At 71.0% G+C, this 57,671-nt stretch carries 45 protein-coding genes and 2 pseudogenes (2 of these 47 only partly in view); 23 read left to right on the forward strand and 24 right to left on the reverse strand.

The window, feature by feature from the left end; genetic code table 11:
• The 3 genes in view from NQU55_RS08315 to NQU55_RS08325 are tightly spaced (at most 46 nt apart) and all read left to right on the forward strand, a layout consistent with a single transcriptional unit that may run on beyond the window.
• A protein-coding gene (locus tag NQU55_RS08315) for a type I polyketide synthase (protein ID WP_168092136.1) crosses the window boundary here: on the forward strand, window positions 1–844 show its 3' end. The gene continues 4,721 nt to the left of window position 1, outside the view; 844 of the gene's 5,565 nt are visible here — the last part of the coding sequence; its start codon lies off the left edge, out of view; the stop codon is at window positions 842–844.
• 46 nt (window positions 845–890) lie between these two features.
• Window positions 891–4,694, forward strand: coding sequence for a type I polyketide synthase (locus NQU55_RS08320; protein WP_256790167.1), 3,804 nt, complete (start codon window positions 891–893; stop codon window positions 4,692–4,694).
• A complete protein-coding gene (locus NQU55_RS08325; RefSeq protein WP_168092134.1) occupies window positions 4,691–5,923 on the forward strand; it encodes a cytochrome P450 in 1,233 nt (410 codons plus the stop codon). The genes NQU55_RS08320 and NQU55_RS08325 overlap by 4 nt, the downstream gene beginning before the upstream one ends.
• A gap of 153 nt (window positions 5,924–6,076) precedes the next feature.
• On the opposite strand, the gene NQU55_RS08330 is transcribed toward NQU55_RS08325, so the two are convergent.
• Window positions 6,077–6,571 carry an SRPBCC family protein gene (locus NQU55_RS08330; protein WP_168092133.1) on the reverse strand — a complete coding sequence of 165 codons (495 nt, stop codon included), beginning with the start codon at window positions 6,569–6,571 and terminating at the stop codon, window positions 6,077–6,079.
• Between the two features lie 45 nt (window positions 6,572–6,616).
• Window positions 6,617–7,477 (reverse strand): DeoR/GlpR family DNA-binding transcription regulator, encoded by an 861-nt coding sequence (locus NQU55_RS08335; protein WP_168092132.1) that lies wholly within the window; start codon window positions 7,475–7,477, stop codon window positions 6,617–6,619.
• A 238-nt stretch (window positions 7,478–7,715) separates the two neighbouring features.
• Between NQU55_RS08335 and NQU55_RS08340 the strand changes: the two genes are divergently transcribed.
• A complete protein-coding gene (locus NQU55_RS08340) occupies window positions 7,716–10,085 on the forward strand; it encodes a hypothetical protein (protein ID WP_372504657.1) in 2,370 nt (789 codons plus the stop codon).
• Here NQU55_RS08340 and NQU55_RS08345 read toward each other — a convergent pair.
• The 5 genes from NQU55_RS08345 to gnd form a co-directional block, all read right to left on the reverse strand.
• On the reverse strand, window positions 10,055–12,484 hold the full coding sequence (locus NQU55_RS08345; protein ID WP_256790168.1) for a right-handed parallel beta-helix repeat-containing protein: 2,430 nt from the start codon (window positions 12,482–12,484) through the stop codon (window positions 10,055–10,057). The two genes, NQU55_RS08340 and NQU55_RS08345, sit on opposite strands and share 31 nt — an antisense overlap.
• Before the next feature lie 106 nt (window positions 12,485–12,590).
• The gene (locus NQU55_RS08350; protein ID WP_443744695.1) at window positions 12,591–13,238 is read right to left on the reverse strand and encodes an Rv1733c family protein; all 648 of its coding nucleotides are present in this window, start codon (window positions 13,236–13,238) and stop codon (window positions 12,591–12,593) included.
• Window positions 13,239–13,428: 190 nt separating this feature from the next.
• Complete coding sequence (locus NQU55_RS08355) at window positions 13,429–14,262, reverse strand: MOSC domain-containing protein (protein WP_168093298.1); 834 nt, start codon at window positions 14,260–14,262, stop codon at window positions 13,429–13,431.
• 138 nt (window positions 14,263–14,400) lie between these two features.
• Window positions 14,401–14,922, reverse strand: coding sequence for a DUF6643 family protein (locus NQU55_RS08360; protein WP_168093297.1), 522 nt, complete (start codon window positions 14,920–14,922; stop codon window positions 14,401–14,403).
• 316 nt (window positions 14,923–15,238) lie between these two features.
• Entirely contained in the window at window positions 15,239–16,699 is a 1,461-nt protein-coding gene (gene gnd / locus NQU55_RS08365) for an NADP-dependent phosphogluconate dehydrogenase (RefSeq protein ID WP_168093296.1), read from the reverse strand.
• A gap of 275 nt (window positions 16,700–16,974) precedes the next feature.
• On the opposite strand from gnd, the gene NQU55_RS08370 reads away from it, so the two are divergent.
• Window positions 16,975–17,160 carry a hypothetical protein gene (locus NQU55_RS08370; protein WP_168093295.1) on the forward strand — a complete coding sequence of 62 codons (186 nt, stop codon included), beginning with the start codon at window positions 16,975–16,977 and terminating at the stop codon, window positions 17,158–17,160.
• A 298-nt stretch (window positions 17,161–17,458) separates the two neighbouring features.
• Here NQU55_RS08370 and NQU55_RS08375 read toward each other — a convergent pair whose 3' ends face one another.
• Together NQU55_RS08375 and NQU55_RS08380 are read right to left on the reverse strand one after the other, a co-directional pair.
• Entirely contained in the window at window positions 17,459–18,229 is a 771-nt protein-coding gene (locus tag NQU55_RS08375) for an alpha-ketoglutarate-dependent dioxygenase AlkB (protein ID WP_168093294.1), read from the reverse strand.
• On the reverse strand, window positions 18,213–19,442 hold the full coding sequence (locus NQU55_RS08380; protein ID WP_168093293.1) for a hypothetical protein: 1,230 nt from the start codon (window positions 19,440–19,442) through the stop codon (window positions 18,213–18,215). The genes NQU55_RS08375 and NQU55_RS08380 overlap by 17 nt, the downstream gene beginning before the upstream one ends.
• Window positions 19,443–20,604: 1,162 nt before the next feature.
• On the opposite strand from NQU55_RS08380, the gene NQU55_RS08385 reads away from it, so the two are divergent.
• Both NQU55_RS08385 and NQU55_RS08390 read left to right on the forward strand, forming a co-directional pair.
• Entirely contained in the window at window positions 20,605–22,134 is a 1,530-nt protein-coding gene (locus NQU55_RS08385) for an amino acid permease (RefSeq protein WP_168093292.1), read from the forward strand.
• Window positions 22,135–22,247: 113 nt separating this feature from the next.
• The gene (locus NQU55_RS08390) at window positions 22,248–23,048 is read left to right on the forward strand and encodes a GNAT family N-acetyltransferase (RefSeq protein WP_256790174.1); all 801 of its coding nucleotides are present in this window, start codon (window positions 22,248–22,250) and stop codon (window positions 23,046–23,048) included.
• A gap of 87 nt (window positions 23,049–23,135) precedes the next feature.
• Here NQU55_RS08390 and NQU55_RS08395 read toward each other — a convergent pair whose 3' ends face one another.
• Window positions 23,136–23,528, reverse strand: a complete 393-nt coding sequence (locus NQU55_RS08395; protein WP_256790196.1) for an MmyB family transcriptional regulator — start codon at window positions 23,526–23,528, stop codon at window positions 23,136–23,138.
• Between the two features lie 261 nt (window positions 23,529–23,789).
• Here NQU55_RS08395 and NQU55_RS08400 point away from each other — a divergent pair, with 261 nt between their 5' ends.
• Window positions 23,790–24,296, forward strand: coding sequence for an NUDIX hydrolase (locus NQU55_RS08400; RefSeq protein WP_168093290.1), 507 nt, complete (start codon window positions 23,790–23,792; stop codon window positions 24,294–24,296).
• 980 nt (window positions 24,297–25,276) lie between these two features.
• Here the strand turns inward: NQU55_RS08400 and NQU55_RS08405 are convergent.
• From NQU55_RS08405 to NQU55_RS08415, 3 genes and pseudogenes are all read right to left on the reverse strand, one after another.
• Window positions 25,277–25,816, reverse strand: a complete 540-nt coding sequence (locus NQU55_RS08405; protein WP_168093289.1) for a hypothetical protein — start codon at window positions 25,814–25,816, stop codon at window positions 25,277–25,279.
• Window positions 25,817–26,089: 273 nt separating this feature from the next.
• Window positions 26,090–26,431: a hypothetical protein gene (locus NQU55_RS08410; protein ID WP_240977117.1), complete on the reverse strand. Its 342-nt coding sequence runs from the start codon at window positions 26,429–26,431 to the stop codon at window positions 26,090–26,092.
• A gap of 152 nt (window positions 26,432–26,583) precedes the next feature.
• Window positions 26,584–26,901, reverse strand: a pseudogene (locus NQU55_RS08415) (serine hydrolase); the annotation flags it as partial.
• 277 nt (window positions 26,902–27,178) lie between these two features.
• Here NQU55_RS08415 and NQU55_RS08425 point away from each other — a divergent pair.
• Window positions 27,179–27,517, forward strand: a complete 339-nt coding sequence (locus tag NQU55_RS08425; protein ID WP_168092363.1) for a thioredoxin family protein — start codon at window positions 27,179–27,181, stop codon at window positions 27,515–27,517.
• Between the two features lie 159 nt (window positions 27,518–27,676).
• On the opposite strand, the gene NQU55_RS08430 is transcribed toward NQU55_RS08425, so the two are convergent.
• Window positions 27,677–28,534, reverse strand: coding sequence for an ABC transporter permease (locus NQU55_RS08430; RefSeq protein WP_240976280.1), 858 nt, complete (start codon window positions 28,532–28,534; stop codon window positions 27,677–27,679).
• Window positions 28,531–29,472 carry an ABC transporter ATP-binding protein gene (locus NQU55_RS08435; RefSeq protein ID WP_168092364.1) on the reverse strand — a complete coding sequence of 314 codons (942 nt, stop codon included), beginning with the start codon at window positions 29,470–29,472 and terminating at the stop codon, window positions 28,531–28,533. The genes NQU55_RS08430 and NQU55_RS08435 overlap by 4 nt, the downstream gene beginning before the upstream one ends.
• 318 nt (window positions 29,473–29,790) lie before the next feature.
• On the opposite strand from NQU55_RS08435, the gene NQU55_RS08440 reads away from it, so the two are divergent.
• The 3 genes and pseudogenes from NQU55_RS08440 to NQU55_RS08450 form a co-directional block, all read left to right on the forward strand.
• The gene (locus NQU55_RS08440; protein WP_168092365.1) at window positions 29,791–30,987 is read left to right on the forward strand and encodes a sensor histidine kinase; all 1,197 of its coding nucleotides are present in this window, start codon (window positions 29,791–29,793) and stop codon (window positions 30,985–30,987) included.
• Window positions 30,984–31,643 carry a response regulator gene (locus NQU55_RS08445; protein WP_256790178.1) on the forward strand — a complete coding sequence of 220 codons (660 nt, stop codon included), beginning with the start codon at window positions 30,984–30,986 and terminating at the stop codon, window positions 31,641–31,643. The genes NQU55_RS08440 and NQU55_RS08445 overlap by 4 nt, the downstream gene beginning before the upstream one ends.
• 642 nt (window positions 31,644–32,285) lie before the next feature.
• Window positions 32,286–32,600 (forward strand): annotated as a pseudogene (locus NQU55_RS08450) (aminoglycoside phosphotransferase family protein); the annotation flags it as partial.
• A 43-nt stretch (window positions 32,601–32,643) separates the two neighbouring features.
• Here the strand turns inward: NQU55_RS08450 and NQU55_RS08455 are convergent.
• On the reverse strand, window positions 32,644–33,120 hold the full coding sequence (locus tag NQU55_RS08455; protein WP_168092366.1) for a hypothetical protein: 477 nt from the start codon (window positions 33,118–33,120) through the stop codon (window positions 32,644–32,646).
• 638 nt (window positions 33,121–33,758) lie between these two features.
• Here NQU55_RS08455 and NQU55_RS08460 point away from each other — a divergent pair.
• Window positions 33,759–34,829, forward strand: coding sequence for a hypothetical protein (locus NQU55_RS08460; RefSeq protein WP_168092367.1), 1,071 nt, complete (start codon window positions 33,759–33,761; stop codon window positions 34,827–34,829).
• 89 nt (window positions 34,830–34,918) lie between these two features.
• Here NQU55_RS08460 and NQU55_RS08465 read toward each other — a convergent pair whose 3' ends face one another.
• The 4 genes from NQU55_RS08465 to NQU55_RS08480 all read right to left on the reverse strand — a co-directional run bounded on the left by NQU55_RS08465 (window position 34,919) and on the right by NQU55_RS08480 (window position 38,295).
• A complete protein-coding gene (locus NQU55_RS08465) occupies window positions 34,919–35,068 on the reverse strand; it encodes a hypothetical protein (protein WP_168092368.1) in 150 nt (49 codons plus the stop codon).
• A gap of 114 nt (window positions 35,069–35,182) precedes the next feature.
• Window positions 35,183–36,019 (reverse strand): SDR family NAD(P)-dependent oxidoreductase, encoded by an 837-nt coding sequence (locus NQU55_RS08470; protein ID WP_168092369.1) that lies wholly within the window; start codon window positions 36,017–36,019, stop codon window positions 35,183–35,185.
• Window positions 36,006–37,631: a class I adenylate-forming enzyme family protein gene (locus NQU55_RS08475; RefSeq protein ID WP_168092370.1), complete on the reverse strand. Its 1,626-nt coding sequence runs from the start codon at window positions 37,629–37,631 to the stop codon at window positions 36,006–36,008. Before NQU55_RS08475 ends, NQU55_RS08470 begins: the two co-directional genes overlap by 14 nt.
• Window position 37,632: 1 nt before the next feature.
• A complete protein-coding gene (locus tag NQU55_RS08480; RefSeq protein WP_168092371.1) occupies window positions 37,633–38,295 on the reverse strand; it encodes a hypothetical protein in 663 nt (220 codons plus the stop codon).
• 352 nt (window positions 38,296–38,647) lie between these two features.
• Here NQU55_RS08480 and NQU55_RS08485 point away from each other — a divergent pair, with 352 nt between their 5' ends.
• Both NQU55_RS08485 and NQU55_RS08490 read left to right on the forward strand, forming a co-directional pair.
• Window positions 38,648–38,857, forward strand: a complete 210-nt coding sequence (locus NQU55_RS08485) for a helix-turn-helix domain-containing protein (RefSeq protein WP_240976281.1) — start codon at window positions 38,648–38,650, stop codon at window positions 38,855–38,857.
• A complete protein-coding gene (locus NQU55_RS08490; RefSeq protein ID WP_168092372.1) occupies window positions 38,854–39,582 on the forward strand; it encodes a FadR/GntR family transcriptional regulator in 729 nt (242 codons plus the stop codon). The genes NQU55_RS08485 and NQU55_RS08490 overlap by 4 nt, the downstream gene beginning before the upstream one ends.
• Window positions 39,583–40,515: 933 nt before the next feature.
• Here NQU55_RS08490 and NQU55_RS08495 read toward each other — a convergent pair.
• Window positions 40,516–41,838 (reverse strand): NHL repeat-containing protein, encoded by a 1,323-nt coding sequence (locus NQU55_RS08495; protein WP_168092373.1) that lies wholly within the window; start codon window positions 41,836–41,838, stop codon window positions 40,516–40,518.
• Between the two features lie 553 nt (window positions 41,839–42,391).
• Window positions 42,392–44,212 carry an NsdA family TPR-like regulatory protein gene (locus NQU55_RS08500; protein ID WP_505017570.1) on the reverse strand — a complete coding sequence of 607 codons (1,821 nt, stop codon included), beginning with the start codon at window positions 44,210–44,212 and terminating at the stop codon, window positions 42,392–42,394.
• 541 nt (window positions 44,213–44,753) lie between these two features.
• Between NQU55_RS08500 and NQU55_RS08505 the strand changes: the two genes are divergently transcribed.
• The 8 genes from NQU55_RS08505 (at window position 44,754) to NQU55_RS08540 (ending at window position 57,192) form a co-directional block, all read left to right on the forward strand.
• On the forward strand, window positions 44,754–45,608 hold the full coding sequence (locus NQU55_RS08505; protein ID WP_168092375.1) for a hypothetical protein: 855 nt from the start codon (window positions 44,754–44,756) through the stop codon (window positions 45,606–45,608).
• Window positions 45,605–48,694, forward strand: coding sequence for a non-ribosomal peptide synthetase (locus tag NQU55_RS08510; protein WP_168092376.1), 3,090 nt, complete (start codon window positions 45,605–45,607; stop codon window positions 48,692–48,694). Before NQU55_RS08505 ends, NQU55_RS08510 begins: the two co-directional genes overlap by 4 nt.
• 22 nt (window positions 48,695–48,716) lie before the next feature.
• Complete coding sequence (locus NQU55_RS08515; RefSeq protein ID WP_256790181.1) at window positions 48,717–49,718, forward strand: methyltransferase; 1,002 nt, start codon at window positions 48,717–48,719, stop codon at window positions 49,716–49,718.
• Window positions 49,718–52,999 (forward strand): ACP S-malonyltransferase, encoded by a 3,282-nt coding sequence (gene fabD, locus NQU55_RS08520; protein WP_168091320.1) that lies wholly within the window; start codon window positions 49,718–49,720, stop codon window positions 52,997–52,999. Before NQU55_RS08515 ends, fabD begins: the two co-directional genes overlap by 1 nt.
• Window positions 53,000–53,114: 115 nt before the next feature.
• Window positions 53,115–54,389 (forward strand): cytochrome P450 family protein, encoded by a 1,275-nt coding sequence (locus tag NQU55_RS08525; protein ID WP_168091319.1) that lies wholly within the window; start codon window positions 53,115–53,117, stop codon window positions 54,387–54,389.
• A gap of 14 nt (window positions 54,390–54,403) precedes the next feature.
• Window positions 54,404–54,820, forward strand: coding sequence for an aspartate 1-decarboxylase (gene panD / locus NQU55_RS08530; RefSeq protein WP_168091318.1), 417 nt, complete (start codon window positions 54,404–54,406; stop codon window positions 54,818–54,820).
• A 31-nt stretch (window positions 54,821–54,851) separates the two neighbouring features.
• Window positions 54,852–55,811: a class I SAM-dependent methyltransferase gene (locus NQU55_RS08535; RefSeq protein WP_168091317.1), complete on the forward strand. Its 960-nt coding sequence runs from the start codon at window positions 54,852–54,854 to the stop codon at window positions 55,809–55,811.
• 43 nt (window positions 55,812–55,854) lie between these two features.
• A complete protein-coding gene (locus NQU55_RS08540; RefSeq protein WP_168091316.1) occupies window positions 55,855–57,192 on the forward strand; it encodes an acyltransferase domain-containing protein in 1,338 nt (445 codons plus the stop codon).
• A gap of 77 nt (window positions 57,193–57,269) precedes the next feature.
• Here the strand turns inward: NQU55_RS08540 and NQU55_RS08545 are convergent, their stop codons facing one another.
• Complete coding sequence (locus tag NQU55_RS08545; protein WP_168091315.1) at window positions 57,270–57,602, reverse strand: DUF6204 family protein; 333 nt, start codon at window positions 57,600–57,602, stop codon at window positions 57,270–57,272.
• A gap of 67 nt (window positions 57,603–57,669) precedes the next feature.
• A protein-coding gene (locus tag NQU55_RS08550) for an MFS transporter (protein WP_168091314.1) crosses the window boundary here: on the reverse strand, window positions 57,670–57,671 show a 2-nt sliver of it. It continues 1,675 nt past the right edge of the window; only 2 of the gene's 1,677 nt are visible here; the start codon falls outside the window, past its right edge; the stop codon is cut by the window's right edge — 2 of its three bases fall inside, at window positions 57,670–57,671.

Consider the following 57,671-nt stretch of genomic DNA (forward strand, 5'->3'; position numbering starts at 1 on the left):
CCGCTCGCTGGGCTGGGGCCTGTGGGCACCGGACAGCGGGACCGGCACGGCCGACGGGATGGGCGGCGGGCTGGCCGCCGCGGACCGGGCCCGCATGGACCGCACCGGAATCCGCGCACTGACCGTCGAGCAGGGCCTGGCCCTGTGGGACACCGCGACCGGCTCGGACAGGGTCCACCTGGTGCCCATCGGGCTGGACCTGGTCACCGTGGCCGGTCTGGGAGAGGAGGGCATTCCGCCGTTGCTGCGCGATCTGGTCCGCCCGGCCCGCCGCCGGCGCTCCGCGCGGTCCGCCGCGCCCGCCGAGTCCCCGGCGGACCTGGCCCGCAGGCTGGGCGGGCTGAGCCCCGCCGAACGGGACCGGCAGCTCCTCAACCTGGTGCTCGGGCAGATCGCGGCCGTGCTCGGCCACCCGTCCGCGGACGGGGTGCCCGCGGACGGCCCGTTCGGAGACCTCGGATTCGACTCCCTGAGTTCGGTCGAGCTGCGCAACCGGCTCAACACCGCCACGGGTCTGAACCTGCCCGCCACCTTGGTGTTCGACCACCCCACTCCCGCCACCCTCGCGGCGCACCTCGGCACGGAGGTCGCGCCCGACGCCGCCGGCGCGGAGGAACCGGCGGACGGCCCTGCCGAGCGCGGCCCGGATCAGCTCTCCGGACTCGCGCAGGCGGTCGAGGAGGCGCTGGCCGGCGAGGACGCGCAGCGCGACGCGCTGCGCGGACGACTGCGGGCGGCGCTGCGCGCGCTGGACGGCGAGCCGGGGCCCGGGGCGGACGAGCTGAGCTCGGCCTCCGTGGACCAGCTCTACGCCTTCGTGGACCGGGAACTCGGCGATGCGTGAGCCGGCAGCCGGGACCGCCCGGCCGAGTGGAGAGGAACCGAAAACCGTGGGCGAGGACCCGAAGCTCGTCAAGTACTTCCAGCGGGTCACCGCGGAACTCCAGCGCACCCGGGAGCGGTTGCGGGAGCTGGAGAACCCCGTCGACGACCCGGTGGCCGTGGTCGGCATGGGCTGCCGGTTCGGCGGCGGGGTCGGCTCGCCGGAGGAACTGTGGGAACTGCTCGCCGCCGAGCGGGACGTGATCACCGGCTTCCCGGCCGACCGCGGCTGGACCGAAGACCAGATCTACCACCCGGAACCGGGCACGCCGGGCCGCTCCTACGTCCGGCACGGTGCCTTCCTCGACGACGCGGCCGACTTCGATTCCGAGTTCTTCGGCATTTCGCCGCGCGAGGCGCTCAGCATGGACCCGCAGCAGCGGATCGCGCTGGAGGTCACCTGGCACGCGCTGGAGTCCGCCGGCATCGACCCGGCCGGGCTGCGCGGCAGCCGCACCGGCGTGTTCCTCGGACTGTCCAACGCGGACTACGCCACAGCGGTCCGCGAGATGCCCGAGGACATGCTGGGCCAGCTCTCCATCGGCAACGCGGGCAGCGTGACCTCCGGCCGGCTGGCCTATGTGTTCGGCCTGCAGGGGCCCGTGCTCACGGTGGACACCGCCTGCTCCTCGTCCCTGGTCGGGATCCACCTGGCGGCGCAGTCCCTGCGCGCGGGCGAGTGCACCCTGGCGCTCGCGGGCGGGGTGACCGTCCTGTCCAGCCCGCTGCTGTTCATCGACTACGCCCGGCAGCGCGCCTTGGCGCCGGACGGACGGTGCAAGCCCTTCTCCTCGGACGCCGACGGCACCGCGTGGGGCGAGGGCGCCGGGATGCTGGTGCTGGAGAAGCTCTCCGACGCGCGTCGCAACCACCACCCGGTGCTCGCGTTGCTGCGCGGATCGGCGATCAACTCCGACGGCACGTCCTCCGGGCTGACCGCCCCGAACGGCACCGCGCAGCAGCAGGTGATCGCCGACGCGCTCGCTTCGGCCGGCCTGTCGCCGGCGGACGTCGACGCGGTGGAGGCGCACGGCACGGGCACCGAGCTCGGCGACCCGATCGAGGCGCAGGCGCTGCTGGCCGGGTACGGCCGCCACCGCGGCGACCGGCCGCCGCTGCTGGTCGGCGCGGTGAAGTCGAACCTCGCCCACACCCAGGCCGCGGCCGGAGTGGCCGGCGTGGTGAAGATGGTGCTGGCCATGCGGCACAGCACGCTGCCCAGGACCCTGCACATCGGCACGGCGACCCCCCGGGTCGACTGGGCGCAGGGCGGGGTCGAACTGCTCACCAGTGCGGTCCCGTGGCCGCGCGACGGGCGTCCCCGGCGGGCGGGCGTGTCCGCGTTCGGAGTCGGCGGCACCAATGCGCACGTGATCCTGGAGGACCCGGGGCCCGACCCGGACACCGAGCCCGGCGACCGGGCCGTCCCGCCACTGCTGGCCTGGACCCTGTCGGGCAGGACCGAACAGGCGCTGTCCGCGCAGGCGGCCGCGCTGCACGAGCACCTCGACCGGGCGCGCCCGGATCTGCTGGACCTGTCGTGGTCGCTGGCCACCACCCGGGCGCACCTGCCGCACCGCGCGGTGGTGTTCGGCTCCCGCCCGGCCGACCTCGCCGCGGGCCTGACCGCACTGAGCACGGGCCGGAACGACACCGGGAGCGCCACGGTGGTGGTCTCCGGCACCGCCGTGCGGAACGGCACCACCGCGTTCCTGTACCCGCACGAGTGCACCCCGGCCGTGGTGCGCGCGCTGGCCACGCAGTACGCCGGGGCCGAGCCGTTCGCCGAGCACCTCTCCGCATGTGCGGCAGTGCTGGCCGGGCTGGTCGGCTGGACTCTGACGGATGTGCTTCGCGGCGAACCGGACGCGCCGCCACTGGACCGGCCGGACGTGTTGGCCCCGGCCACGCTGGCCGTGCTGACCGGCGTGACACGAGTGTGGTGCGCGTCCGGGGTGCGCCCGGCGGCGCTGGCGGGACACGGATCCGGCCGGCTGGCCGCGTCCTGGGCGGTCGGGTGGCTGTCCCTGCCCTCGGCGCTGCGGATCGCGGCCGGGTCTCCCGCGGGCGTCGAATCCGACGCCGTGGACGTCCCGCCCCCCGCGCCCGGCGTGCCGGTGCTGTGCGGGGACACCGGACGTTGGCTGCGGGACCGTCCGGCCGAGGACGACTACCGCACGGTGCCGGCTGCCGATTCCGGCTCGGCCGCCCGCGAGCTGCGGGCCGACGGTCATCGACTGCTGCTCGTGTTCGGTGGGGACACCGCGGGCATCGCCGCCGGGCTGCCCGACGGCCCCGCCGTGCTGGCCGTGCCGGAGAAGACGGAGGAGACGGAGGAGACGGAGAGCGCGGTGACCGGTTCAGCGGCGATCGTGCGCGCGCTGGGCCGCGCGTACGTGATGGGCGCGGCGGTGGACTGGCGTGCCGTCCTGGCCGGCGCCGGTGCGCGGCGCATCCCGTTGCCCGGCTACGCCTTCCAGCGCAGCCGGTACTGGATCGAGCGCGAGTGGACCATGCCGGTGCTGATCTCCGACGCCGCCGGGACGCGCGAGCCCGACCGGCGCTCGCCCGCGGCCCTGCTGTGGGCACTGCCCGAGCAGGAGCGCAACGGCCACGTCGAGACCCTGGTCCGTGAGTGCCTGAACCGGGCGCTGGGCAACGGACCGGATGACCAGGTCGACGCCGAGGACACGTTCCGCGACCTCGGGATGGACTCGCTGGGCGCGGAGGACCTGCGCGATCAACTCACCACCGATGCCGGCGTGGAGATCGAACTCTCCGACGTGCTGAACTATCCCACGGTGACCGACCTCACCGAGCGCGTACTGGAAAAGCTGGCCGCCCGAGCCGAGGAGGGCACGCTCGACGAGATCGCGGGGACCGCCCGGTCCGGGAACGAGGTCCCGGAATCCGGCACCGGGCCGGTGGACCCGGCGCCCGAGAACGCCGACGAAAGCGACGGCAGCCTGGCCTCGTTCTACATCCGGGCGATCCGCACGGGCCGGATCAACGTCGCCCTCCGCCTGGCCCGCGCGGCTTCCGAGACGCGCGACACGTTCGACCAGGACGATCCGCGCGATCTCGCCGAACTGCGCAAGGTGGGCGCGGGGGCGGGCGGCCCCACGATCGTCGGCCTCACCCCGCCGATCTTCCCCAACCTGGACCTGCCCTACTCCTACCTGCACGCCGGGCTGGACCCCGCGTCCGACGTGTGGTCGCTGTGGTCGCCCGGATTCGCGGGTGAGGCTCCGCTGCCCGCCGACCGTGCCGCCCTGATGCGGATGCTGGCGAAACCGCTGCGCCGTGAGCTGGCCGGCACCCCGCTGATCATCGCGGGCTACTCCTCGGGCGGCTGGCTGGCGCACGAACTGGCCGCGCACCTGGAGCGGACCGGCGTCCCCGTCACCGCGCTGCTCCTGCTGGACTCGTACCTGCCGGAGGAGGAGATGGAACAGACCGAGACCCGCAGCGAGTTCATGCGCGAGCAGATCCGGCGACGTGACCTCATGGGCATGTCGCTCGACCGTCCGGACCGGACAGTGACCACCAGCGGCCAGATCGCGGCGATGGGCGGCTACAGCAGGATCTTCAGCGGCTGGCGGCCCGCCCCGCTGAAGGCGCCCATCCTGCACCTGCTCGCCAGCGAGGTCGTCGCGGGTGTGCCCACCAGCTCGGAGGACCACCCGTTCCCGGCCGAACTGGCGCACCGCGTGCGCAAGCTGCCCGGCGACCACTTCACGATCCTGTCCCAGCACGCCGACCTGATCTCTGCGAACCTGCACGACTGGCTGACGGAGGTACAGCCCGCATGACGACAGTTCCCGATCTTCCCGACCTTCCCGGCGCCACAGAGGCACTGGAGCACTTCCCCTTCGACGACGGCCGCGGCGTCGAGGTCAACGAGCGGTTCCGGGAGCTGCGGCAGCGCAAGGGGCTGCTCCGGGTGCGGCTCGCCTACGGTGAACCCACCTGGCTGGTCACCCGCTACGCGGACGCCCGGCTGGTGCTGGGCGATGCGCGGTTCAGCCGCGCGATGTCGGTCGGCCGGGACTTCCCGCGCCAGGAAGAGGCGACGGAGCTGGCCGGGCTGATCACCATGGACGCCCCCGAACACACCAGGCTGCGCACGCTGTTGGTCAAAGCCCTCAGTAGGTCCCGTATGGAAGCGCAGCGCCCGACGGTGCGGGCGGTGGCGGACGAGCTGCTGTCGTCGGCGATGAACGCCGGGCCGGGCATGGACATCGTGGTGGACTACGCGCAGAGGATGAGCGTGCTGTCCATCTGCGACCTGCTCGGCGTGCCGGTCTCGGACCGGGAGGTGTTCGAGTCGACCAGCGAGGCGCTGATGCCCGGCAGCGCCGTCGGCGCCGAGGACATGATGCGGCGGTTCGGCGCCCTGCGCGTCTGTACCGAGCGGCTCATCGCCGAGCGCCGGGCTGATCCTCGCGACGACCTGATGTCGGCGATGGTCCAGGCCCGGGAGGAGGAGGACCGGCTCACCGACGACGAGCTGATCGACCTGGTCGTCAGCATGCTGCTGGCCAGGTTCGAGGCGATCATCACCCAGATTCCGAACTGCGTCCACGTTCTCACGCGGGGCGACCGTGCGCTCTGGAACCGGCTGCGCGCGAACCCGGCCGAGCTGCCGGCGGCGGTCGAGGAACTGCTGCGCAACAACGCCTCCGCCGGCGCCGGCCTGTTCGTCCGCTATGCGCGGGAGGACGTCAACGTCGGCGGCACGCTGGTGCGCGCGGGCGAAGCCCTGACCGTCGCCATCGAGTCGGCCAACCACGACCCGGCCCGATTCGAGGACCCCGACGCGATCGACTTCACCCGGCAGGCCGGTGGACACCTCACCTTCGGTTACGGCGCGCACTACTGCGTCGGCGCCCAGCTCGGCCGCATCGACCTCCAGGAGGGGCTGCGGGCGCTGCTCACCAGGACCCCGGAGCTGACCGTCCGCGACATCAAGTGGAGAGTACGGCCGCACATCCGGGGGCCGGAGGCGATGCGCGTGACCTGGCAGGGCGGCCCGGAATGACCGCCACTGCCCACCGGGGGCCTGCCGGCTTCCGGTGGGCAGTGGCAGGTCGGCCGGATCCGCCGCGGCTGACAGCCTGCGCAGGCCCTCGCGGAGGTCGTCACTGATCGGTGGCCGGTCCGGCTCTCAGGGGAACGACGGGGCGGCGCACGATCAGCGCGTGCCGCCCCGCATCGCCGCCAGGCGCCGGTCGAGCGTCAGCAACGCGTCGCGGAAGGCGTGCCTGAGCCCCGGCCGCCCCAGCGCCACCAGCAGCCGCACCGCGGCGGGAGCGTCCAGCGCCACCGTCCACCGGACCACCGTGCCCGTCCCCGAGGGCAGCAGCTGCCACTCCTCCAGCATCGCCCGCACCCCGGGCACGTTCGTGACGTCGATGCGGTACGCGTAGCGGTGCGAGGGCTCGGCCGCCATCACCGTCTCCATGAAGCGCACCCCGCCCAGCAGGTGCACCTCCCGGCCCTCGGCCCCGGCCCGCTGCACGGGCCGCGCCAGCGTCACCGCACGGAACCAGCGCGTCCAGCCCGGAACGTCCAGGGCCAGTGCCCGGAAGACCTCCTCCGGCGCGGCCGCCGTGCGGGAGGCCAGAACCACCCGCAGCGGTGCGTTCGCGACGAAGTCCAGCCCCACCGGGCGCAGTCGGTACACCATCGAGAGAACCCCCAAAGGGTCGGCGGCCTGCCGGGTGCCGATACCTTAGCCCCGCACGCCGTCGCATGGGGCGGAGTCACCGGAAGCATCCGCCACCACGAGCTCGGGAAGCCTCTCGGAGATCTCCCGCCGCACCGTCTCCGGCAGCCCCGCATCCGTGACGAGCGCGTCCACCTCGTCCAGCAGGGCGAACGAACTGAGCCCCACCGTCCCCCACTTGGTGTGGTCCGCGAGGACCACCACGCGCCGCGCGGACCGCACGAAGTGCCGGTTCGTCTCCGCCTCCGCCAGGTTCGGCGTCGACAGGCCCGCCTCCGCGGAGATGCCGTGCACCCCGATGAACAGCACGTCGAAGTGCAGGGACCGGATCGCCGCGTCCGCCACGGGCCCCACCAGCGTGTCCGAAGGCGTACGCACCCCGCCCGTCAGCACCACCGTCGCCGCCCCCGGCCGGGCCGACGGGCCCGCGGCCGTCACAGACCGCTGCGCGCTGTGGAAGACGTCGGCCGCCCGCACCGAATTCGTCACCACCGTCAGATCCGGTACGTCCACCAGCCGTTGGGCCAGCGCGAACACCGTCGTCCCGCCCGCCAGGGCTATCGCACCGCCCGGCGGAGCCATCCGCGCCGCCGCCCGCGCGATGTCCTCCTTGGCGGCCAGCTCCAGCGCCGACTTCGCCTCGAAGCCCGGCTCGTGCGTCGTCGCCTCCGCGACCGGCACCGCACCACCGTGCACCTTCTCCACCACACCCAGCCGGGCCAGGGCGTCGAGGTCGCGACGGACCGTCATGTCCGAGACATTGAGCCTCCGCGTCAGTTCGTTGACCCGCACCCCACCGCGCCTCCTGACCTCGTCGAGGATCAGCGCACGCCGCTGCTCCGCCAGGAGATTCTGGTTGTCGCTCACCCGGCCCGTCCTTTCCGGTCAGCCGCCGGCAGTCGTGCGCGCTCATCCTCCCACGCGAGCGGGTCCCTGCGATCGTCTCCGTTCGGCCGGATCACGATTGGGCCTCGCCCGCCGGACGCGGCCGATTGTCAGTGCCCACCGGCACCATGCTGGTGGAAGGAGAACCACACCGGGATCGGGGGACGCGGTGGCACCGGAGGAACGAGCGCACAAGCAAGCGGTGGAAGCGCACAGCCAAGTGGCGGAAACACCCGGGCAGGCGCAGAAGGAAGCCTCAACGGCGAAGGGCCCGACGGAGAACGCCCCAGGTCTCGCACTGGAGTTGCTCGTGCACGGCGTCGGCGGCGCCACACCGCAGGCCATGCTGGGCGATCCGCGCACCGAGCGCGTCACGGGGGACGGCATCGCCGGCATCCACCGCCGCGTCGCCGACCTCGACGCGGAGACCCGCCCCGGCGACCACCGCGGCGAACCGGTCCGGGAGGCCTACGTCTGGTCCAACCTCACCTCCGGCGACGGCTCCCGTGCCCTGTGGCTGATGCTGCTGCCCTTCATGGTCATCAACCTCGCCCACTGGATGCGACCCACCTCCGAGGACCGCCCCCGCACCGTCCGGGCCTACGGCCTGCTGGTACGGCTCGTCGCCCTCACCCTCACCGTGCTGCTCACCGCCGCGGCCTGCGAGGTGGCCCTCGACCTGACGGCGTGGCAGTGCGCGGGCACGCGCGCGTGCTCCTCGGACAAGGCCTGGCTCGGCTTCATGTCGGCCGACCGGCACGGCTGGTGGAGCCCGCCCGGCCGCAGGCTCGCCCTCGCCGCCGCCGTGCCCACCGCCCTGACCGGCCTGCTCTGGCTCCTCTCCCGTCGCACCTGGAGCGCCTACGAAGCCCAGGTCCCCGGCCGCGCCGGATCCGACGAGGACACCCGCACGGCCGGCGGCCGCCCCGCCCTGTGCCTGCCCGGCTTCTGGTACGGGCGGCGCATCGTCGCCCGCCTGCGCGCCGCCCACACCGCTGCCGCCCTGCTCACCGTCGCCGCCTTCCTGGCCCAGGCCGCCTCGCGCCACGACCGCGCACCCGGCGGCAGCACTGTGCTCGACGCCCTGGGGTGGGCCCTCGTCGCCCTCCTGGCCGCCGCCACCGTGTTCGTCGTGCACGCCGTCTGCCGCCGGGGCCGCAGCGAAGGCGCCCCCGACGACACCCTCGACCGGTTCACCGTCACCGCCCTGCCCTTCACCGCGCTCGGCCTGCTCCTCCTGGCCGCCGTCCACGCCGCCTGGGACCGGCCCGGCTGGCAGTCCCGCGGCATGCTCCCCGGCGACCGCGTCTTCGGCCTGATCGCCCTCGGCCAGGGCGCCCTCGTCCTCCTCCTCGCCCTCGCCGCCCGCCGCCTGCACCGCGCCGCCCCCGCCGAGCGGACGCCCCTGGGAGGCCTCGCGGGCCCCGCCGTCGCCACCCTCGCCTGCGCCCTCGGCGGCGTCATGACCGCAGGCGTCGCCCAGCGCGTCGCCGACTGGCTCGACGGCCCGGCCACCCCCGGCATGGGCGACGGCCCGATCGGCGGACCACCGGCCCTGCTCACCTGGCAGGCGTCCGTCATCCCGCCACTTCTCGCCGTCCTGTTCCTGCTGCTCCTCGTCCTCGTGATGCGCACCCTGCGCCTGCGCGAACGCCTGTGCCGCACGGTCCCCGACGGCTATCCCGGCGAGGGCCACGACCGCGCACGCACCCGCGCCATCGCGGGCACCGTGGCCCGCGCCGGCCTCACCGACGCCACCCCCTGGGTCCTCGGCACGGTCGCCGTGCTCACGCTCCTCCTCGGCGGCGGCGCGGTCGCCGGGGCCTGGAGCACGCACGACGTGCCGGGGCGGGCCGCAGCTGGCACCGCCCGCATCGTCGAGGACGTCGCCCAGACCGCCCAGGCGCTCGGATCCTGGTGCGTCGGCCTCGGCTTCGTCCTGCTGATCGCCTGGGGCCGCCGCGCCTACCGCGACCCCGCCGCCCGCCGCACCGTCGGCATCCTCTGGGACGTCGGCACCTTCTGGCCCCGCGCCGCCCACCCCTTCGCCCCGCCCTGCTACGCGGAGCGCGCCGTCCCGGACCTCACCTGGCGGATGCGGACCTGGACCGAGCGCACCGGCGGCCGGCTCGTCATCTCCGGCCACTCCCAGGGCAGCGTCCTCGCCGCGGCCGCCGTCTGGCAGCTGCCCGCCGACACCCGCGGCCGCGTCGCCCTGCTCACCTACGGATCGCCCCTGGAGCGGCTCTACGGACGCTGGTTCCCCGCCTACTTCGGGCCCGTGAAGCTCGCCGCGCTGCACGACGACGTCCACTGCTGGTGCAATCTGTGGCGGCGCACGGACCCCATCGGAGGCCCCGTCCGCCTGCCCGGGGAGATCCCCGCCGCCACCGCCGTGGACCGCGGCCCCCTCAAGGACCCCCTCGCCTACGGCCGTACGGCCGAGCACCCGCTGCCCGCGGCCATCCTCGGCCACTCCCACTACCAGTCCGACCCCGAGTTCGCCCGGACCCGCGCGGCCCTGCTGGCCCGCCTCGCCGCCTGGATACCGGCACCCCGTCAGGGCAGCGCGGGCAGATCCTCGGCGTAGAGGAGGGTGAGGTCGTCGGTGCTCGGGTCGGCCAGCTGCGCCACCCGGCCCGCGTGCCGCTCGACCATCGCCTCGAACGTCTGCCGGGCGGTGCGGCCGTTGCCGAACGCCGGCCCCCGGGGGATGTCTGTGAAGTACTGCAGCAGCGCCTCGGAGGCCCCGGACCCGATCCGGTACTCGTGCTCGTCCGCCTGCTGCTGCACGATGCGCAGCAGCTCCTCCGGCGCGTAGTCGTCGAAGGTGATGGTGCGTGAGAAGCGCGAGGCCACTCCGGGGTTGACCGTCAGGAAGCGGTCCATCTCGTCGGTGTAGCCGGCGACGATCACCACGACCTCGTCCCGGTGGTCCTCCATCAGCTTCACCAGCGTGTCGATGGCCTCCCGGCCGAAGTCGCGCCCCGAGTCCTCGGGGGCGAGCGCGTACGCCTCGTCGATGAACAGCACGCCCCCGCGGGCCCGGTCGAACGCCTCCTGGGTGCGGATGGCCGTCGAGCCGATGTGCTCGCCCACCAGGTCCACGCGGGAGACCTCCACCAGGTGGCCGCGCTCCAGCACCCCGAGCGAGGCGAGGATCTCGCCGTAGAGGCGGGCCACCGTCGTCTTGCCCGTGCCGGGGGAGCCCGTGAAGACCAGGTGCCGGCGCACCGAGGCGGCCTTCAGCCCGGCAAGCTGCCGGCGCCGCCCGACCTCGATCATGTCCGTGAGGGCCCGGACCTCCTTCTTGACGCTCTCCAGGCCCACCAGGGCGTCCAGTTCGCGCAGCACCGTCGCCGAGGCCCGCGCGCCCTCCGGGACGGCCGCAGGACGCACCTCCTCGGCCGAGCGCTGCACCGGCACGGCCACCGGCAGCACCGTCGCCCGCGGGGCGGCCGTCACGACCGATCTCCCGCCGCCGGCCGCCCCGGAGGGCACCGCCGCGACCGCCGCGGACTTCACCGCCTCGTCGCTCGTACAGCCCTCGCTGACCGGGCCGGCCTCCGCGAACTCGTAGCCCCCGCGCTCGCAGCGCTCCGTGCGGCAGCGCGTGAGGGTCGACCGGCAGCCGTCGATGACGTGGAAGCCGTAGCCGCCGCTGCCCGTCACCCGGCACTCGTGGAAGGTGCCCCGGCCCCCGGCCGAGACGTAGAAGCCCGCCTCCACGGGCGAACTCACCGTGCACTGCTCGACGGTGGGGTCGGCCCCCTTGGTGACGATGACGCCGGTCGCCGCGGCGTCGATGGTGCAGCCGGCCATGGAGCCGCCGCTGCCGTGGTCGCGGAACCACGCGCCCGTACCCACTTCGCGGATCCGGCAGCCCGCGAGCCGGGCCGTGGCCCCGTCGCTCACCGACACGGCCGTGTTGCGGACCTGGGAGAGGTCGCTGTCGACCACGTCGACGTGCGAGCCGCGGTCCAGGACGAACAGGGCGTCCGGCACGTCGTGCACCCGGCAGGAGCCGAGGGAGACCGTCGCCCCGTCGCTGATCCACACCGCCGGATAGTCGCCCTTGCTGTCGTGGATCTCGCACAGGTCGGCGTCGACGCGCGTGCCCGGGTCCCACACGGACAGGCCGTTGCGCCCGAACCGGCGCACCGCCGTGCGCGTCATCGACAGCACCGAACGGGACCTGAGGTCCACCCCGTTCTCCGGAACATCGTGGATGTCGCAGTCGATGAGCGAGAGCACGGCGTCGGTGTCCAGCCGCACCCCGTCGCCGGACGTGCGGTGCACGCGGCAGTCGGTCAGCCGGCCGGTCGCCCGGGAGGCCACCTGCACCCCGGCCCCGCGCACCTCGTACACCTCGCAGCCGATCGCCTCCAGCGAACTGCCCTCGCCCGTGAGCGACAGCCCCTCGCCCGAGGCGTGGTGCACCCGGCAGCGCTCCAGGCGCGGATGCGCGCCGCCGTGCACCGCGAACCCCGCCTGCCCGGCGGCCACCACCTCGCAGTCCTCGAAGACGCCGCCCGAGCCGTCCAGCACGCTGATGCCGACGCCGCCGGCGTTGTCGACGCTGCAGTGGCGCACGGTGGGCCGGGAGCCGCCGCGCACTTCGATGCCCACCGCCGAGCGCGCGACGATCCGCAGGCCGGCCAGCTCCGGCGCCCCGTCCTCGACGACGAGCGCGGGGGATGCCGCGTCGTTCCCCTCGATGTGCAGGTCCTGCAGCGCCGCGGACGCCCGTACGGTCAGGGCCACTCCGTCGGCGGGCGCGATGCGCACGCTGCCGCGCGAGCCCTCCGCGCCGCGCAGCGTCACCGCGCGGGTGACGATCAGGTTCTCCCGGTAGGTGCCGGGGGCGACGGACAGCACGTCCCCGTCCACCGCCGCTTCCAGGGCCGAGGCGAGGGAGTCGTACTCGCCCGTGCGCCGCCGCCAACGCGACGTGCCGGTATGCGTCACCTGGACGGAGCCCTCTGCCATGGCGCTGCTGTGCCCCCACCTCGTGCGTGCGTTCACCCGGGGCCGGCCGGTAGCGCGCCGGTCACCGTAGCCACCGTAGCGCGCGTGGGCCCCGGGAGTTGACCGGTCAGCTGCCTGCGTCCGCCCTGCCCCACGTCTGCCCGGCGCGTTCCCACGCACGGTCCCAGTGGGCGTACCGCCGCTGCATGAGACGCCATACGACCAGCCGCCGCACCGCCTCCACCAGCCCGCAGGCGCCGGTGGCCGCTCCGGCGCCGGCCAAGCCGGCGTGGATGGCGGCCGTGTCGTAGTCCAACGGGCGGCCCGAGAGCCGTCCCTGGTCGTCCGTCCACAGCGGGAACGGCTGCCCGGGGCGCGTGCGGTGGCGCACCGAGACGACGCCGGAGCGCTCCTCGCCGTCCGGGCCGGGCCACCGGGCGAGCACCCGATGGTGTCCGTCGCGGTTCGCGGTGGCTTCGCGGTCGGTCTCGGCGGGCCTGCCGTGCAGGGCCCGCACGGTCGTCGCCGTCACCAGGTGCCGGTGCCGGTGCTGTTCGCGGACGGTGTGCCGCAGGGCCTCGTGGGCGAGCGACCCCGTCACCCAGCCGGTGACCGGGCCCGCGAGCAGCATGAGCACCACGGCGGCCAATCCCACCCAGGCTTCCAGGACATCGGTCCGGCGACGCAGGGGATTGCGCCGCCATCGCCATGCGAGTGCCGTAGCGCGCACCATGCTCACCCCCTTCCGGGTCCGTAAATACCTCACACAGGGCATCGCATGCGGAGGAAGACGGCGGAGAGAGCAAAATCACCCCCTCCGGATGCCGTTCCGGGCCGTGCGTTGACGGATGGCGGGCGGCGGGGAAGCGGGTGGCGGCAGGGAGGGGAGTGGGCAGCCGGAAGAGGAGGGAGGGGGAGGGAAAGCGGGGGAGAGGGGGAGGGGCGAGGAGGGGAGGGGTGCGGGGTCAGTCGAGGATCTCGACGTCGTCGCCCACGCGCAGGATCCCGGTGTGCTCCGGGATGAGGTTCTTGCCGAACACGGCCTTGCCGCCGATCCGGTGGTGCCGGGCGAGCGTGCGCAGGGGCTCCTTGCCGCGACCGGCCGTACGCTGGTCGGTCGTCGTGACGACGCACCGGCCGCAGGGCTTGACCGCCCGGAACGTCACCTCGCCGATCCGCACCCGGCGCCAGTCGTCCTCGGCCCACGCCTCGGTGCCGCCGATCACCACGTTCGGGCGGAAGCGGTCCATGGGCAGCGGGCCCTCACCGGGCAGGTCGCCGTCGGCGATGAGCGCGTTGAGGGCGTCGAGGGAGCCCAGAGTGGTGACCAGCAGCGGATAGCCGTCGGCGAAGCTCACGGTCTCGCCGGGAACGGAGAACCCGGGATCGATGCCGCGGCGGACCGCCGGCTCGTCCATGTGGAAGAGCCGGGCCTCGAACCCCAGGAACGCACTGACCCACGCATCGGCGGCGGATCCGGCGGGAACCGCCTCGATCTTGTCCCGGAACACCTGCACCGTGACCGTGCCGCCCGCGTCCACGGGCCCGGGCACGGCGACGTCCAGCGGATCCGCCCCGGGCGCGGCGAGCCGGACGCCGCCACCGGGGAGCGGCCGTGCCGAGGCCAGGGCGAGCCTCGGCTGCTGCCGCTGGGTGATCATCATGCCGTCGGCGCCGGCCAGCATCCACCGGCGGTCCCCGGACAGACCCCACGGCTCCACGGCCGCCTCGCGCACGGCACACCCCGCCAGCGACTTGACGGGATAGAAATGGACCGCGGTCAGCACAGGCGTGGACATACGGTCATCTTGCCACCCTGATCGGGCGGTTGAACGAATACCTCCGCGCATCGCAGCGGGACCCCCGCGCCTGCCGCCGGACCGCGTCGCCGGACCGCCCCGCAGAACCCGGCAGAGCAGTCACAGCGGTTCGAACGGTCAGTAACCCCCCTGATTCGGGTACTGGCGGTTGTACGGATCCTCGTACTGCGCGGCCGCCGGACGGGGCGCAACCGGACGCATCGCATCAAACCCGGCCGGACCTGCTGGCGCCGCACCCGGACGCTGCTGCTGGTACTGCTGCTGCGGCGCCTGCTGCTGCGGGGCCGGGTAGGCGCGCGGGGGCTGCTGCTGCGGGATGTACGGCGCGGCCGCCTGCTGCAGCCCCGAAGGCTGCTGCGGGCCGGGTGCGGGATAGCCGTACGGAGCCCCGCCCTGACCGCCGTAGGACGGCTGCGGGGCCTGGTGGGCCTGGCCCCCGGACGGGCCGGAAGGCAGCGCGGGAAGCGCGGGGAGCGCAGGCAGGTTGCTGCTGCTACCGCCGTCGTACGGGGACGACACGCGGATCGGGGCGATCTGCGGGGTCCCCCGCTCGGCGACGAGGCTGTCGTAAATCGGGGTGTCCGGGAACGACGACGAGGCGTAGTAGCCGCCGCCGTAGGTGCTGCGGGGGGAGGTCATAGCGCATAAGTTAAGCCCACGTCCCTCGCGCGGTCTACGCCAAGGTCGGCACTAACGCTTCCCTGACCTGCAAAGACGCAGGTCAGGGCAGAACCGGCAAGACCGGACACATGCCTACGTACGGCCATCCGGGGGTATCACGCCGCGTACCCCCTTCAGTTGACCCGATCCGCCCTTTTCGATCGGCCGGTTTCCGGCTCTTCGGCCGGCCGGATTCCCGCTCCTCCGCCCGCCGGATTCCCGGCCGTCGGCCGACCGGATTCCCACTCCTCGGCCCGCCGGATTCCCGGCCCTCGGCCGACCGGGATCCCGTTCCTCAGCCGGTCTTCTCCTCGCTGCGATCGCCGCCCCACAGCGTGTGGAACGACCCCTCGCGGTCCGTGCGCCGGTAGGTGTGGGCGCCGAAGAAGTCGCGCTGCCCCTGGGTGAGGGCCGCGGGCAGCCGCTCCGCCCGCAGGGCGTCGTAGTACGCGAGCGCGGCCGAGAAACCCGGGGTGGGCACGCCGCGGCCGACAGCGGTGGAGACGACCGCGCGCCAGGCGTCCTGCGCCCGCCCGACCTCGTCGGCGAACCCCTTGTCGGCAAGCAGGGTGGGCAGTTGCGGGTCGGCGGCGAACGCGGCGCGGATGCGGTCGAGGAACGCGGCCCGGATGATGCAGCCGCCGCGCCAGATGGCGGCCACCGCACCGAGGTCGATGTCCCAGCCGTACTCGGCGCTCGCCGCGGAGATCATGTTCCAGCCCTGGGCGTACGAGACGACCTTCGAGGCGTACAGCGCCTCCTCGACCCGGGCGGCGAACTCCTCCGCCGCCTCCGGGGAGAGGGACTCCCGGCCGGGGCCGGGCAGTTCGCGCGCGGCCCGGCGCAGGTCCCCGTGCCCGGACAGGGAACGGGCGAAGACGGCCTCGGCGATGCCCGAGACGGGGACCCCGAGGTCCAGCGCGGTCTGCACCGTCCAGCGGCCGGTGCCCTTCTGCTCGGCCTCGTCCGCCACCACGTCCACGAACGGGCGGCCGGTGGCGGCGTCCGTGTGGGACAGCACCTCGGCGGTGATCTCGATCAGATACGAGTCGAGGCGGCCGGTGTTCCAGGTGCGGAAGGTCTCCGCGATCCGGGCCGGCTCGTAGCCCGCGACGTCGCGCAGCAGGTCGTACGCCTCGGCGATGAGCTGCATGTCGGCGTACTCGATGCCGTTGTGCACCATCTTGACGAAGTGTCCGGCGCCGTCGGGGCCGATGTGGGTGCAGCAGGGCGTGCCGTCCTCGGCCTTGGCGGCGATGCTTTCGAGCAGCGGGCCGAGGGACTTGTAGGACTCCTCCGAGCCGCCGGGCATGATGGCGGGCCCGTGGAGGGCGCCCTCCTCGCCGCCGGAGATGCCGGCTCCGACGAAGTGAATGCCGCGCTCGCGTAGTGCGGCCTCGCGCCGCCGTGTGTCGTTGAAGTGGGCGTTGCCGCCGTCGATGATGACGTCGCCGGGTTCCAGGAGGGCGGCGAACTCGTCGATGACGGCGTCCGTCGGGTCTCCGGCCTTGACCATGATGACGATCCGTCGGGGCTTCTGCAGGGCGGCGACGAAGTCCTCGGCGGACTCGGCCGGGACGAAGTCCCCCTCGTGACCGTGTTCGGCGACGAGCGCCTCGGTCTTGGCGTAGGTGCGGTTGTGGAGGGCGACGGTGTGCCCGTGCCGGGCGAAGTTGCGGGCGAGGTTGCTGCCCATGACGGCGAGCCCGGTGACGCCGATCTGCGCGGTGGCCTTGGGGGAGGGGGTGCTGGGCATTGCGGGTATCCACTCCTGTCACGTGCGTCAGTGAGGCGGTGCGTAAGGCTTGTGCGAGGCGGCAACACCGGAGGACACCAAGATCTTCCCGCCGGGCCGCCGGGCCGCCGGATATCACCTGGTCATCGTGGCATGGCAGGGGGGAGGAGGCCGGGAGTGCCGCTGAGGCGACCTCAGACTTGTCACCTTTCTCGTCTGATTTCTCGTCTGACGGGGCATCCGCACCCGTGGTCCGGCTGTGTGACTCGGACATCGGAGAAGCGAGGGTTCGGGGGTTGTTGGGCTTCACCTTCAGCTTCGGCCTGGTCGACGGTGCGGTCCTGACCGTCGTGGCACCGAAGGCAACCGGCGCGGCGGTGTGCGGGGCCCTGTTTGTGGCGACCACCGTCATGCTCCCGCACCGGATCGCCTGTCCAGGGGCCGCCGATTCGGACGTACGTACGTGCGTCGTGATGGTCTGATACGTCCACGTACACTCCTTCGGCCGTCATCGGGACCGTGCAGCAAAGGCGCTCGTCTTCGGGGTGGCGTCCGTGGCCTGAGGGCGCTGCGCCGGCCGGAGCGTCAGGAGATCAGGCGGTCAGGCGCTCAGGGTCCACTCCGTGCCGTATAGGGCGTAGGTCGCGGTCACGCCGGCCGGTACGGGCAGCCCGGCCGTGCAGGCGGCAAGGCCACGGCAACTCGGCGGCCGCGCACCGTTCGGCCGCGCCCGCACAGGGGATCGACCTGGGAATCGCGAAGGCCGTGGAGCGGCAAACATCAGAGGGGTGGCATCAGATCGCTCTCGCTGATGGTGTACGTCAGTGCGGGGTACATGAAGTCCGTTTCATTGTTCTCGCGGCGCCGTTGTTGGTAAAACTCGCGGCTCTGCTCATCGTCGGCCGACATGAGGCGTGCACCCTGCGGGAGGTAGGCATGTCCGTCGTGAAAGCGAACGAGGGTCTTTGACGTTCGAAACGTTATACCCAGCCATTGGCTGTCAGCCGTCCGGCCGGGCATGTCCAGTACGATTTTGTGCCTGAGGTGCCTATTCGCGTCGACGGAAAACGCGACGATGCTGTTGTGGGTGAGGGGGATCTCAAACCTCTCGCCATCGGATCCCTTCGACTCGAAGATCAGCATCCTCGGCGGGCTCGATTCGGGATGCTGGTAGCAGGAGAAGACGGCGATGAACGACTCGTCGGCCAGATCGAGGGCCTGGTCGGAATGGCTGCCCATCGTTCTGTAGGCATTCGTATAGATCTCGATGAGAGCGTTGTTGAAGCCGACCGGCAGGGCAGCACGTTCTTGAATCTGTTGCGCCAGTCGTTCGTGCACCGCCTGAAAACGCTGCGTCGGGCTGCTGTACCGAGTGGTTGTGCGTACGAGAGGCACACCACCCGCCTCGTCGATCTTGGCGAGCACGGCGCCTCGCCGGCCTTTTCCCAGGTCTTCGAAGCGAGCCGACGCGGACAGCTCCGCGAATGGGTTCTCTTCGATTGGCAAAGCGTACGAGAGGATCTCCTCCGAGATCCTAGACGCGGGGGGCAAGGTAGTCTCCCGTGTTCATGCTGAAGAGGAATTCGTCGCCGTAATCGATGAAGGCCGGGGTCCTGTTCTCCTCGGCGTACAGCCTGCGCAGCTCGTTCATCCCGGCCGGCGTGGGTGGCTCCAGCCTCACCAAATTTCCGGCCGCCTTGAGGAACGTGTGGCCGTTCTTGTGAACGGCTTCGGTGCTCGAACAGCGCACCACGTATCCCAGGCGGGTCGGGAGCAACTCGGCATCCAGCGCCGAGGGCCGGATTTCGTGCGTGTACAGGCGGTTGGTGGACAGCGGCATGAAAAACACGGAGCCGGGATAGAGGGTCAGGGTGAACTGCGGCGGGAGCGCACCCCCGTCGCGTTCTCCGGCCGGCTCCTTGAGGCGAAAATGGAGTTTGGTCAGCCCGCTGGCGCCCCTCACGCCGCAGTCGAAAGCATCTTCGGCCAGGGGCTGCAGCTTGTCGAGCCGGTCGTAGAAGGTGCAGAAGGCCATGATGCCGTTGACGGGCATGTCCTTGGTCTTGTCGGCATGGGCCGAGATCCTGGCCTTGGACTGCTTGCGCTCGGCCGTGGCAAGGGTGTTGTGGTAGGTCTGAGCGAGGACGTGATTGAGCGGTGCCTGGTTCCGGAAGACGGCGGCGGCCTCGCGGTTCAGATCCTCGACGATGAGCGTGTCGGTCAGGCCGAAGCTCTCGGTCGGCCCCGAGAGATTCGTGGAGCACCGGAGCAGACGGAAGTGCAGTTCGTCGCCGTTTCGTGTGACGGGCGTCAGATAGATTCCGCTGCGATGGGCTGTTCCCGGCTTGGTGGACTCCGTCAGAGACTGGAACGCGTGCTCCGCACGGATCCGCCCGAAGTGATCGGCGTCGAGTCCGAAGAAGCGGCGGTAGTACACGCCGACGCCGTGTACGCGGATGGGAACCCGGCCGAGGTCGACGAGGGCCCAGGGGTTGTCGGCCTCCTCGTGGTAACCGTGTGACAGGTCCCGGATGACGAATACCCGGGTGGCCGAACGAAGTTGGCGCTCGCTGATCCCGGATATATCCCCACACAGGTAGACGTTCTTCTGAGCGAGATCGAACGAACCGGAAGCGAGGTCCTCCGGCGTGATGGTGGACCCGAAGAAGTCCCTGATCAAGTCATTATCGTGCAACATCGAAGGTGCAACCAAGATGTTGCTCGCATCCTCGATGCGGGCTTCTGCCAGCCCTGTTGCGTACATCGAACGGTACCCCCATTCGCAGACCGTGGTGGATTGCTCAAACCGTGGAAGTGGCAACGGCCCGCACTCTTCATCCGAGTGGTGAAGCGTAAACAAAAGGAGACGGATCGTTGAACCTTGATGCTCTCACGGGGCTCGAAAATGAGGCAACGGGTTCTGCTGTACGGGCGGTGTGCGGAGCTGCTCGGCGAGGTCGCGAGGCAAGGCGGACGGCCCGCGGCGATCGGGCTGTACCAGTCTCCGCGGGCGACCTTCGGTGACGGGCTGTCAGTTCACCGCCCAGGGCTCGACTGCCGTCAGTCGTTCTCGGATCGCCTTTGCGGGGACGGCTCAAGGTCGCTACCGAGTTCCCGGCAAGCAGCCCGGGACGTCAGGCTCGCGGTGGCTGTTGGCCCGGTGCGCCCGCCCTCGGAAGGCGTGGGGTGAGGCGGACCGTGCAAGTGTCACCGTGAGGTGATCGACGGAAACTCGGTGCGGTGAAGGGCGTCACCAGGGCGTGGTGGGCGTCTGATGCCGCACGCTCACGCGTTCTGGTGCGCGGCCGCGTGGTCCAGGAGTTCCTGGGCGCTGGCGGAATCGGATACCTCGGGCGCATCCACCTCGTGCAGTTGCCGCTCCGGGCCGGGCGCGGAGCGCCTCGTCGGTGAGCGTGCCGCTGCGGTGCGCGAGCCCGTGCACCTGCAGGTTGAAGTGGTGGTCCGGCCAGGAATGGTCGGCGCGTGTGCGGTCCCCATGGTCGGTGCACGTGCGGTCCCGTGGTGGCCGCAGTGCATGGGTGCGGGTAGTGCAGTAGCTCAGCGCGGCAACCGAACGGCGGGCACGGTCGGTTACGTGCCCCAACTGCGTTCAATATAAAGGTGGTTTGCATCGTCCTGCGCGTGATGCACTGCTACGGTGCCCCACGCTGTCGGCCGCTGATGGGTGGCAGCCGCGTCACGGCACGATCAGCGGTGGGAGGAGTCCGAGGCGACCCGCAGAGCCTGCCGACGGCGGCCCGGACCGCCGCCACCGCCGAACGAGGGGAGACGGCCGTGAGTGCCTGTTGGCCCCGCGGTCGGGCTCCGCCGTGCCGCGCCGACTGCCCAGTGCACCGTGCCGCGCTGACGGCCCAGTGCACCGTGCTGCCACCCATCCCATTCTGTCTCTGTGCGGAGGGTTCTCGATGCGTACATCAGCACATGCACGATGGCAGCCGTCCGAGCCGCCGGACGACGACGAGCGCGTACTCAAGGAGCTCGGCTACGCCCAGCAACTGCACCGGCGCATGGGCGCCTTCGGTAACTTCTCCGCTTCCCTGTCGGTCATCTCCATCATGTCCGGGACGCTGCTGCTTTTCGGCTACGGCCTGAACAGCGGTGGGTCCGCAGTGGTGGTGTGGGGGTGGCTCGCTGTGGGGCCGCTGGTGCTGTGCCTGGCCGCCGCGCTGGCCGAGATCACCTCCCGCTACCCCACCAGCGGCGGCCTGTACTACATGGCCCGCCAGCTCGGTGGTGAGCGGTGGAGCTGGTACACCGGCTGGCTCAACCTTCTGGGGCTGCTCGGCGGGATCGCGGCCCAGGACTACGGCATCGCGACCTTCACCGCCGCCTGGGCGAACCTGCAGTTCGGCTTCGTGCCGACGCCAGGATCCCTGCTGGTCGTCTTCGCGGTCATCCTCGCGCTGCATGCGGTCTTGAATCTCTTCGGCACCCGGCTGGTGAACGTCCTGACCTCCCTGAGCGCCTGGTGGCACCTGGTCGGGGCCGTCGTCATCGTCGGCGCGCTGACGCTCCTCCCCTCTCACCACCAGTCGGCCGGCTTCGTGTTCTCCGAGTTCACCAACAACACCGGCTGGTCGAGCCCCGTGTACGTGATCCTGCTGGGCATGCTGCTGCCGTGCTTCGCCTTGGCCGGCTACGACACCTCGGCCCACCTGAGCGAGGAGACCAGCGGTGCTTCCGTGGCCGCGGCGCGCGGCATCGTCCGCTCGGTGGCGGTGTCCTGGATCGCCGGCGGTGTCCTGCTGGCCGCCTTGCTGTTCGCCGTCCAGGACTACGGCGGGACGTTGGGCAGCGAGACCGGGGTGCCGGTGGCGCAGATCTTCCTGGACGCTCTGGGAGTGGCGACGGCGAAGGCGTTGATGCTGGTGATCATCGTGGCGCAGTTCCTGTGCGGCTACGCCGTCACCGCGTCCGCCAGCCGCATGATCTACGCCTTCGCCCGGGACGGCGCCCTGCCCGGCTCGGCGCGCTGGCAGAAGGTCACTCGCCGTACGGCCATTCCGGCCAACGCCGTCTGGCTCGCAGTCGCTGTCGCCTTCGTCCTGGCCCTGCCGTCCCTGTATTCCGCCACGGCCTTCTCGGCGGTGACCGCAATTTCCGTCGTGGGCTTCACCCCGGCCTACGCCATCCCGGTGCTGCTGCGACTGCGCCACCCGGACCGGTTCACTCCCGGGCCCTGGCACCTGGGCCGCTGGAGCCGGCCGATCGGCTGGGCGGCGGTGCTCTGGGCAGCCGCGGTCACCGTGCTGTTCCTCCTGCCGCAAACCAGCCCCGTCACCGCCACGAGCTTCAACTACACCCCCATCGCCTTGCTGGTGGCTCTCGCCATGGCCGCCGTGTGGTGGCGCTTCGGACGCCATGCCTACGGAGTGCCCTGCTCCAGCACGGCAAACGCTCACGGCCGGACCGAAGAACCTGAAAACATCAGCTGATGACCTCGCGCCCGCAGATCGCAAGCAGCAGAGTCCCTACTGCCGCAGAGGCACCAAAGACAGTCACCACCTGCTCAGGAACCTCTCCCAACACCACACGTCATGGAGGCACCGTGACCGTTTCCGCAGAGTCCATCGAATCGGTACAGCAGCTCACCACGGGCTGGCGGACCCTGGTGCTCGACCGCGACGCGGACGCGGACGTGCGCGACCTTCCGGGCATCGCCGTCCGCTGGGCCGACAGCGGGTTCGGGTTCTTCAACTGCATCACCTTGACCGAAGCGGAAGCGGGAGCAGAGCTCGTCAGGCACCGTCTGAGCCAGGCAGCGGGCATCATGCGGACGAAGAAGCACCCGGGCTTCCTGTGGCTCTTCGAAGACCTCCTCGACGACGAGGCCCGCTCCGCGCTGGAGACGACGGCCGAGCAGGCCGGCCTCCAGTACGCCTTCCCCGGCACGGGCATGGCCGGTGACCTGCTCCCCATCCCCGAGCCGGCCCACCCCGACCTGACGTTCACCCGCGTACGCACCGATGAGCAGTTGCAGGCCTACGCCGACCTCCAATCACGCGCGTACGGGTTCCCCCTGGAGGAGGGCCGCGACGGCCTGGTCGGATCCGAGCTCTGGAAGAACGAGCTGCACGCCTACCTGGCCATGCGAGGCGAGGAACCAGTGGCCTGCGCGGCCACGCTCGAAGCGCAAGGCCGCCTGTTCGTCGCATTCGTCGCCACGGACCCGCAGTGGCAGCGCAACGGCTACGGCGAAGCGGTCACCCGCAAAGCGTTGTACGAAGGCGCGCGGGCCACCGGGCTCACCCGCGCCACGCTGCACGCCACCGCCGCCGGAGCCCCCGTGTACCCGCGCATCGGATTCAAGCCGAACACACCCATCCACTTCTACAGCCTGAAAGGCTGATCCGGTGCGGCAGCTCTCGCCGGCCTGGGCTTGCGATGGAACGCCCATCCCGGCTCATGGGCCGCAGCCACTATGCCCGGCCGCTCCTCACGGACCCGCGGGCGTCTCATGATCTGCGGGCTGCTGCCCGTGCGAGGTCTCGGGCTGCCGTGTCCACGCGACAAGTAGCCGAAGCGTCTCTTCGGAGCCGGATCCGGAGCCGGAGCCGGAGCCCGCCTCGGCGAGGTAGACACTCAGCCGCTGGTCAAGGTCGGCGGGCATGGTGAGGGACTCGTAATCGAGGGCGAGCGGGCCGACGATCGGGTGGTGGAAGTGTTTGCTGCCATGCGTGTGCCGATACAGGTTCTGGTCGGCCCACCCGCGGCGGAAGTCCTCATCCTTGAGGGCGCTTAGGCACCGGGTGCAGCCCTGCTCCAGTCGATGACGTCGGGAGCCATGTTGTAGCCCACCACTCTGTCGAGCTCGCGTGCGCGCGTGGATGCGGGGCTGAGCCGGACTGGTTCTTTGCCGCGAAGGCTTTCCTCAGGCCTCTGATCACCTTCCTCAACGAGCTGTTGTCGTGCCTGAAGTGCGGTTTCGGCGGTGCGGGGCGTGGTGGCGGCGGTCGGCGGCTGCGGCAGAGACGCTTGGCAGGTGCACACGCCGCGCTGCTGCAGCTCGGCTTTCCGGGCTAAGGAAGAGCACTGCCAATGGTGCGAAACTCAAAGGTCTTCCGGCGCCGCCCCGATTACGCTGCCGGCCATGTCTGATCAGGGAAGTTATCGCCGCGACTCCGCTCGTGTTCTGTTGATCGATGAGCTGGAGCGCCTGCTCCTGCTGAGGTTCCATGTCGACCCGGATGTTCCGGAGAGCGGTCACGGATGGTGCACGCCCGGCGGTGGTGTTGAGGACGGGGAGACCCTGGCAGAGGCGGCAGCCCGCGAGCTTCGCGAAGAGACGGGCCTGTCCGTGGAGCCGGAGGCCCTGGGATCAGCAGTCGCGGAGACCTCCGGATATGCAGACGTCGGATGGGCTGAAGGGATCTTCCGGGACGTCTTCTTTCAGCTTCGCGTCACGAGCCACCAGGTCGATGTGACTGGCCAGGAAGAGAATGAACGCAAGTACCATGCCGGGTATCGCTGGTGGTCCATCGCTGACCTGGCAGCCACTGATGAGACGGTCTATCCCTTCGGCCTGGCCAAGTTGGCGGCCGAGCTGGTGACTGGACATGCCCCTGCTGATCCGGTTCAACTGCTCTGGCATCACTGAGGGCCGTCTGCAGCGCGTGTCCCTCGGTCAGGGTGACCCGCCCCACCTCGACCCGTACGCCCGTGGCCTCCGTGAAGCCGAACAGCGCGGCCGGCATCCCCAGCGAAGGATCGACGAGGCGGCCTCTACGGGCGCTGGTCAGCCTCGATCCTGAGATGGCGGAGGTGTGGCAGCGCGGGCCCGACGGCCGGGCCTTCCAGGGCCCTTTTTGAGAGAGTCAGCAAAGGCCGATGATCATTCGTTTAGGTCGCAGGTCGCAGGTCGCAACGTGGCTGTGGCAGCCCCTGATAGCGGGGTGTCGCACCGCTGCTGTGCTCGCCGCAGGTGCCGGAATCCCCGCCGGGGCTCTGGGATTCATCGGGGACACCACGACCTGCACTGCGGGCCAGGCCAATTCGGGTCTGAACGGCGCCGACAACAGCGACGACAACGGCCTCTGACGCCATGTGATCTGGAGCTGCGCGTTTGATGCTGTCCGACCGACGCGAAGCACGTTCCCGGTTGCGCGCCACGGCCGTCGTCGTCGCACTCGCTGCATGCGCCGTCGCGGCACCGCTGCTGGTCGCACCCACCGTCGGCGCTGCAGCTAAGACCACGGCCTTGTACACACGTGAGAGCCCCATAGCTACCGGGTGCCCTCCAGGGGCCGTGAGATTACGGCCTACGTCTGGGGTGCCGGATCCGGCGGGTTCGGAGGCGGCGGCAGAGGCGGCGGCGGGACCTGAGCGGCTGGGGGGTACCGGGCCCGGGCGGTGGCGGTGGCGGGGGCGGGGGCGGCGCCGGGGGCCTGAGCGGCGCTTTCGTGCAGTGCACGTTCGCCGTCCAGCCCCACCAGACGGCTGGCCGTGCGGGTCGGCAAAGGCGCAGCCGGAGGAAAACTTGGAGGAGGGAGTCTCGGGGCCGGCCCCAGAGTTGCTGACAGGCCCTACCACTGGGCTCGGCTGCGTCGAGGGGCTAGGGGCAAGCGGCCGGATCCGGTCTCACCCGAAAGCCGGAACCCCGCCACGGGCCCGGCGCAGGTGGTAGGCCCGCGTTGCCACCGCAAGCAGCGGTCCCCAGGCGAGGATCGGGGCGTAGCAGGCCCACAAGGCCCATGCCCCCGGGCCGCTGGTGGGGAAGGCCTCGCCGGTGTCGTTCAGCGGGGGAACGAAATGGAACAGGTAGTTCAGGGTGACGTACGCGGCCAGGGCGGTAGTCAGCAAGGCGCCGATGGAGGCCGGGACGACGACCGCGCGGACTGACAGCACGCGGCCGCCGGCGAAGGGAACCCAGGCTGGCAGCCGTTCGCCCCAGGGCTGGACGAGTCCCAGGGTGAGCAGGGCCAGGCACTCGGCGATCAGCGAGAGCGAGAGGACGTACGGCCGTTCGCCCGGCAGCCAGTCGTGCCCGGCGTACCAGTCGGGCCAGCCGGTGACGAGCGCGATGCGCCACAGCCCCGAGGGGAGAGCGCACAGGGGGATGGCGTACGCCACCCACTTGATGCGGCGCGGCACGTCGAGGTGGGGAGGGTTGTGGCTCATCGCGGTCTTCCTTTCACCCGGGAGTTCGGGTACAGCCATGCTCACCCCGTGGCTCGCGTCTAGCGTCCTCCGGTGGTCCTGGCCGCCTCGCCCGCGCGGGGGAGGCGAGGGGGTACCTGAGAACCGAGACCGCCCCCGATTCGTGTGCAGAGCGGGCATGAGGACTCCGTCACCGGTGCGGCATGGGTACGCCCGCGGAGTGGAGCTTGGCCTCGGTGAGCGCGGTCAGTCGGCCATGGCGGTCGCGAGTTCTTCGATCCTCGGGTCGTCCGGTTACCAGGTCTCGGCCTCCCAGCCGCGCTTGATCAGGTCGATGCACTCGGGGTCGTCCAGCCCGCGTTCGATCTGGGCCAGGAAGCCGTCGAAGCCCTCCGGAACGAGCGCCCGGGCCAGTACCAGGGCCTCGCGGTGTGCGGCCACGTAGTCGGGGCCGAAGCCGAGGCCGGGCATCCGGTCCAGGACCGCGCAGGCACGGTCGGGCAGCAGGGCCCGGTCGCCGTCGCCGAGCCGGTGCAGTGAGCCGCGGCGGGCGACCAGCTCATCGATGCGTTCGGTGAGCTGCCGCTCGGCGTCGACGAGCGCGGCGCCGAACCGGGCGGCGTCGGCATCGAGCATGGGCCCGATCTCGGCCAGTGGCACGCCAGTGGCACGCCTGCGGCGGCCAACGTCCGTACCTGCACCAGCTTCAGCAGCTCGCCGGATCCGTACTTCTCCGGCGAGGCGGCCGGCGCCACGGTGCCGGTCATCCCCAGCGGTCCCAGGATCAGCCGCTGCAGCTCCTCGGCGAACGAACGACCGGTGACCTTCTCGACCACCAGCCGGGCCGGCACGTAGTTGGTGTTCGCGTAGCTCCAGCCCGTACCCGGCGCGAACCGCGCCGGCATGGACAAGGACAGCCGCACCAGCTCTTCGGGCAGGTAGGTCTTGAACCGGTTGTCCACCCACTCCTTGCCATGCCAGGGGACCCCGGCACGATCGTCCCGTCCTCGTAGAGCTCGCCGGTGTGTTGAAGGCCCCGCTGGTGTGCTGCAGCAGCATCCGCACAGTGATCCGCCGGTCGAGACCGAACTCGGGCAGGTAGTCATCGGCCGGCGCGTCCAGGCCGACGGTGCGTCCAGGCCGATCCTGCCCTCGGCCACCAGCAGGAGCACCGAGGTGGCGACGAAAGGTCGCCTCGGGACGTGTCACCGTTCTCGAAGGCGTCGATCAGGTCGCCGATTGCTTCGGGGGGGGGGCCGACCCTTCGCCGGCTTACGCCCCGGACGCGGAGAAGACCGGGACCCGGCCGCGGTCGGCGTCGAACGCGTCTGTCACAGGCGATGATGGTGCCCCGATACGTCGATCACGAGATCAGGAGCTCCGATGCCCAGGCGCGTTCATCAGCCACTGGAGGACGAGGAGGTCGACTTCGTCCTCAGGATGAGCGATGGCCCGGTCCTCGCCTACTTCTCGGGGACGTGGCCGAAGGCGATCGAGGCGTGCCGGGCAATGGACCTCGTCGTGGGTCGGATCGCCGAGGAGTATGCGAACCGCCTGATGGTCATGAAGATCGACATCACCCGCTGCCCGAAGGCGACCAAGCGGTACGGCGTCACCGGGGCCCCGTCCGTCGTCCTGCTCAGGGAAGGTGCGGTGGCGGCGCACAGCGCGGGGCCGATGACCGACGCCGAGCTCAGGGACTTCCTGCTCGCGCACCTCTGAACGGCCGTCCACTCTTCCTCGGCCGGGTAGGCGGACCGAGATGAACTCCTGGATGGCTACGGCCGGCCGGGGGGCTCATGTCCTGGTGATGACCGTGCCGAAGGGACGGCCGGTCCTGAGACCGGATCGACCGGCCGGTCCCCCGGGAGGAGAGACCGGTCACTCCGCGCGCGGGTCCCAGCGGAACCGGCGCACCGCCACCACCGCGCCGGCCGCGCCCCACAGGAGCAGGACCCCGAGGTCCCGCCAGGGGAGGCCGGTGTGGTCGGTGGTGAACGCGCGGAGCAGGGCGTCGTTGAACGGTTTCACCGGCAGCGCGTCGGCGATGCCGTTCAGCAGGCCGGAGTGGATCGGCATGTAGGTGCCCGAGATGAACACCAGAGGGAACAGGACGAACTGCACGACCGACGGCGCGGCTTCCGCGTTGCGGATCAGCGACGCCACCGCGACCCCGAGAGCGCAGAAGGCGGCGGCGCCGAGCACAAGCGTCAGGGCCAGCGTGGGCAGCTGCGAGGAGGCGGGCAGCGAGACCCCGTAGAGCCGGCCGGCCATGGTGATCAGCAGGACGTCGACGACGCTCACGACGACGCAGTGCGCCAGGAGTCCTACGAAGTACGCGGACGCGGGCAGCGGTGTCGCCCGCACCCGTTTCAGGATCCCATTCCGGCGCCGTGTCGCGAGCACGATCGCCAACTGGCTGTAGCAGGAGCCCAGGACGGATACGGCGGCGATCGTCGAAACGTAGTACTGCAGCGCGGACCGGCCGTAGTAGAACTCGCTTTTGCCGATACCGCCGAACAGCCCGCCGAAGATCGCGATGACGACGACCGGGAAGACGAACGTGAAGAACGCGCTCTGCGGGTTGCGCCAGAACGTGAGCTGCTCATAGCGGATCTGATGCCACAGCAGAGCGGGCCACGGCGTCGGCCGGAGCACCGCGTCGCCCGTCTGGCCGCGCCTCCGCCGCGGAGGTCGCCGCCCTTGTCGGCTTGCGGCGCGGGGAGCGGCGATGCTCATGAAGCGTTCCCTTCCGGTGTGTGTTCGAGCGCGCTCTGATCCTGGGTGGTCAGGCGCAGATAGACGTCCTCCAGGCTCGGGCGGTCGACCGTCAGCCCGGCGAGCGCGGTGCCGCGCCTGAGCGCCCAGTCGGTGAGCTGGTGCAGGGTGCCCGTCGGCTCTGCGGACTCCACGGTGACCAGGCCGTCCTCGTCCGTCTCGGCAACCACCGGCAGGTCGGCGACCGTGCTGCCGGGCGGCAGCGCGAAGCGGATCCGGGCCCGGGCGGTGTCGCGCCCCCCGAGGGTCGTGGGGGTGCCCTCGGCGACGATGCGTCCGGCGGAGATCACGGCCACACGGTCGGCGAGCTCTTGCGCCTCCTCCATGTAATGCGTGGTGAGAAGGATCGTGGTGCCCGCGTTGCGCAGGTTCCTCACGAGCTGCCAGGCGCCGCGGCGCGCGTTCGGATCGAATCCGGTCGTCGGCTCGTCGAGGAACAGCAAGCTCGGGTTCCCGATGATCCCCAGTGCCAGGTCCAGGCGCCGCTTCCGGCCGCCGGAGAGCGTGCGGACCTTCTTCTTCTCCTGCCCGGCGAGGCCGGCCAGGCCGATCACCTCGTCGACATCGCGCGGCGCCGGGTAGTAGCCCGCGTTGCGGGCGATGGTCTCGCGGACGGTGAGGTAGGGCTCGACCGCGATGTCCTGCAGCACCAGCCCGATCCGCTCGCGCAGGGTACGCGCCGTGGACCGGTCGCCCGGGTCGAGGCCGAGGACGTCGACGCGTCCGCCGTCCTGGGTACGGAACCCTTCGAGGATCTCCATGGTGGTGGTCTTGCCTGCGCCGTTGCGACCGAGCAGCGCGAAGATCTCCCCGTGCTCGACGGTGAAGCTCACCCCGTCCACGGCCCGCACCGCGCCGTAACTCTTGTGCAGGTCATCAACCACGACCGCGCTAGACATGGCAGCCCCCTACCGACTCGATCTCCCTCACGAGACCGAAGAGGTGTCTGCTCTTGAACGTGATGGACGAGCTGTTCGTGTCGATCGCATAGCGAGCCGGCCGGGGAGCCGTCATGGTGAGGTTGCCTGTCGCATTCATACCCCTATTCCACGGCAGCGGTCCCGTCGTGCGGCAGGGGCGAGAGGTCGGTTCCCGGAGAGACGAACGGCTGGTCGTCGCGGGCCGCATGCGACTTTCGTAGGGTCCGCCCGAGGCAGAGGTAGGGGGTAACCCCGGCACCGGCGGGGCGGCGCCCCGGATGGCCTACGGTGAGCGTCATGATGGACGAACCGTGGCACCGTCGGCACCGGTTGGCTGTGGACGTGGCGATCGCGGCCGGCTTCGTGCTGCTTGACACCGGTACCACGCTGATCGGCGCCAGTTGGTGGCCGGACCGCCCGGATACCCTCGCCTGGCTCATGCTGGGCGTGCAGGCGCTCGCCTGCGCCTCGCTGGCCTTCCGTCGCGTCGCCCCGCTCACCGTCGTCGGCGTGCTCGGCGCGTTCACCATCGCGGTGACGCTGCTGATCTCACCGGCCGACACGCTGACGCCCGCCCACGACACCAACGTGTGGGCCCCCTACGCGACCGTGGTGGCTGCCTACGGCCCGTTCTTTTACCAGCAGAACCGCCGCACCGCGTTCCTCGCGCTCGCCGCCTTCACTCTCGTCATCATGCGGCCCTGGGAGCCGTCGGTCACCGTCATGACGATCGGGCTGCTGCGCACCGCCGTCGGGCCGTTGCTGGCGCTGTACTTCGACGCGCGCCGCCGGATGGTTCTCGCCCTGGTCGAACGCGCCGACCGGGCCGAGCGGGAACAGCTCCTGCTCGCCGAACAGGCCCGCGCCGAGGAACGCGCCCGGCTCGCCGGGGAGATGCACGACGTCGTCACGCACCGGGTGAGCCTGATGGTGCTGCAGGCCGGCGCCCTGCGGGTGACGGCACAGGATGAAGGGACCCGGCAGGCGGCGGAGGAACTGCGCGCCGCGGGCTGCCAGGCGCTGGAGGAGTTGCGAGACCTGGTCGGCATCCTGCGCACCACGCCCGAGGGCGACCGGTCGCCCTCCGTGGGGGGATTCGCCGACCTGGTCGCCGAGTCGACGGCGGTGGGCACACCCACCGAGCTGATCGAGAACGGCGACCCGGCGCTCGCCTCACCGGTGGTCGGGCGCACCGCCTACCGCGTCCTGCGCGAGGCGCTGACCAACGTCCACAAGCACGCGCCCGGCGCCCGGGTGACCGTGCGAGTGGAGTACGACGAGGCCCGGGTGCGACTCACCATTCTCAACACGCCCCCGACCGGCGAAGCGAACAGCGTCCTCGCGGACACCGGCTCCGGCCTGGGCATCGCGCATCTGCGCCGGCGCATCGAACTCGTACACGGCACCTTGCGTGCCGGACCCCGTCCCGACGGCGGGTTCAGCGTCGAGGCGACGCTGCCCGCGTACGTCCCGACCGCGGAATCGGCGGTGTGAGCGTGGCCCGAGTCGTGGTGGTCGACGACGAGCCCATGGTGTGCGTCTTCCTGCGCACCATTCTCGACTCGGCCCAGGACCTGGAGGTCGTCGACGAGGCTCACGACGGCGCGGCCGGCATCGAGGCCGTCCTGCGCAGCCGCCCGGACGTCGTTCTGATGGACCTGCGCATGCCGGGCATGGACGGGATGACCGCGATCGAACGCATCAACGAGCTCGCGGAGCCGCCGAACATCGTGGTGCTGACGACCTTCGACGCCGATCAGTACGTACTGCGTGCACTGCGGGCCGGCGCGACCGGCTTCCTGGTCAAGTCAACCCCGCCGGAGGAACTGATCGGACTCGTCAGGACCACCGCGCAGGGGCACACGGTCCTCTCACCCTCCGCCGCCCGCCGGCTCATTGCCGCGTCGACGGACATCCTCTCCGCCCGCGACCGCGCCCGTGACCTGGTCGCCGCGCTGACCGAGCGGGAGGTCCAGGTCCTGGCCGGCCTCGGCGAGGGCCTGTCCAACGCGCAGATCGCGGCCCGGCTCTTCCTCTCCGAGGCCACGATCAAGGGCTACGTCTCACGCATGCTGGACAAACTGGGCTGCGTCAACCGCACCCAAGCCGGCCTCCTGGCCCACGACGCGGGCATTGTCGGCACCCCGTAGGGGCCCGGCAGTCCTGGCCCCTGAACGAGGGCTAATACCCTGCGGCGAGTGGGCAACCAAAGGCAGGGGACGGGCGGGCAGCGGAGGCTGGGATGGATGTATCGACGCTCAGTCAGATCCGTGAGGCTGTCCAGCAATGGTCGGTCCAATGGGGTGAAGAGCGCCCTGCGAATATCAGGGTTGTGGCCACAACTCATGACGAAGCGGTGCGTGCCATCTATTCAGGTGAGGTGCACTCGACAAGCGAGGGAACGTACCTTGCGACCTTGGAAGGGAACTTCTCCAGGAAGCCGACAGGGCATCCCAGTGGTGTATGGGCGGCACTATTCCTCACACAGGATCCACCAGTGGTGGTGAGGTCCTATACCGTGAGGCCGAGTACTCATACTCCGCAGCTCAGTCTTGCTGCACTGGGCCCAGTGACGATTCTTCAGTAATGCATCGCGCAGCCGCGTGCCCGCTCCCGGCTGGCACGCGCCTGCGCGGTGACCGGGGGCAGCAGGACTTCTCTGCCCATACTTCAGGAGCTGGTCAGCGGTTTGTGTCGTACGCGAGGCCGCCGGGTAGAGGGACATGGTCAGCTGCGCAATCGCACGCGATAAACCCGGTGATGTCGGCGGTCATTCCGGGACACTGGTCGCCATGGATGAGGTCAAGGTCGTCGTCGCCCATTCCGAGCGCGCGACCCTGCGCGTCGGCGACGTGTTCCTGAAGGTGGACGCCGATCAGGCACGCATCGACGTCGAGGCCGAGGCGATGGCCTTGGCGCCGGTCCCGACCCCGGAGGTCCTGTGGCGCAAGCCGCCCGTGCTCGCGATCGCCGCGGTCCCGGGGACGGCGCTCGGCCGCCTCGGCGAGCCGTCGACCGCGTCCCCGGCGGTATGGGCCGCGGTGGGTGCCGTCGTCCGGAAGTTGCACGATGCCCCGTTGCCGTCCCGGCCGGTCGGTCGGCGCCAACTGACCATTGTCAGCCGTTCCGCATGCCCCACCTGGAGACGGGCTACCGCGATGACCAGGGAACACGCTCCTGCCGGTCGGCCGGGCGGACGTCGACAAGATCGAAGCCATCCTCGTGGCGCACAAGATGTTGGACTTGGCCCAGGCCGGAGTCACGAACGAACCCGACCCACCCTTGCGTGGTCGCGTGTCGAAGAAGCCACCCGACGACCTCCATCATCACCCCGAAGTCGTCCTCGTGGACGCACGTCCGGATGGTCAGGGCCCACGGTTCGCTGCCGTCCAGGTTGGACCTGTCCACGGCACGGACCAGCAGGGAGACATCGGCCCCGTCGAACGAGTGGCTCGCCGAGCCACCGGCGAAGGCCTGCCAGGGACCGCCCCATGACTCCCAGTCGGTCGACTTCAACTCTGCTGGCATGTCCGCCTGCCCCAGGAGCCACCTCAGTTCCTGAAGCACCGGCTCGGGCAGGTCCGGTGGCAGGTCCACCGTCAGGAACAGGTCGTAGCAGTCACTCACGTCGGGGACCCTAGCCCGAGCCGTTGACAGCTCTGTCGTCAGCCTCCGGCAGGTCGGGACGTACGGTACTCGTTCGCGCCGAGTTCGGGCGCCGTGGGCCGGGCTGCTGAACCCATGGCACGTGCTGTGGTCGGTCCGTTTCAGGTACGGAACCAGATCGCCGACGGCCGTGGCGCCTACCATATGGTCACTCGCAGGGACGGCCGCTGCCTGGCCGGCTATGCCCAAGGGCCCAGTGGCTGGGCGACGTGGCTGAGCGACTGCGACAGATCGCCGGTTGTGACCAACGATAATCAGGGACTGCCCAATCAGAAATGGACCCTGATCTACGGGCCGTGACGACGGCAGTACTCCTGCCTGAGGTCTGCCCCCAAGGACTGTTGAACGGGCCATCAGCGGAGCCCGAACCCGAGGCAGAGAGCCAGAGCGCCGCCGGCGGTTGGCCCGCTGGTCCGCTTGCAACGCCTCACAGAATGAGACCGGTCGGTTGTGACTGAGCGCTTCAGACGACCAGTTGAGAAGGGGTGGCACGCCCGTACCGTCCACCCAGCCGGCCTCACTGTCAGCACTCTGTGTCATTATGCGGACGCGTCCCAGGGGAGATGGGCCGCGGACTACTGATTACCAGGGGGCTGAGGATGGGCGCGGGTACGGAGCCGGACGGCTCGTCCAGGTCCGACGAGGAGTGGGAGCGGTTTCTGCGCGAGTCGGTGGCGGGTACCGCCGACGCGCCCAAGGAGCCCTCGGCGCGAGCCCGCGGCGTGGCAAAGCGGCTGGGCGCGGAGCCCGGTCCCGGACCGGAAGGCTGGCGCAGCTATACGCCTGCGCGGCCCAGGCGGCGTACGGGCTGGCCTGTGGCCGGGCTGCTGGCCTTGCTGGTGCTGCTGGTGGTGGCGCTCGTGCCGGGGCGGGTCGTGGACCTGTTCGCCGGCGATGACTCCCCGCCACCGGCCGCCCGCCCGGCGGAGGCGGCCCAGCGACCCACCGTGGATGAGCCGTTCCGCGGTTCGCCGGCGGCGGACTGGGCGAGCGGAGCGGGGGGGATCACCGTGCCGAAGGCCGGGGCGGTCGGATGGATGAGCGCGGCCGAGGTCGAGCGGGCCCTCGCCAGCAGTCGGGACTTCCTTATCGCGTCGGGTCTGGAGCCCGGGGTGCTGCGGGGCGAGCGCCCCGAAAAGGCGATTGCACTGATCAACCCGCACCAGAAGGACGTCCAGGATCTTCTGAAGACCGCTTTCCAGACCCCGGGCGAGAAGAACGACCCCCTCCTTCTCTTCAGCCGCTTCCAGCCCTCCCGCACCCGTCTGGTCGGAGACGTTGTGAAGACCCGGGGCCAGCTCACTTACCGGGAGGGCGAGCGCGGCGCGCTCCAGGTGACCGCCGATGTCACCTTCGTCTACCCGGTCACCCGCGCGGACGCGGGCGGCGACGGCGAGATCGTGCGCACGATCGTCCGCCGCGAGCTGGTCCTGAGCTGGGACAACCCTGACAAGGTGGTCACCGAGCCGGGCACGTTCTCGATCGTCTCGTACAAGTACGACATGACCAATGGCGGCTGCGGCGCCCCCACCGGCTACTTCACCCCGCCCTTCGGCACAGACCGCAGGGCGCACGGGGCCGGCACGGAGATCGACCCGTACGACCGCACCACGCCGGTCGGGCGGAGCGAGTCCTCTGGGGACGAGTGCGGGAAGGCAACGCGGTCCTAACGGGCGATGCTCGGTGGAGCCCGTCGAGAACGCCCCGTCGATTCCCCGACGGGGCGTTCTCGACGGGGCGCGCTCCCGGGGTTCTGCACTCAGCCTGACGGCATCGTCGCCACCGTCACCTCTCCATCCATGAGGCATTCGGTGAGCACCGAACCGCCAAGCGGGTGGAGCCGGAAGTGCGGCCCGGCGTCCAGGACGTCCTGCGCATGTCCCACTGCGACGTCCGCAGGCATGGTCACGGTTGGCATCATGTAATTTCCCCATGAAAACGCCGCGCCCTTGCGGCAAACGGGGCTGCCCGGGCGACGGCCCGGGCAGCCCCGTTTCTCTGTCGCGGCACCCCCTGAAGCCGGCTACCGCGACAAGGCGACGTCCTCGACAGTCAGGTAGCGGCCGGACAGGTCCGCCGCTGGGCCCGTGGCCAGTTCGAGGACGCTGTTGACCGCTCGGGGGAGTGGGACGGCCCGCCCTGCCTCGATCTGCTCGCGGAGCCAGAGGGCGCGGCGTCGGCGCCAGGGGTCGGTGGAGTCGGTCTCGTCCAGTGCGCTCGTGGTGAGTCCGGTCGCCACGATTCCGGGATGCAGGCTGAAGGCCAGGACTCCGTAGGGGCGGGCTTCGCTGGCGATGTTCTCGATGAACGTGATGCCGGCGGCCTTGGCGACGGAGTAGGAGGACAAGGTGGGCCAGCGGTGCCGGCCCGCAGCGCTGCTGATGCTGATGACGCGGCCACCGCCATGACGGGCCATCAACGGAATCACGGCGTGCACTGTGGCGACGGTGCTCAGTGTGTTGACGCGCACCGCCTCCCACCATTGTTCGACGGGGATCTCCCAGGTGAGGCCGATCGGGCCTTCCACACCGGCGTTGTCGATGAGGACATCGATGCGGCCGAAGTCGGCATAGATCTTCTGCATGGCGATGGCAGCGGCCGCCATGTCGCTGACATCGGCGCACACCGTCGTGACCGTACTGCCCGGCTGTGCGGGCAGCGCCGCGGCGAGGTGCTCGAGCGCTGAGCGGGTGCGCGCGACAAGGGCCAGCCGGAATCCCCGTTCGGCGCAGGCGGTGGCGATGGCCGCACCGAGTCCGCCGGTGGCACCGGTGATCACGACAACAGGCGGATCACCGGCGACCCACCCTTGGGACTCCTGAGACTCATGGGTCTCCTGGGTCCCGTCATGCGACGACATGCGGAGTGTCCTCCTGCTCGGGTGCGCTGTAGCGGACGCGCAGTGCGGCACGGTCGAGTTTGCCGGTGGCCGAAAGGGGCAGCCGCTCGGCGAAGTCGATGGAGCGGGGCACCTTGTACCGGGCGAGCAGGCCGCGGCAGTGGCTGAGCAGTTCCTCGGCGTCCGGTCGGCTGTCGTGCCGGAGAACGATCACGGCGTGGGGGACTTCGCCGCGCCGGCGGTCGGCACGGGCGATCACGGCGGCGTCCTCGACCTCGGGATGAGTGCGCAGTACGTCCTCGATCTCGGCGGGCTGCACACTGTACCCACCGGTCATGATGGTGTCCTTGGACCGTCCGACGATACGGACGCACTCGTGCTCGTCGCGGACCACCAGATCGCCGGTGCGCAGCCAGCCTTCGTCGTCCGTGACGGAGGCCATCTGTCCGGAGCTCGTACGGTAGCCGGGTGTGACCTGGGAGCCCCGTACCCACAGTTCGCCGACCCTACCGGCCGGCACGGGGCGTCCGGGGGACTGGGGGCCGGTGACGCTGACTTCCAGGCCCGGCACCGGGATACCGGCGCTGTCCCGGCAGCAATCAGCGGTGGGGCTCAGCCCCGCGCCGGAGAGTTCGGTCATCCCCCAGCTCTGCAGCAACTCCACGCCGGTGCGCCGATGCCAGTCGCGGCGCAGGTCGGCGGGCGTCTGCTGCCCCGCACTCAGGCATCGCCGCAAGGCGGCCGGCCGCCACCCCGGACCGGTGGCCTCCAGCAGCCTGCGGTAGACGGTCGGCACCGCCTCGACGACGGTGACGTCGCGAGCGACCAGCTGTTCCAGCCACCAGGCCGGCTCGAAGGCGCGGGAGGAGGTCAGCAGCGTCGCCCCGGCCAGCAGCGTGGAGATCGCCGCGAGATGGCCGTACGTGTGCGCGAGGGGAATGGGGACGGCCACCACATCCTCGGGACCGCGGTGCCGGCCGCTCCAGAAGCCGGTCGCGAGGTGGAGTGCCCGTTCCGTCTGGACCACGGGACGGCAGCTGCCCGTCGATCCCGATGTGTGCATGATCATGCAAGGGGTGTCCGCCAGGCGGCCGGTGTCTGCCACACGGTCGGTGTCGGCCACGCGGTCGGTGTCGGCCACGCGGCTGACGTCCGCCATGTGGCCGGTGTCCGCCAGGCGGTCGGTGTCCGCCCGCGTTTTCGCGGCCCCTGCCGCTTCGCGTGGACCGCACAGGCCATGCCTTCCCGGCGTCACCACGATCACGTCCACATGCAGCCGTCGCTCGGCGCACAGTGCCTTGATGTCATCCGACCGATCCGGGCTGGTCAGCAGCGCCCGAGGGCGGAGATGCTCCAGTACGCGGACGATCTCGTGCTCGGTGAGCACGGCGTTCATCGGTGCCACCGCCGTGCCCCCCTTGTGGGCGGCGAGGTACGCGGCGAGCCAGGAACCACCGTTGGGCAGGAGGAGCGCGGTGCAGTCCTCCGGGGTCCGCACCAGCGGGCGAAGGGTGTCCGCCAGCGAGGAGGACCAGGCATCCAACTCGGCGTAGGAACAGGCCGTGGTCTCGTCGAGGACGGCGACGCGGGCGCCGCCCGCGGCGAGGGCGCCGATCAGGGCGTCACGGAACATCTCAAGCACGCTCCCCGGCTGCCGCCGCCTCGGTCCGCATCCCGGGCTCGGTTCGCATGCCGGGCTCGGTCCGCATCCCGGGTGGAACGATCCGAGGGCTGAACAGTTCGCGGATATACGCCCACGGCCCATCGTCGGCGTTCAGGGTGTAGGCCTTGAAAGCGCAAGGGGTGTCCGGGGCCTGCGGCCAGCTTGTCAGGCCGATTCGGCTGATACGGCGGTTCATCGGCAAGCCCGCCGCGGCGAACGCGAACCCGATGGGGCGCGTACGATCCCGCATCGCCGCGTCGATCCGTGCGTCCTGTCCGGCCTGCACCGTCACGATGTTCGCCGACACCACCTCACCGGTACGGCTGACCAACCGGGTACGGCGCACCAGGCACACGTCGCCCGTCGCCAGGCGGAGCAGCCCGCGTGCGGTCGCCTCCACATGCTGTCCCGGCGTCGTCTCGATGCCGTCCACCTGTGGTGCGAGGGCTGATTGTGTGAGCGCCTGGAGCAGGACGGTGGTCAAACCGTCACTGGCGAGCAGTATGCGGGTGACAGGCGACCGGAAACCCGAGAGGTCGCCGGCGGGGAACCCATCGCGGGTGTCTGCAGGGGCAGTGGGGTGGCGCATCGTGTGCTGTCCGGGAAACACCACTTGTACGGTGGTAGTTCCCATCGGAGAGTCACCACCGGCTCCGTGCGAAGCCCGGTCCAGGGACGACGGCTCGGTCTGCGCCCACTGCGCATCAGTCATCGGCACAGCCAGCCCAACGACTGACTGATCCAAACGAAACTGGCGGGTCCGTAGGAAGCCGTGCAGTGCTGTCGGGTCTGTGCGGCCCCGCACGATGATCTCGCTGAAGGTCGCGTCGGCGGGGCCGTGTTGCTGCCTTCGTGCATGGCCTTCAGCTGGCCCGGCTACCTCTCGCGGGCGATGGCTGAGGGCGCGGCCGGACACGTCGTAAAGGGCTCCCCGCCCGAGTAACTGGCCGACGCGAGCCCGCTGCGTCCACGCGGGCCTGCGCTTCGTGGGCCCGGCCCTGGCCGCGGAAGCGCCGGCCGACGAGGTGAGCCCGCTGACCGGGCGGGAGGCGGACGCGCTGCCCACCGCCACCGAGGGTGGCGCCGTGGCCGACATCACCACGGCGCTCCGACTGTCCCAGGGCGCCGTGCGCAACCACCAGTCGCCGGCGATCGGCAAGTCGCAGGCCCGCACCCGTTGTGTGGTGCTTCCATGAAACGCATCAGCGCACCGCGGCGGACGGCCAGCCTGTCCGCCCAGCTCGTGGAGAGTCTCCGCTCGCACATCGAGAACGGAGGCTGGCCGGTCGGGACGCGCATCCCGCCGGAACAGGCACTCATCGAGGAGCTCGGCGTCGGACGCAGCACGCTGCGGGAGGCGATCGGCGCGCTGGTGCACCTCGGCCTGCTGGAGCCCAGAGCCGGTGACGGCACCTACGTCCGCTCCTCCAGCGAGCTCCAGTCGGTCATGGTGCGGCGGGAAGGCTCCGCGAAGCGGGACGACGTACTGGAACTGAGGACCGTTCTGGAGGAGTACGCCTCGGGCGCTGCGGCCCTGCGCCGTAGTGACGGACAGGTGCAGCAGCTTCGGGAGCTGCTGGCCGACGCCGAAGCGGCCACCACCGGCGAGGACGCGTCCGCGGCCACGGCCGTCGACGCGCTCTTCCACCAGTCTGTCGTCCGGGCAAGCGGGAACGACCTGCTGATCGAGGTGTACGACTACCTCGGCACGGCGCTCACCTCGCACCTGGGGGGCTTGCCCTGGGACGCCGCCGGTGCTGTTGTCAGAGCGCCGCTCACGAGGAGGGCGGCGCTTGCCGCAACGAGGCCGAGCCTTTGCAGGTTGCGCATAGTGATCCCCTCGTTCCTGTTCCTCAGCTCGGTGAACGAAGTGAAACTACGAGCGGAACTCAGGCTTCAGCACTGCAAGTTCGGTCGCTAGGGTCCACACTCGGGGATGCCTTCCCGAGGCGCAGCACGGACCTCGCTGTCCGCCAGGGCCCGGCGACCTGGTGGTGTCCCTTTGGGTCAGCAGCCTGCTGCCCCTGCACGAACCATCCCTACCGCCCACTCCTCATGACTGGCCACAGGGTCGGCGGGCACAGGACACGCTTGGTGAAAGAGGGTGGCGAACTCGCAGGCGCACGATGTCGTGGCTGACTGGCTACCGCCGTCTCACCATTTACTACAAAAGTCGTCACTCTTTAATGAGATCGAGCAGTGGACTTACCGCGATGACCACTCTCTCGCGGAGTGCCTCAAGTAACTCTCGAACGGCCGTATATTGGTTTGGTCGTTACGCTGGATCAAGAAATGTACGTTGACTTGCGCGTCCCTCTCCAGGTGACAGTCCCACATATAGTGACCTGACTCCCTGAGGCTTCGGAAGTTCAGCTGAGTCCCACCCTTTCCCCAGTTCCCATTCTTGAGAATGGTGGCCACCTGCCTGCCCTCGTTCAGGTTGATGCTTTTGGGGAGATTGGAAGTGGCTATAGCTGTTGTTGCCCTGCGTGATGGTGAGGATTCCGAAGGGCTCCACGCAACGGTCGCTGAGGTCAACGGTGCTCTGTGGGGCGACGGCATATACGTCCTCGACAATCAGGTCGTACCGACCGGGCTTGTACGTGGTCACTGGCGCTGTCCGCGCGCTTGTCGGAAAGGCCAGGGTGGCGGCCGGCCCCGCGAGGGCAGATGCCGAGATCGTAAACGCCGAAGAGTCATAGTCATGACTGGAGTTGTACCGGCGTGCCTGCGCGCCGGGAAATGCCCGATCGGACTTTTCGTTCATATGGATGACCAGACCGGATCCGGAAGGTCTGTCTCCACGACGGGCTCTCCCCCCACGGTCGCGGTGATCCTGGATTCCGCGGAGAAGTCACGATTCATTCGCTTCAGCAACCTTGTCCGGATCGGATCGCACGCAGAGGGAGATCGTGGTGGGTGGCTCCGAGTCCCCGTGGCCGACCTTCAGTACCACCCGGTCCTCCTCACGGCCGGCACGCAGCGCGGGGAGCGCGGCCCGGCCCCGGGCGTCCGTGGTCAGGAGGGTCTCTGTCGTTCCATCGCTGAACGTCGTGCCTCCGTCGGAGACCACACGGCAGGTGAGCGGCACGCCGGGGATGGGCAGGCCGTTGCTGATGTACTGAACCACGCCCGACATTCCGGTGTGCTGCCCCGGCGCTGTCTCCGTCACCAGTTGGGTCACGAACTGGGTTTTCTCGCAGGGGCTTTCGGGGTCATCGGGAATCGGGTACTGCCCGATCGACTTGTTGGTCGGGTTGGTGTACCAGACCCATTTGCCGTGCTTGTCCACGCACAGCCCCATGGCGTCGCCGCCGTTCGGCAGGGACGGGCCCGGGAGCTCGGTAATGTTCTTGTCCGTACGGAAGCGCGATATCCCCTTGCTGGTCGCTACCCAGAGATTTCCGTCCGTGCCCAGCATCATTTGCCGAGGCGCGCCGAATCCGGCGATGAACCGCTGCGTCCAGCTGCGGAGGGCTGTGTCGTACCGACAGATCTGGTTCGGGTTTTCGGTTCCTACCCACACCGCGTCCCCGTTGGGGCTGGCGTCGACGTGAACCGGCTTCTGGCTGCTTCCCCCGGGGAGCGGAATGGGCTCAGGCTGCTCGTCCTTGGCGGGGCTGTACCTGTACAGGCTGTTCGTCTTCCGCGGGTAGTCTCCCGTGCTGGCCTGACCCGTCGTCCAATAGGTGAAATCGCCGGGTGATTTCGCGTTCGCCGGAGCGGTGACGGCCACGGACCAGAGCCAGGTGTCGTAGACGGGGTTCTGCTGGGCGTCCGGAAACGGATACGTGCCGGGAATACCGGACTCGTCTTCCACGTCATAATATCCGGCCACAGTATTCAGGGGCTCGACGAACACGATCCAATAGGAATACGCGGGTGTCCCGGCGGCGCCCGTATCGATCAGCAGCCACGTGAGGGTCTGGACCCAGGAGTAATAGGCAAGCTTGACCCCGGAGAGTCGCCTCTGGTTCACGATGTCGTATTGGACGACCGAGTCTCCGGCCCAATCGGAGACACAGCTGAACCATACGGCCTTCCTCCCGTCCGTTCGCGTCGGGCGGGGGTCCGGAATGATTCCGATGCAGGGAGTGGGGACTTCGTCGGTGACCGAGAGTTGGTTGGCAAGACTTGTCGGATTCACCTGGACGAGCCCGGTGCTCTCGGTCGTCACCCAAAGGTACCCATCCGGCCCGACAGTGACGGACTGCGGGTCCACGAAGTCACCATTGACGAGTGGGTATTCCACAGGTTCGCCAGCACCCGGCATTCTGGACCACTCCTTCGATGCGCCACTCAAGAGCGAAGGGTTCACTATCGGCCCGGTACGACTGCCGTGCAAGTGACCGTTGGAAGATTGGCTTGAACGCACGCCGTGAGGTGCGCGTTCCGGTATTTCTCAGGTGGCGGGTATCGGCGTTGGTGAAGTGACATGCTGTTGTGAATCTTGTGTCAGAGTGCGACTCCGGGGAGTGCGTGAGGTGCATGGGCGCAGCTGTCCGGCCAGAGCGAACAGGGGACATGAGGAGAGGGCAAGCGATTCGTTCCTTCCTTTTCTGCTGCGGAGCCGGCAGTCTCCCGGGAACCTTCAGCTCGCCGGCTCTCCGGCTCGCCGCGATAGGCGAAGAGCGCACCTGAATAAGTGGAGCCACTGGCGGCCTCCCCCGATAGGGGGAGTGAATTCTCCCGCCTTCCCGTGATGTGCCCGTGGGCTCCGAAACCCAGAATCAGGGTCTCACCAGTTGACGGGACGGAAGGACGGGCTGATGAACGCCCAGGGAATCGAGACGCCGCTGAACCACACGGTGTCCGCTGAGGACCGAGCCGTACGGGCTCGGACGGCGCCGAACGGAATGGGGCCGGGCCTGACAGCGCCGAAGAACAGCCTGGCCACGGCCGCCATGACGCTGGGCATCATCGGCCTGTGTACCTCGGTCGTCTTCATCGGCGGCCCGCTCGCCGTGATCGGCCTGATCCTGGGCATCGCCGCGCTGATGACGGCCAGGCGGACTGGCGTCGGCCGGGGCAAGGCCGTCACCGCCTTGGTGGCGTCGTTCCTCGCGATCGTGGTGTCCGGGCTGGTCGCCGTCTTCATGCTCTGGTACGCGAACAAGACGCAGGAGTGCTACCAGCCCGACAGCTTCCACCAGTACACGCAGTGCATCCGCCAGCACCTGAACGGCACCTGACCGGCCTTCCCTCACCGGTGAATCGGCTGGCCTACTCTCCTCGATCTCCTTGACCTCCTCGTGATCCTGGTTCGGGGCCGCATGCCACCAGAACCACTCCGGACACAGCATCACAGCTCGTGGATTTGCGAGGGCTTGAGCCCACAACACGGTTCTGCCGTATTCCGGCCGACCCCGGAGGTGAGCGGCCACACCGGGTCGGCCGGGGGCGGCGACTTTGTCCAGGGGAGCGATGGCCGCCCACGTCGAGTAGTCGAGGCTCGGCGTGGTATCCATCGCGACCAGGGCGACCTGAGGCTGGGCATCGAGGTCGAGGAAGCCGGCGACGGGCAGCGCAGTGCGGTGGGCGGCGAGCCGGCCGCGCAGGTCTGTGAGGGCGCTGGTACCCCGAGCGGAGTCCGCGCCTTCGAGCTGCTCGACGGCCCGCTCGGCAGCGGCGACGGCGGCGTCGATGTCCCCGAGGGCGAGGTGGGCTTCGGCCTGGCGGGCGAGGTAGATCCCGGCGCCGCGGGCCTCGGTGCGGGTGCCGTACGGGTCCTCGTGCCGCAGGGCCGCGTCGAAGTGTTCCAGTGCGCGGGCAGGTTCGCTGAGGGGGAGCGCGCAGGAGGCGGCGACCTCGTGGACTTCGCCGTGGGTCATCCAGTACATCGAACATCGAAGGCAGATCGTGCTGGGCGGCCCGGCGCGGTCGTATGCGGCGAAGGCCGCGTCGATGGCGCGGTAGGCGGCGGTGGGTTCATCGGCTTTGGAGTAGGCGCGGGCCGCTCGGGTGTGGAGCATGGCCACTACCCGGCCGGAGGTGATCTTGTACTGGTTGTCGAGGGCGCGCTCGACAGGGCCGAGGGCGCCGTAGGGGTCGCCTCCGCTGTAGCGGAGGTTGGCCCAGAAGGCGAGCGTGCTTGCGCCCAGGGTGGCGTGGCCTTCGGTCGCGGCGGCGCGCAGCGAGGCGGTGAAGTGCTTCTCGCCGTCCGCCAGGCGCCCGTTGTCGTACGCGCACCATCCGGCCGGCCGGCACGCCTCGGCGGCGGCCGCGTACAGACGTCGTCCGGTGGTGTCGCTGTAGGTGCTGGTGGTGAGCACGCCGGTGATCAGCCGTAGTTCGGCGAGGGCGGCATCATGGGCGGGGGTGGAGCCGACTGCGTCGTCCAGGTGTCGCAGGGTGTCCAGGCGGGTTTCGAAGAGCCCGCGGCGCCGGCGCCGACGCGGCGCCCGTGGGTGGCGGCGAGGCTGAGGGGGCGGTGGCGGCCCAGTGGGCGCCGGTTCAGGCGAGCGTGCCAGTGAGGCGATGACGAAGCGGCGTCGGTCCACGGGACCTCTTCCCGCTTGCTCCAGTTCTTCCACGTACCCGCGACCGTCCACGGCAACTCCCCTGCGGAACGGTCGTCACGCAGAGCCGGGCTGGCCTGGCGGCCTTCGTCGCCAGGGGCTTGGATCCCGGTGTGCCCCGCACCGGCCGGGGCGTTGAGCGCCGAGGCGCCGAGGGGGTGTCCTCGGCGCGGCGCTCCGGCTTCTCAGGGAAAGCCGACGGCTTCATATGTTTTCGTATGCGGGCGGTCACATCGCAAATAGGGCATTCAGGAGTTTCTCGCGGGTGCTGGAGGCCGCCCTGCGAGGCCTTTACGGGCCTCGGTGTGCAGGGGAGGGGCTCGGCGGGCCTGTGGACAAAACGGATCATATGTGGCGGTCGGCTGTCTGAAATCCCCTCCGAGTGTGACTGAAATCTATCGCGGTGGCGCGAAGTCGCCCGGGAGTTCAGGGGCGTTCGGAGGCCTCGTTCCATGATCAAGAGCTGTGGACAGGGCGGATTGGCTGACCCTAGGATCCAGCTGGCCTGACCGGAGAGGGTCGGGGAATTGACCGAATCAGTCGCTGGATTTTCGATATTCGGGGGAAAAATTCAATGTCCAACCCCAACCCCACCGTGTGGAATGTCGTGCTGGACGCGGGAGCCGCCACCGACATTGTGCTCGCCGCCGATTTCCCGGTGACGGGGCGGAACGAGGGTGGATTCGCCGACCTGGCGCCCGGCCTGAATCTCGACTGCGCCCTGTGGCAGACGGTCGCCCCGGTCCGCGACCCCGGAACGGACGCGCTGGGCGAGGCGTACCTGGAGCCTTGGCTGTCGGAGGTGGCCGCGAGCGGCCGCAAGGTCCGTGCGGTCATGGGGTATTGCGCGGGCTCGGTGTTCGCGGGAGTCCTGGCCGAGAAGATCGCCGCACAGCAGGGAACCGCGCCGCGCGTGGTCGTCTTCGACCCCGAGCTCGTCGACGTGCCCACGGTCCACCTCCAGTTCGGGCGTGTCATCGGCAACATGACCACCGTTCTGACGGCGGAGGAGATCGAGGAGTTGTCCGGCACCGCCGAGCGGCTCGCCGCGAAGGACGACGTCGCGCCCGTCGAGTTCGCGGCCGGCCTCTACGCGGCCTTCCGGCCGATCGGCACCGCCGCGCTCCGCCGCGCCGGGCTGGACGAGGACTACGCCGGGGAACTGGTCGCGCTGGTCGGCTCGTTCATGTCCTACCTCGCCACCGCCGCCGGCCTCGACCCGCGGCCGGGCTGGCAGCGGGCCACCGTGATCACCTCCGCCAGCGAGCGGAGCGGGCTGAACCGGATGCGCACCACGCCGGGCATAGCCCCCATCGAGGTCGGCGACGAGCAGCGCTTCGAGGTCGAGCACCGCGATCTGCTGCGCACCCCCGAGGTCACGGCGTCCGTGGCCGGTGTGCTGGCCGCCCAGCCGGGAGCCGGCGCGTGAGCAACGACGACCTGCCGGCCGGTCACGTCCGCCCGCCCCGCAAGGAGCACACCCTCTGGCTGCTCGACGAGCTCGTCCCGGACAGCGGCGCCAACAACCTCTCGCTCGCGATACGGGTGCGCGGCCGCCTCGACGCCGCCGCCACCGCGAAGGCCGTACAACTGCTGGTGGAGCGCTTCGAGGTGCTGCGCACCGTCTACCACCGCGATGAAACCGGACTGATCAAGTCCGTACCGGCGTCCCTGGCCGTCGGTCTGGAGGAGGCGGAGCGGCACGGGGGCGCGGAGGACGAGCTCGCCGCCCTGACCGCCTTCGTGGCCGCGCCGTTCACCACGGACGGCAGCCCGCTCGTCCGGGCGCTGCTGTTGCACGGCCCGGACGCCGACGTCTTCTGCCTGGCGGTCCACCACGCCGTGTCCGACGTCCAGTCGACGGCGATCCTGCGCGCCGAGTTCGTCTCCCTCTACGAGGCGGTGGCCGCCGGTGAGCCGCCCGTGCTCGACGAGGTCCCCGCCTGGCACGGGCCGGAGACGTCCGAGGAGAGCCGGCAGTACTGGCGCGAGAAGATGGCGGGCTTCCGCTCGTCCGGCCTGGAACTGTGGTGCGAGCAGCGGGAACAGGCGGTGACCACCCTCCGGGGCGACGAGGTCACCCACGTCCTGTCGCCGGAGGCCCACGAGGTCGTGCGACGTCTGCAGCGCGAGCTGCGGGCTCCCGAGTCGGTCGTCCTCCTCACCGCCTACGCGGTCCTCCTCGCCGCTCACGGCGCAGGACCGGACCTGGCCATCGGCTCGCCGGTCAACACCCGTCCCCGCGAGGCGGTGAACACGGTCGGCTACCACAGCAACCTCGTCACCCTGCGCCTCCTGCTGGAGCGGAGCGCAAGCTTCCGGGACCTTGCCGCCCTGACCCGGCGGACGTTCATGGAAGCGATGGCGCACATGGACGTGCCCGCCGACGACGTCCTCGACATGGTCGAGCGCGACGGCTCGGGCTGGCGCAACACGCTGTTCAAGCACGTGTTCAACTACGTGCCCTTCGTGGAGGACCAGCGCACCTTCTCCGTCGCCGGCACCGAGGCCGAGCTGGTCGTCGTGGAGAACGGGTTCAGCCAGTTCGACCTGGAGTTCTTCGTCTCCGCCAGCCGGGAGAGCGCCACCGTGCGCGCCGTGTTCTACACCGGCGTGCTCGACCGCGCCGACGTCGAGCTGATGGTCCGCCGCTACGACGCCCTGCTCGTCGCCGTGGGCGCCGCGCTCGACGCCCCGCTCGCCTCGCTGCCCGTCTGGTCGCCGCAGGACCACGCCGTCATCGACGCGGCCAACGCGACGGACCGCGAGATCGGCCTGCCGACGGTCCTCGCGGGCTTCGCCCGCCGCGCCGCCGCGGCCCCCACGGCGCCGGCCGTCCGCGACGGCGACAGCACGGCCACGTACGGCACGCTGTGGTCCGCCGCGGCCGACACCGCCGCCCGGCTGACCGCGGCCGGCGTGCGGCGCGGCGACGTCGTCGCGCTGCTCCTGCCGCGCGGGGCGGCCCTGGCCGCCTCCGTGTTCGGCACCTGGCTCGCGGGCGCCGCCTACATGCCCCTCGACCCCAACCACCCCGCCGAGCGGCTGGCGTACCAGCTGGAGGACTCGGGTGCCCGGGCCGTGATCACCGGGGCGGGGACCGAGGCGCCCGCAGGCTACGCGACCGTACCCGCCGCCGACTGGGAGAACCTGCCCGAGGCGCCGGTGGACACGGCGGCGGCCGAGGCGGCCGGACCCGGCGACCTCGCCTACGTCATCTACACCTCGGGCTCGACCGGCAAGCCCAAGGGCATCCCGATCAAGCACCGCAGCCTCGTCAACCACATCGTCGACTACGCCGACCGCTTCGGCGTGGCCGGCTCGGCGCGCCCCACCGGCTGGCTCAGCACGTACAGCTTCGACACCTCGTCGCTCGAACTGATGATGCCGCTGCTGCACGGCGGGCACACCGTGGTGCTCCCGGACGCGGCGCGCACGGACGGCGACCTGCTGGCGGCGGCCGTCACCGCCCACGACATCGGCTTCCTGCAGGCGACCCCGACCACCTGGCGGCTGGTCGCCCGCGAGGCCGGCGAGGCGGTGGCCGGGCGCACGATCCTCACCGGCGGCGAGCCCCTTCCCGCCGAGCTGGCGGACACGCTGCTCGCGGCGGGCGCCGAGCTGTGGAACGTCTACGGGCCCACCGAGAGCACGATCTGGGCGACCGCGGGACGCATGAGCGCCGACCGCACCGGAAGGGTCGACGTCGGCTCGCCCGTCGCCAACACGCGCGTCTTCATCGCCGACCCCCACGGCAGGCCGCTGCCGGTCGGTGTGCGGGGAGAGCTGTGCGTCGCCGGCGTCGGCGTCGCCTCCGGATACCACGAGCGGCCCGGCATGACCGCCGAACGCTTCGGCGAGAACGCCGAGTACGGGCGGTTCCACCGCTCCGGCGACGTGGCCTCCTGGCGTCCGGACGGCCGCATCGACCTGTTCGGCAGGGTCGACCGGCAGGTCAAGCTGCGCGGCAACCGCATCGAGCTGGCGGAGGTGGAGGCCGTCCTGCTCAGCCACCCCGACGTCGAGGCCGCGGCCGTGGTCGTCGTCGGCGATCCCGGCGCGGACGGTTCCCTCGCCGCGTTCGTCCGGGTTCCGGGCCGCCCCGAAGCCGTCGACGAGCTCTGGGACCACGCCCACCGGCAGCTGCCGCGATCGGTGGTGCCGCACCGGTTCGTCGCCGTGGACGCCTTCCCCCGTACGGGCAGCGACAAGGTCGACTACCTGGCCCTCGCCGAGCGGGCGGCCGAGCAGCACGGCCCGGCCGTCGGCGGCGCTGCCGCCCAGGCGGCCGGCGACGACCTGACCGCGACCGTCCTGGGCCTCTTCACCGAGCTGCTGCAGCGTCAGGACCTGGACGCCGGCTCACACTTCTTCGCCAACGGCGGGCACTCGCTGATGGCTGCCACCCTCGCTCAGCGGATCAAGGACATCACCGGCGTCCGGCTCGCCCTGACCGATGTGTTCGAGACTCCCACCCCGGCAGCGCTGGCCGAGCGGCTGCGCCGGCTCGCCTGAGCGACCGAAAGAGAGACATCCCATGGAAATCCTCAAGCTGGCCGTCAGCGGCTGGTTCGCCCGGGCACTGGCGGTCGCCGCCAGGCTGGAGATAGCCGACATCCTCGACGGCGGTTCGATGACGCCGGCCGAGCTGGCCGAGCGCACCGAGACCGACCCCGAGGTGCTGTACCGCCTGCTGCAGATGCTGACCGTGCCGGGCGTGCTCGAGCGGGACGGCGAGAAGTTCCGCCTGTCCGAGGCCTACGCCCCGCTGCGCGCCGACCACCCCTTCACCCAGCGCCACTTCGCCATCCTCGCCGCCGAGCTGTACGACGACGCGTTCGCCGGCCTGATGCACACCGTCAAGACGGGCCGCTCGGGCTTCCAGGAGGTCTTCGGGCAGTCGCTCTACGCCTACCTGGAGAACGACGCCGAGACGGCCGAGCTCTTCGACAAGGGCATGGTCGACCTCGCGACGCCGGTCGCCCACTGCCTGGTCGAGAAGCACGACTTCGGCGGTGTGAAGACCATCGTCGACGTCGGCGGCGGCAGCGGCGGCCTGCTGCCCGGCATCCTGGCCGCCCACCCGGGCGCCCGGGGCACCGTGGCCGACCGCGCCAGCGTCTGCGCCCGGGGCCGCGAGGGCCTGGGCCGGGTCGCGGACGAGGCGGTCCTGGAGCGGATCACCTTCACGCCGAGCGACTTCTTCGCGGAGGTGCCCGCGGGCGCCGACCGCTACCTGCTGAAGAACGTGCTGCACGACTGGACGTACGACAACTGCGTCCGCATCCTCGGCACCGTCGCCACCGCCATGGCCGGCAGCGCCGAGGGCGCCCGCCTGCTCGTGGTGGAGCCGCTGGTGGAGAACGACATCGACGGCTGGCGGGCGATGTTCCAGGCCGTGGCCTGCGACGAGGGCACCCTCGGTCTGGACGAGCCGGGCATGCGCCGCGCCCTGGAGGAGGCCGGCTTCGCGGTGGAGTCCGTGACGCAGCTGCCCACCGGCCACAAGGTCCTCGAAGCATCCCTGCGCGCCGCCTGATGCTCACGCCCGTCTTCCTGTTCGCGGGCCAGGGCTCGCAGTACCACGGGATGGGCAGGTGGCTCCACGGGGCGGACCCCGTCTTCCGCGAGAGTCTCGACTCCCTCGACGCGGTCGTCCGCCAGGCGCGCGGCGACTCGGTCATCGAGGCGATCCACGCGGACGGGCACGGCCCCGAGCGCCCGATGACGCGCTTCGCGCTCACCCAGCCGGCGATCTTCATGGTCGAGTACGCCCTGGCGCAGATGCTGAGGTCGCACGGGTTCGAACCCGGTGCGGTGCTCGGCGCCAGCCTGGGCGAGGTGGCCGCGGCGGCGGTCGCGGGGGTCGTCGATCCCCGCGACTGCCTGCGCTCTCTGCTGCGCCAGACCGAGCTGTTCGAGAGCGAGTGCCCCCGCGGGGGCATGCTCGCCGTCCTCGCCGACGTGGGGCTCGCCCGGCGCGACCCGGTCCTGGCGGCGGCCCACGTGGCCGCCGTCAACTCGCCGGAGAACTTCGTCCTGGCGGGCACCGCCGGCGACCTGGACCGCATCGAGCGGCACCTCGTCGCCTCCGGCGTCCTCTGCCAGCGGCTGCCCGTCCTGTTCCCCTTCCACTCGCCCCTGATGGACCCGGTGGAAGGCGCCTTCAAGGACCTGATCGGCGGATTGGCCATGAGGCCCGCCACCCTCCCGCTGATCTCCGGCACCACCGGCGCGACCGTGCACCTCCCGGACCCGGCCCACCTGTGGCGGGTGCTGAGGGACCCGTTCGACCTGACCAAGGCCCTCGCCCCGCTCCTGGAGCGGGACGACCTGCTCTTCCTCGACCTGGGCCCCTCCGGTTCCATGGCGAACCTGGTGCGGGCCGCCCTGCCGCCCGGCAGCACCTCCCGCGTGCTGCCGCTGCTGTCCCCGTACGCCCGCGACGAGGTGCTGTACCGGGCCGTGCTCGACACGCGCCCGCTCCTCGCCGCCCCCGCACGACGAACCGAGGTGAAACCCATGAGCACCCCCGTGGCGACGCAGGACCGCACCGCCGCCGGCGGGAAGACCCTCGACGTCTACGTCTTCCCCGGGCAGGGCGCACAGGCCAAGGGGATGGGCCGGGAGGTCTTCGACCGCTTCCCCGATCTCGTCGCCCGCGCCGACGCCGTGCTCGGCTACTCCCTCCGCGAGCTGTGCCTGGAGGACCCCGGACGCAACCTGCGCGACACCCGCTACACCCAGCCCGCGCTGTACACCGTCGACGCCCTCACCTGGCTGGCGGCCGTCGGCGAGGGCGGGCGGCTGCCCGACTACGTCCTCGGCCACAGCCTCGGCGAGTTCGCCGCGCTCTTCGCCGCCGGCGTCTTCGACTTCGAGACCGGCCTGCGCCTGGTCGCCGAGCGCGGCCGGCTCATGGGACAGGTCACGGGCGGCACCATGGCCGCCGTCTCGGCGGTCGACGCCGCGCTCGTCGAGCGGGTCCTGCGGGAGGGCGGCCTCGACGAGATCGACATCGCCAACTACAACGCGCCCAGCCAGACGGTGATCGCCGGCCCCGTGGACGCGGTCAACCGCGCCCTGCCCCTGCTCAAGGAGGCGGGGGCCCGCTGCGCACCCCTCAACGTCAGCGCCCCCTTCCACAGCAGGTACATGGCGGCGGCCGCCGAGGAGTTCGGCCGGCTGCTGGAGCGCACCCCCTTCGCGGCACCGAAGATCCCCGTGATCAGCAACGTCCACGCCAGGCCCTACGAGGCGGGTGAGGTGGCCGCCACGCTGCGCCGCCAGATCGCCTCGCCGGTGCGCTGGACCGACAGCGTCCGGCTCCTGATGGGCCTGGGCGACCTGCGGGTGCGCGAGCTCGGCCCGGGCCAGGTGCTGACGAAGCTCGTCGACCGGATCCGCACCGAGGCCACCCCGCTCCCCGCGGCGGAGACCACCGTGACCGCGGCGGAGACCACCCCGCCCGCGGCCCCGGTCGCACCGGCGACGGTCTCCGCCGGGCCCGCGCGCAGCCGCACCACTGCCGAGTCGCTGGGCTCGGAGGCCTTCCGCCGGGACTACGGCGTACGCCTCGCCTACGCCGCGGGCGGCATGCGGCACGGCGTCAGCTCGGTCGACCTGGTCGCCCGGATGGCCCGCGCCGGCCTGCTGTCCTACTTCGGTGCCTCGGGACTCACCCCCGCCGAGACGGCGGCAGCGGTGGAGCGGATCCGCGAACGCGTCCCCGCCGGAGCGCCGTTCGGCGTCAACGTCACCCACGACCCCTTCGACCCGGCCGCCGAGGACGCCCTGGTGGACGTGCTGGTCCGGCACGACGTCCGGTTCGTGGAGGCCGCCACCCACGTCGAGGTGACGCCCGCGCTCGTACGCCACCGCCTGACCGGCGCCCGGGTGCTCCCCGACGGCACCGTGCACGTGCCCCGCAAGCTGCTGGCGAAGGTCACCCGGCCCGACGCCGCCCGCCTGTTCCTGTCCCCGCCGCCCGCCGCACTGGTGCACCGGCTGGTGGCCCAGGGCCTGCTGACCGCGCAGGAGGCGGAGGCCGGGCAGCGCGTTGCGCTGGCGGACGACGTCTGCGCGGTCGGCGACGCGGGCGACCACTCCGACATGGCGACCCTGTGGGCGCTGCTGCCCGCGCTGCGCCGGCTGCGCGCAGGGCTGGGCGGCGTCGCCGAGGCGGTGCGCATCGGTGCCGGCGGCGGGATCGGCACCCCGGAGTCGGCCGCGGCCTCCTTCGTGCTGGGCGCCGACTTCGTCCTCACCGGCTCCGTCAACCTGTGCACGGCCGAGAGCGGGATCAGCGCCGCGGCCAAGGACCTGCTCCAGGACGCCGACGTGCACGACACCGCGTTCGCGCCCTACGGCGACCTGTTCGAGCTGGGCGGGCGGGCGCGCGTGCTGCGCAAGGGAGTGCTCTTCCACGCCCGCGCGGGCAAGCTGCACGACCTGTGGCGCAACTACGACGCCTGGGAGGCGGTGCCCGCCGCGGTGCGCTCCAAGGTCGAGCGCGACTACCTCGGCGCCTCGTTCGACGAGGTCTGGGCCCGCCTGGGCCGCACCGCCGAACACGGCCTCGACCCCAAGCGGCGTATGGCGCTGGTCTTCCGCTGGTACTGCGCACAGGCGAGCACGTGGGCGATCGACGGCACCCCCGGCCGCGTCGCCGACTACCAGGTGCCCTGCGGACCGGCGCTGGGGGCGTGCAACCAGTGGCTGGCCCGCACGCCGCTGCAGGCGTGGCGGGACCGGCACGCCGACGAACTCGCCGACCGCCTGATGACCGAGGCCGCCGCCGTCGCCGGCCCGGCGGCCTGAACCCCGCGGACCGGCACCGGAAGGGCCCGGTGCCGGTCAGGGGCCCGAGCCGGGCGTGGCGAAGCGACACCGAGCACGAAACGAAACACACCGAGCAAGAAGCGAGGCCGACCCCATGACCGAAACCTCCGCTCCGGAGCCCTCCACCGGGCCGGGCGCCCAGACCACCGAGTTCGACCTGTCCGACCCGGCGTTCATCACCGACCCGGCGGCGGGCGAGCGGTGGCTGAGCGGCCCCCGGCCGGTGTGCCCGGGGAAGTTCGCCGACGGCAGCCCCATCTGGGTGGCCACCGGCTACCAGGACGTCCGCAAGGTGCTGAGCGAGCCCACGCTGCGCAGCCGCCCGCCGGGCGACTCCCACCGCGAGTCCATGCTCAGCAGGGGCATCCCCGAGGACATCGTCGACATGTTCGACTCGACGCTGCTGACCATGGACGGCGAGGACCACATGCGCGTGCGGAGGCTCGTCACGCGCGCGCTGTCCGCCCGGCGGATGCAGACGCTCACGCCGGCGATCAACCGCGTGGCGCACCGTCTGCTCGACGACCTCGCCGCCAAGCCCGAGCCCGACCTGATCGCGGACTACGCGCACCCGCTGGCCATCATCGTCATCTGCGAGCTGCTCGGCGTCGACGAGGGCTACCGCGAGCAGTGGCGCGAGTGGAGCGAGACGCTGGCGGCGGCCCTGCGCCCGAACCCCGAGCAGTTCGCCCCGGCGGTGCGCGGCATGGCCCGCGTGACCAGGGAGCTGATCGAGGCCCGCCAGGCCGAGCCCCGCGACGACCTCATCTCCGAGCTCGTGCAGATCCACGAGCAGGACAGCGAGCGGCTGACCGACGACGAGCTGGTGGCCCTGGCCATGGTCCTCGTCCAGGCCGGTCACGAAACCGTCCGCAACCTCATCGCGCTCGGCGTCTTCACCCTGCTCCAGCACCCCGACCAGCTGAAGCAGCTCAAGGACGACCCGTCCATCGCCGCCCGGGCGGTCGTCGAACTCGTACGCCACACCGCACCGGTGAAGCACACCTTCCGGCGCTTCGCCACCGAGCCGGTCGAGATCGGCGGAGTGACGGTGCAGCCCGGCGAGGCCATCCAGGTCGTCCTGGCCGCGGCCAACCGCGACCCCGAGGAGTTCGACCGGCCGGAGGCGCTGGACCTCACCCGCGAGCACAACCCCCACCTGGGCTTCGGCCGCGGCGCGCACTACTGCCTGGGCGCCAGCCTCGCCCTGATCGAGGGGGAGGTCGCGCTGAACGCCCTGTTCGAGCGGTTCCCCGACCTGGAGCTGGCGGCCGACCCGGCGGAGATCGCCCCGCGCTACCTGCTCTCCATGCAGCGGCTCCCCGTGCGCCTGTCGCCGGCGCCGACGACCTGCCCCGTGACCGGGTGAAGGGAGAGAACACGATGTACCGAGAGATGTTCAAGTCCAAGATCCACCGGGCCACGGTGACCCAGGCGGACCTGCACTACGTCGGATCCGTCACCATCGACGCCACCCTGATGGCCGCCGCGAACCTGCTGCCGGGGGAGAAGGTCGACATCGTCGACATCGACAACGGCGCCCGGCTGAGCACCTACGTCATCGAGGGGGAGGCCGGCAGCGGGATCATCGGCATCAACGGCGCCGCCGCCCGGCTCGTCAGCCCCGGCGACCTCGTCATCATCATCTCCTACGCCACCATGAGCGACGAGCAGGCCCGGTCGTACGAGCCCAGCGTCGTCTTCGTCGACGCCGGCAACCGGCCCGTCAGCACCGGCTCGGACCCCGCCGACGTGCCCGACGGCTTCGGCCTGGTGCGCGGCGACACCGTCAGCACGTGACCACCCCCGCCCCGCCCATCGGAGAACGCACATGAGTTCCACACCTGACGTCATGGCCGCCTTCACCAGCGGTCTCGCGGACATCAACCTCGACGACTCCGGCGCCCCGCGCACCAGCGAGAAGTCCGCCGGCATGAAGTCGGCCAGCGCCACCATCTACGACATGGCCGCCACGCTGTCCGGCAAGGGCGACCTGTGGAACTGGGGCATGTTCGACGCGGACCTCGCCGAGGAGATCCGGGCCCGCGTGCCCGGGTTCGGCGCGCCGTGGACCGACGGCTTCAGCGAGCAGCTCTACTTCCTCGCCCTGCGGGACCTCCCGATCGACCTGGACGACTACGCGGGCAAGGAGGTGCTGGAGGTCGGCTGCGGCATGGGGGAGGGCCTGAACTTCCTCTCCCGCGTCGCCCCCGGCGCGCGGATGACCGGCCTGGACCTGTCGCCGAAGGCCGTCGCCCGGGCGACGGCCACGCTCTCCCGGGGCGACGCGCTGCGCTTCGTGCACGGCGACGCGGAGGACCTGCCCTTCGAGGACGGCTCGGTGGACGTGCTCGTCAACATCGAGAGCTCGCACACCTACCCCGACCTCGGCAAGTTCCTGCGCGAGGCCGCGCGCGTGCTGCGCCCCGGCGGCCACCTGAGCCACATCGACGTCTACACCCGGCAGCGCACCGCGACCATGCGGCAGGCGGCCGAGGAGACCGAGGGCCTGGACTGGATCGCCGACAACGACATCTCGGACCGGGTCCGCGCGGCCGTGCGCCGCCGGATGGCGCCCAACAGCCACTTCCGCGCCATGCTCGGCAAGCAGCGGATGAACCCGCTGATGCGGCAGGTCGTCGCGCACAGCCAGATCCTCATGTTCGGCGGCATGTTCGCCGGCTACCAGCCGCCCTCCTCGATCAAGGTGCTCAGCAAGCTGGGCATCGTGCCGTGGATGAGCGGGCTGCCGATGGAGAGCTACCGCCACCAGATCGCCGTCCGCCGATGACCCGGCCCCCGGCGACCGGCCGTTCCGACCGAAGGGGGGAGCCGTGAGCGCCCAGCTGTTCGCCGTCGCCGCCGGCAGCGAGGACCTCCTCACCGCCGTCCTGCACGCGCACCTGGACCGGGTCCGGGCCGGGCGGTCGCTGCCGCCGCTGGCCCGGTACTGCCACGACGCCGCGACGTCCACGGCCGGCCCGCACCGGGTGGCGCTCGCCGTCGAATCGTACGCCGACCTGGAGCAGCAGCTCGAAGAGGTGTGCGCGGGCGAGGCGGAGCGCCTCCCGGCGGAACTCGCGGCCCGGCGCCCCCGGCTCGTGTTCGTCTTCGCCGGGCAGGGCGCCCAGTGGCACGGCATGGGCCGCGAACTGCTCGCCACCGAACCGGTCTTCCGGGACACGTTCGACCGCTGCGACGAGCTGGTCCGCGAGTTCGCCGGCTTCTCCGCCGCCGGGCAGCTGCGGCTGCCCGACGGGGAGTCCCGGCTCGGCGAACTGGACTTCCTGCAGCCGACGGTGGTCTCCCTGCAGATCGCCCTCACGGCCCTGTGGCGCAGCTGGGGCGTGACGCCCGACGCGGTGGTCGGGCACAGCATGGGGGAGATCGCCGCGGCGCACACCGCGGGGGCGCTGACCCTGCGCGAGGCCATGATGATCGCCTGCCGGCGCAGCGCGCTGCTGCGCCGGATCGCCGGCAAGGGGGCGCTGGCCGCGACGGAACTCTCGCCCGACGAGGCGCAGGCCGTCGCCGCGGCCAGCGGCGGCGCGATCAGCGTCGCCGGGGAGAACAGTCCCCGCTCCACCGTCCTGGCCGGTGACGCCCGTTCGCTCGCCGCGCTCGTCGAGGACCTGGACCGGCGGGACGTCTACTGCCGGGTGATCAGGAGTACGGTCGCCTCCCACAGCCCGTACGTCGACGAACTGCGCGAGGACCTCGGCTCCGCCCTGGAGTCGCTGGCACCCGCGCCCACCCGGATACCGATGTACTCGACCGTGACGGCCGGGCCGGTGCCCGGCACCGGGCTCGGGGCCGGGTACTGGATGCGCAACCTCCGCGAGCCGGTGCGGTTCGCCGCCGCGGTGGAGAACCTGTTCGCCGCGGGGCACGAGGTGTTCGTCGAGATCAGCACGCACCCCGTGCTGCTCAGTCCCGTACGGCAGACGCTCGAACACGGCGAACGGGAGGGCTGGTTGCTGCCCTCGGGCAGACGGGGGAAGGAGCGCCGGTCGGTGCTCTCCTCGCTCGGCGCGCTCTACGCCTGCGGTCGCGAGCCGGACTGGTCCGCGCTGTTCCCGGGCGGGCCCGCGACGGCTCTGACTCCGTATCAGGCCGCGGTGCTGGGCGCCGCGCGCCTGCCCAGGCCGGTGCCGGCCGGAGCGGCGGCGTAACAGCGGGAAGGCCGTGGGCCCGGGTCCGTACGGACCCGGGCCCACGGCCTCCGGTGCTTTTCCGTGCTTGCGGGGCGTCAGCGGCCCTTGCGGTTGATCTTGATGCTGGCCCGGTCGGTCGACACCGACTGCAGGTCGCGGCAGTCGGCCCCGAGCCGGCGGACGGCGGCGGTGCACAGTTCCTCGGCCATCCCGTGCACGAGGGCCTCGGGGTCCTTCTCGTCGGCGGGGATCAGCACGCGGAAGGTGAATCCGTTGAGCGCCCGCTCGTAGGTGACGGTGCCCTCCTCGGTGAACCGCGCGCTGAACACGTCGTGCTGACTCGCGACGGCCTGCAGCGCAACGCGCTGCTCATCGCTCAGCTGCGCGAACTTGCCCTTGGTGAGGACCTGGTAGGTCGTACTGCTCATGTCGGGTGTCTCCAAATGCGTGGGGTGTCGGGGCCTTCGGCCGGCGTGCTGCCGGCCGGCGCGCGGCCT

The sequence above is a fragment of the Streptomyces telluris genome, from assembly GCF_024519335.1.
Classification (GTDB): Bacteria; Actinomycetota; Actinomycetes; order Streptomycetales; family Streptomycetaceae; genus Streptomyces; species Streptomyces telluris.

Excerpts from the sequence above, each read along its gene's own strand:
- NQU55_RS08325 (WP_168092134.1), top strand. The coding sequence starts at position 4,691 with ATGACGACAGTTCCCGATCTTCCCGACCTTCCCGGCGCCACAGAGGCA.
- NQU55_RS08330 (WP_168092133.1), bottom strand. The coding sequence starts at position 6,571 with ATGGTGTACCGACTGCGCCCGGTGGGGCTGGACTTCGTCGCGAACGCA.
- NQU55_RS08345 (WP_256790168.1), bottom strand. The coding sequence starts at position 12,484 with ATGGCAGAGGGCTCCGTCCAGGTGACGCATACCGGCACGTCGCGTTGG.
- NQU55_RS08350 (WP_443744695.1), bottom strand. The coding sequence starts at position 13,238 with ATGCCCTGTGTGAGGTATTTACGGACCCGGAAGGGGGTGAGCATGGTG.
- NQU55_RS08355 (WP_168093298.1), bottom strand. The coding sequence starts at position 14,262 with ATGTCCACGCCTGTGCTGACCGCGGTCCATTTCTATCCCGTCAAGTCG.
- NQU55_RS08360 (WP_168093297.1), bottom strand. The coding sequence starts at position 14,922 with ATGACCTCCCCCCGCAGCACCTACGGCGGCGGCTACTACGCCTCGTCG.
- gnd (WP_168093296.1), bottom strand. The coding sequence starts at position 16,699 with ATGCCCAGCACCCCCTCCCCCAAGGCCACCGCGCAGATCGGCGTCACC.
- NQU55_RS08380 (WP_168093293.1), bottom strand. The coding sequence starts at position 19,442 with ATGTACGCAACAGGGCTGGCAGAAGCCCGCATCGAGGATGCGAGCAAC.
- NQU55_RS08385 (WP_168093292.1), top strand. The coding sequence starts at position 20,605 with ATGCGTACATCAGCACATGCACGATGGCAGCCGTCCGAGCCGCCGGAC.
- NQU55_RS08400 (WP_168093290.1), top strand. The coding sequence starts at position 23,790 with ATGTCTGATCAGGGAAGTTATCGCCGCGACTCCGCTCGTGTTCTGTTG.
- NQU55_RS08405 (WP_168093289.1), bottom strand. The coding sequence starts at position 25,816 with ATGAGCCACAACCCTCCCCACCTCGACGTGCCGCGCCGCATCAAGTGG.
- NQU55_RS08410 (WP_240977117.1), bottom strand. The coding sequence starts at position 26,431 with ATGCTCGATGCCGACGCCGCCCGGTTCGGCGCCGCGCTCGTCGACGCC.
- NQU55_RS08425 (WP_168092363.1), top strand. The coding sequence starts at position 27,179 with ATGCCCAGGCGCGTTCATCAGCCACTGGAGGACGAGGAGGTCGACTTC.
- NQU55_RS08430 (WP_240976280.1), bottom strand. The coding sequence starts at position 28,534 with ATGAGCATCGCCGCTCCCCGCGCCGCAAGCCGACAAGGGCGGCGACCT.
- NQU55_RS08435 (WP_168092364.1), bottom strand. The coding sequence starts at position 29,472 with ATGTCTAGCGCGGTCGTGGTTGATGACCTGCACAAGAGTTACGGCGCG.
- NQU55_RS08440 (WP_168092365.1), top strand. The coding sequence starts at position 29,791 with ATGATGGACGAACCGTGGCACCGTCGGCACCGGTTGGCTGTGGACGTG.
- NQU55_RS08460 (WP_168092367.1), top strand. The coding sequence starts at position 33,759 with ATGGGCGCGGGTACGGAGCCGGACGGCTCGTCCAGGTCCGACGAGGAG.
- NQU55_RS08470 (WP_168092369.1), bottom strand. The coding sequence starts at position 36,019 with ATGTCGTCGCATGACGGGACCCAGGAGACCCATGAGTCTCAGGAGTCC.
- NQU55_RS08475 (WP_168092370.1), bottom strand. The coding sequence starts at position 37,631 with ATGTTCCGTGACGCCCTGATCGGCGCCCTCGCCGCGGGCGGCGCCCGC.
- NQU55_RS08480 (WP_168092371.1), bottom strand. The coding sequence starts at position 38,295 with ATGGGAACTACCACCGTACAAGTGGTGTTTCCCGGACAGCACACGATG.
- NQU55_RS08490 (WP_168092372.1), top strand. The coding sequence starts at position 38,854 with ATGAAACGCATCAGCGCACCGCGGCGGACGGCCAGCCTGTCCGCCCAG.
- NQU55_RS08505 (WP_168092375.1), top strand. The coding sequence starts at position 44,754 with ATGTCCAACCCCAACCCCACCGTGTGGAATGTCGTGCTGGACGCGGGA.
- NQU55_RS08515 (WP_256790181.1), top strand. The coding sequence starts at position 48,717 with ATGGAAATCCTCAAGCTGGCCGTCAGCGGCTGGTTCGCCCGGGCACTG.
- fabD (WP_168091320.1), top strand. The coding sequence starts at position 49,718 with ATGCTCACGCCCGTCTTCCTGTTCGCGGGCCAGGGCTCGCAGTACCAC.
- NQU55_RS08525 (WP_168091319.1), top strand. The coding sequence starts at position 53,115 with ATGACCGAAACCTCCGCTCCGGAGCCCTCCACCGGGCCGGGCGCCCAG.
- panD (WP_168091318.1), top strand. The coding sequence starts at position 54,404 with ATGTACCGAGAGATGTTCAAGTCCAAGATCCACCGGGCCACGGTGACC.
- NQU55_RS08535 (WP_168091317.1), top strand. The coding sequence starts at position 54,852 with ATGAGTTCCACACCTGACGTCATGGCCGCCTTCACCAGCGGTCTCGCG.
- NQU55_RS08545 (WP_168091315.1), bottom strand. The coding sequence starts at position 57,602 with ATGAGCAGTACGACCTACCAGGTCCTCACCAAGGGCAAGTTCGCGCAG.